At 70.8% G+C, this 57,263-nt stretch carries 51 protein-coding genes (2 of these 51 running past the window's edge); 15 read left to right on the plus strand and 36 right to left on the minus strand.

Annotated elements, in window-relative coordinates; translation table 11 throughout:
- The 4 genes from OG870_RS15270 to OG870_RS15285 all read left to right on the plus strand — a co-directional run.
- On the plus strand, positions 1–670 hold the 3' portion of the coding sequence (locus tag OG870_RS15270; RefSeq protein ID WP_266924097.1) for a M4 family metallopeptidase. Its footprint begins 404 nt before the window's first position; only the last 670 of its 1,074 coding nucleotides appear in the window; its start codon lies off the left edge, out of view; it ends in the stop codon at positions 668–670.
- Between the two features lie 21 nt (positions 671–691).
- Positions 692–958 carry a protealysin inhibitor emfourin gene (locus OG870_RS15275; protein ID WP_266514056.1) on the plus strand — a complete coding sequence of 89 codons (267 nt, stop codon included), beginning with the start codon at positions 692–694 and terminating at the stop codon, positions 956–958.
- Between the two features lie 90 nt (positions 959–1,048).
- On the plus strand, positions 1,049–2,371 hold the full coding sequence (locus tag OG870_RS15280; protein WP_266514058.1) for a GH1 family beta-glucosidase: 1,323 nt from the start codon (positions 1,049–1,051) through the stop codon (positions 2,369–2,371).
- On the plus strand, positions 2,368–3,657 hold the full coding sequence (locus OG870_RS15285; protein WP_266924099.1) for an MFS transporter: 1,290 nt from the start codon (positions 2,368–2,370) through the stop codon (positions 3,655–3,657). The genes OG870_RS15280 and OG870_RS15285 overlap by 4 nt, the downstream gene beginning before the upstream one ends.
- A 3-nt stretch (positions 3,658–3,660) precedes the next feature.
- Here OG870_RS15285 and OG870_RS15290 read toward each other — a convergent pair whose 3' ends face one another.
- Positions 3,661–4,515: an NAD-dependent epimerase/dehydratase family protein gene (locus tag OG870_RS15290; protein ID WP_266927661.1), complete on the minus strand. Its 855-nt coding sequence runs from the start codon at positions 4,513–4,515 to the stop codon at positions 3,661–3,663.
- Between the two features lie 134 nt (positions 4,516–4,649).
- On the opposite strand from OG870_RS15290, the gene OG870_RS15295 reads away from it, so the two are divergent.
- The gene (locus OG870_RS15295; RefSeq protein WP_327690984.1) at positions 4,650–5,510 is read left to right on the plus strand and encodes a helix-turn-helix transcriptional regulator; all 861 of its coding nucleotides are present in this window, start codon (positions 4,650–4,652) and stop codon (positions 5,508–5,510) included.
- 133 nt (positions 5,511–5,643) lie between these two features.
- On the opposite strand, the gene era is transcribed toward OG870_RS15295, so the two are convergent.
- Complete coding sequence (era, locus tag OG870_RS15300) at positions 5,644–6,612, minus strand: GTPase Era (RefSeq protein WP_266514067.1); 969 nt, start codon at positions 6,610–6,612, stop codon at positions 5,644–5,646.
- A gap of 153 nt (positions 6,613–6,765) precedes the next feature.
- Between era and OG870_RS15305 the strand changes: the two genes are divergently transcribed.
- Together OG870_RS15305 and OG870_RS15310 are read left to right on the plus strand one after the other, a co-directional pair.
- Positions 6,766–8,088: an ammonium transporter gene (locus OG870_RS15305; RefSeq protein ID WP_266584749.1), complete on the plus strand. Its 1,323-nt coding sequence runs from the start codon at positions 6,766–6,768 to the stop codon at positions 8,086–8,088.
- Entirely contained in the window at positions 8,085–8,423 is a 339-nt protein-coding gene (locus OG870_RS15310) for a P-II family nitrogen regulator (protein WP_266514072.1), read from the plus strand. The genes OG870_RS15305 and OG870_RS15310 overlap by 4 nt, the downstream gene beginning before the upstream one ends.
- On the opposite strand, the gene OG870_RS15315 is transcribed toward OG870_RS15310, so the two are convergent.
- The 5 genes from OG870_RS15315 to OG870_RS15335 form a co-directional block, all read right to left on the minus strand.
- Complete coding sequence (locus OG870_RS15315; RefSeq protein ID WP_266584745.1) at positions 8,317–9,339, minus strand: WxL protein peptidoglycan domain-containing protein; 1,023 nt, start codon at positions 9,337–9,339, stop codon at positions 8,317–8,319. The two genes, OG870_RS15310 and OG870_RS15315, sit on opposite strands and share 107 nt — an antisense overlap.
- A gap of 56 nt (positions 9,340–9,395) precedes the next feature.
- On the minus strand, positions 9,396–10,712 hold the full coding sequence (locus tag OG870_RS15320; protein ID WP_266514078.1) for a beta-xylosidase: 1,317 nt from the start codon (positions 10,710–10,712) through the stop codon (positions 9,396–9,398).
- 208 nt (positions 10,713–10,920) lie between these two features.
- Positions 10,921–11,397, minus strand: coding sequence for a hypothetical protein (locus OG870_RS15325; RefSeq protein WP_266514080.1), 477 nt, complete (start codon positions 11,395–11,397; stop codon positions 10,921–10,923).
- A 234-nt stretch (positions 11,398–11,631) separates the two neighbouring features.
- Positions 11,632–11,985, minus strand: a complete 354-nt coding sequence (locus tag OG870_RS15330; RefSeq protein ID WP_266514082.1) for a cytidine deaminase — start codon at positions 11,983–11,985, stop codon at positions 11,632–11,634.
- 28 nt (positions 11,986–12,013) lie between these two features.
- Entirely contained in the window at positions 12,014–12,910 is an 897-nt protein-coding gene (locus tag OG870_RS15335; protein ID WP_266514085.1) for a helix-turn-helix transcriptional regulator, read from the minus strand.
- Positions 12,911–13,005: 95 nt separating this feature from the next.
- Between OG870_RS15335 and OG870_RS15340 the strand changes: the two genes are divergently transcribed.
- On the plus strand, positions 13,006–14,469 hold the full coding sequence (locus OG870_RS15340) for an MFS transporter (RefSeq protein ID WP_327690985.1): 1,464 nt from the start codon (positions 13,006–13,008) through the stop codon (positions 14,467–14,469).
- Here OG870_RS15340 and OG870_RS15345 read toward each other — a convergent pair.
- The 7 genes from OG870_RS15345 to OG870_RS15375 form a co-directional block, all read right to left on the minus strand.
- On the minus strand, positions 14,431–14,790 hold the full coding sequence (locus OG870_RS15345; protein WP_266514090.1) for an MmcQ/YjbR family DNA-binding protein: 360 nt from the start codon (positions 14,788–14,790) through the stop codon (positions 14,431–14,433). The two genes, OG870_RS15340 and OG870_RS15345, sit on opposite strands and share 39 nt — an antisense overlap.
- Positions 14,787–16,094, minus strand: coding sequence for a hemolysin family protein (locus OG870_RS15350; RefSeq protein ID WP_266584738.1), 1,308 nt, complete (start codon positions 16,092–16,094; stop codon positions 14,787–14,789). Before OG870_RS15350 ends, OG870_RS15345 begins: the two co-directional genes overlap by 4 nt.
- Positions 16,091–16,588 (minus strand): rRNA maturation RNase YbeY, encoded by a 498-nt coding sequence (ybeY, locus tag OG870_RS15355; protein ID WP_266514096.1) that lies wholly within the window; start codon positions 16,586–16,588, stop codon positions 16,091–16,093. Before ybeY ends, OG870_RS15350 begins: the two co-directional genes overlap by 4 nt.
- Positions 16,589–16,601: 13 nt before the next feature.
- Positions 16,602–17,660 (minus strand): PhoH family protein, encoded by a 1,059-nt coding sequence (locus tag OG870_RS15360; protein ID WP_266514099.1) that lies wholly within the window; start codon positions 17,658–17,660, stop codon positions 16,602–16,604.
- A gap of 176 nt (positions 17,661–17,836) precedes the next feature.
- Positions 17,837–18,982 (minus strand): carbohydrate kinase family protein, encoded by a 1,146-nt coding sequence (locus OG870_RS15365; protein WP_266514102.1) that lies wholly within the window; start codon positions 18,980–18,982, stop codon positions 17,837–17,839.
- A gap of 305 nt (positions 18,983–19,287) precedes the next feature.
- Entirely contained in the window at positions 19,288–20,577 is a 1,290-nt protein-coding gene (locus OG870_RS15370) for a glucarate dehydratase family protein (protein ID WP_266840483.1), read from the minus strand.
- The gene (locus OG870_RS15375; protein WP_327692311.1) at positions 20,574–21,470 is read right to left on the minus strand and encodes a 5-dehydro-4-deoxyglucarate dehydratase; all 897 of its coding nucleotides are present in this window, start codon (positions 21,468–21,470) and stop codon (positions 20,574–20,576) included. Before OG870_RS15375 ends, OG870_RS15370 begins: the two co-directional genes overlap by 4 nt.
- 160 nt (positions 21,471–21,630) lie before the next feature.
- Here OG870_RS15375 and OG870_RS15380 point away from each other — a divergent pair, with 160 nt between their 5' ends.
- The gene (locus OG870_RS15380; RefSeq protein WP_266514107.1) at positions 21,631–22,422 is read left to right on the plus strand and encodes an IclR family transcriptional regulator; all 792 of its coding nucleotides are present in this window, start codon (positions 21,631–21,633) and stop codon (positions 22,420–22,422) included.
- 198 nt (positions 22,423–22,620) lie between these two features.
- Positions 22,621–23,811 (plus strand): MFS transporter, encoded by a 1,191-nt coding sequence (locus OG870_RS15385; protein WP_327690986.1) that lies wholly within the window; start codon positions 22,621–22,623, stop codon positions 23,809–23,811.
- 166 nt (positions 23,812–23,977) lie between these two features.
- Here the strand turns inward: OG870_RS15385 and OG870_RS15390 are convergent, their stop codons facing one another.
- The 10 genes from OG870_RS15390 to hrcA all read right to left on the minus strand — a co-directional run bounded on the left by OG870_RS15390 (position 23,978) and on the right by hrcA (position 34,822).
- Positions 23,978–24,967, minus strand: a complete 990-nt coding sequence (locus tag OG870_RS15390) for an adenosine deaminase (protein ID WP_266514112.1) — start codon at positions 24,965–24,967, stop codon at positions 23,978–23,980.
- A gap of 20 nt (positions 24,968–24,987) precedes the next feature.
- Positions 24,988–25,893 carry a ribonuclease Z gene (locus OG870_RS15395; RefSeq protein WP_266514116.1) on the minus strand — a complete coding sequence of 302 codons (906 nt, stop codon included), beginning with the start codon at positions 25,891–25,893 and terminating at the stop codon, positions 24,988–24,990.
- 9 nt (positions 25,894–25,902) lie between these two features.
- On the minus strand, positions 25,903–26,256 hold the full coding sequence (locus OG870_RS15400) for a histidine triad nucleotide-binding protein (RefSeq protein WP_266514118.1): 354 nt from the start codon (positions 26,254–26,256) through the stop codon (positions 25,903–25,905).
- Between the two features lie 78 nt (positions 26,257–26,334).
- Entirely contained in the window at positions 26,335–29,586 is a 3,252-nt protein-coding gene (locus OG870_RS15405; protein ID WP_327690988.1) for a S41 family peptidase, read from the minus strand.
- A 45-nt stretch (positions 29,587–29,631) separates the two neighbouring features.
- A complete protein-coding gene (locus OG870_RS15410; protein WP_327690989.1) occupies positions 29,632–30,189 on the minus strand; it encodes a hypothetical protein in 558 nt (185 codons plus the stop codon).
- Positions 30,190–30,266: 77 nt separating this feature from the next.
- The gene (locus OG870_RS15415) at positions 30,267–30,659 is read right to left on the minus strand and encodes a VOC family protein (protein WP_266584728.1); all 393 of its coding nucleotides are present in this window, start codon (positions 30,657–30,659) and stop codon (positions 30,267–30,269) included.
- Positions 30,660–30,678: 19 nt separating this feature from the next.
- Positions 30,679–31,431: a 16S rRNA (uracil(1498)-N(3))-methyltransferase gene (locus OG870_RS15420; protein WP_266584726.1), complete on the minus strand. Its 753-nt coding sequence runs from the start codon at positions 31,429–31,431 to the stop codon at positions 30,679–30,681.
- Entirely contained in the window at positions 31,428–32,504 is a 1,077-nt protein-coding gene (locus OG870_RS15425; protein WP_266514132.1) for a nitronate monooxygenase, read from the minus strand. The genes OG870_RS15420 and OG870_RS15425 overlap by 4 nt, the downstream gene beginning before the upstream one ends.
- A gap of 167 nt (positions 32,505–32,671) precedes the next feature.
- A complete protein-coding gene (dnaJ, locus tag OG870_RS15430; RefSeq protein ID WP_266514135.1) occupies positions 32,672–33,805 on the minus strand; it encodes a molecular chaperone DnaJ in 1,134 nt (377 codons plus the stop codon).
- Positions 33,806–34,822 (minus strand): heat-inducible transcriptional repressor HrcA, encoded by a 1,017-nt coding sequence (gene hrcA / locus OG870_RS15435; RefSeq protein ID WP_266514137.1) that lies wholly within the window; start codon positions 34,820–34,822, stop codon positions 33,806–33,808.
- Between the two features lie 151 nt (positions 34,823–34,973).
- Between hrcA and OG870_RS15440 the strand changes: the two genes are divergently transcribed.
- Both OG870_RS15440 and OG870_RS15445 read left to right on the plus strand, forming a co-directional pair.
- Positions 34,974–35,702, plus strand: coding sequence for an MBL fold metallo-hydrolase (locus OG870_RS15440; protein WP_327690990.1), 729 nt, complete (start codon positions 34,974–34,976; stop codon positions 35,700–35,702).
- Between the two features lie 34 nt (positions 35,703–35,736).
- Positions 35,737–36,549 carry a DUF3097 domain-containing protein gene (locus tag OG870_RS15445; protein WP_266514143.1) on the plus strand — a complete coding sequence of 271 codons (813 nt, stop codon included), beginning with the start codon at positions 35,737–35,739 and terminating at the stop codon, positions 36,547–36,549.
- Here OG870_RS15445 and OG870_RS15450 read toward each other — a convergent pair.
- From OG870_RS15450 to OG870_RS15460, 3 genes are all read right to left on the minus strand, one after another.
- Positions 36,527–37,105 (minus strand): Uma2 family endonuclease, encoded by a 579-nt coding sequence (locus OG870_RS15450; protein WP_266514146.1) that lies wholly within the window; start codon positions 37,103–37,105, stop codon positions 36,527–36,529. The two genes, OG870_RS15445 and OG870_RS15450, sit on opposite strands and share 23 nt — an antisense overlap.
- 104 nt (positions 37,106–37,209) lie before the next feature.
- Positions 37,210–38,442 (minus strand): radical SAM family heme chaperone HemW, encoded by a 1,233-nt coding sequence (gene hemW, locus OG870_RS15455; protein WP_266514148.1) that lies wholly within the window; start codon positions 38,440–38,442, stop codon positions 37,210–37,212.
- Positions 38,443–38,488: 46 nt separating this feature from the next.
- Positions 38,489–40,417, minus strand: coding sequence for an ATP-binding SpoIIE family protein phosphatase (locus OG870_RS15460; RefSeq protein ID WP_266584716.1), 1,929 nt, complete (start codon positions 40,415–40,417; stop codon positions 38,489–38,491).
- A 102-nt stretch (positions 40,418–40,519) separates the two neighbouring features.
- On the opposite strand from OG870_RS15460, the gene OG870_RS15465 reads away from it, so the two are divergent.
- Positions 40,520–44,668, plus strand: a complete 4,149-nt coding sequence (locus tag OG870_RS15465; RefSeq protein ID WP_266514154.1) for a HAMP domain-containing protein — start codon at positions 40,520–40,522, stop codon at positions 44,666–44,668.
- A gap of 12 nt (positions 44,669–44,680) precedes the next feature.
- Positions 44,681–45,253, plus strand: coding sequence for a response regulator (locus OG870_RS15470; RefSeq protein WP_266514157.1), 573 nt, complete (start codon positions 44,681–44,683; stop codon positions 45,251–45,253).
- Positions 45,254–45,262: 9 nt separating this feature from the next.
- Here the strand turns inward: OG870_RS15470 and OG870_RS15475 are convergent, their stop codons facing one another.
- Positions 45,263–47,137 (minus strand): AMP-dependent synthetase/ligase, encoded by a 1,875-nt coding sequence (locus OG870_RS15475; RefSeq protein ID WP_327690991.1) that lies wholly within the window; start codon positions 47,135–47,137, stop codon positions 45,263–45,265.
- Positions 47,138–47,401: 264 nt separating this feature from the next.
- Positions 47,402–49,270 (minus strand): translation elongation factor 4, encoded by a 1,869-nt coding sequence (lepA, locus tag OG870_RS15480; RefSeq protein WP_266514160.1) that lies wholly within the window; start codon positions 49,268–49,270, stop codon positions 47,402–47,404.
- Positions 49,271–49,489: 219 nt separating this feature from the next.
- On the opposite strand from lepA, the gene rpsT reads away from it, so the two are divergent.
- A complete protein-coding gene (rpsT, locus tag OG870_RS15485; protein ID WP_266514164.1) occupies positions 49,490–49,756 on the plus strand; it encodes a 30S ribosomal protein S20 in 267 nt (88 codons plus the stop codon).
- 447 nt (positions 49,757–50,203) lie between these two features.
- Here the strand turns inward: rpsT and holA are convergent, their stop codons facing one another.
- The 7 genes from holA to OG870_RS15520 form a co-directional block, all read right to left on the minus strand.
- Positions 50,204–51,190, minus strand: coding sequence for a DNA polymerase III subunit delta (holA, locus tag OG870_RS15490; RefSeq protein WP_266514167.1), 987 nt, complete (start codon positions 51,188–51,190; stop codon positions 50,204–50,206).
- Positions 51,191–51,246: 56 nt separating this feature from the next.
- On the minus strand, positions 51,247–51,474 hold the full coding sequence (locus OG870_RS15495; RefSeq protein ID WP_327692312.1) for a hypothetical protein: 228 nt from the start codon (positions 51,472–51,474) through the stop codon (positions 51,247–51,249).
- 57 nt (positions 51,475–51,531) lie between these two features.
- Positions 51,532–52,413: a YceI family protein gene (locus OG870_RS15500; protein ID WP_266584710.1), complete on the minus strand. Its 882-nt coding sequence runs from the start codon at positions 52,411–52,413 to the stop codon at positions 51,532–51,534.
- 126 nt (positions 52,414–52,539) lie between these two features.
- Positions 52,540–53,361: an arylamine N-acetyltransferase family protein gene (locus tag OG870_RS15505; RefSeq protein ID WP_327690992.1), complete on the minus strand. Its 822-nt coding sequence runs from the start codon at positions 53,359–53,361 to the stop codon at positions 52,540–52,542.
- Between the two features lie 4 nt (positions 53,362–53,365).
- Positions 53,366–55,969 (minus strand): ComEC/Rec2 family competence protein, encoded by a 2,604-nt coding sequence (locus tag OG870_RS15510; RefSeq protein WP_266584706.1) that lies wholly within the window; start codon positions 55,967–55,969, stop codon positions 53,366–53,368.
- Positions 55,966–57,009 (minus strand): ComEA family DNA-binding protein, encoded by a 1,044-nt coding sequence (locus OG870_RS15515; protein ID WP_266584704.1) that lies wholly within the window; start codon positions 57,007–57,009, stop codon positions 55,966–55,968. The genes OG870_RS15510 and OG870_RS15515 overlap by 4 nt, the downstream gene beginning before the upstream one ends.
- Positions 57,010–57,133: 124 nt before the next feature.
- On the minus strand, positions 57,134–57,263 hold the final stretch of the coding sequence (locus OG870_RS15520) for a DegV family protein (protein ID WP_266584702.1). 716 nt of this gene lie beyond the right edge of the window; 130 of the gene's 846 nt are visible here — the last part of the coding sequence; its start codon lies beyond the right edge, outside the window — the gene reads right to left on this strand; the stop codon is at positions 57,134–57,136.

Consider the following 57,263-nt stretch of genomic DNA (forward strand, 5'->3'; position numbering starts at 1 on the left):
GACGGTCCACTTCGACCACGACTACAACAACGCCTTCTGGAACGGCGAGCAGATGGTGTTCGGCGACGGTGACGGCGAGATCTTCCTCGACTTCACCATCCCGATCGACGTCATCGGCCACGAACTCACGCACGGCGTCACGCAGTACACGGCCAACCTCACCTACTTCGGCCAGCCCGGCGCCCTCAACGAGTCCCTGTCCGACGTCTTCGGCTCGCTGATCAAGCAGTACACGCTCGGCCAGACCGCCGCCGAGGCCGACTGGCTGATCGGCGCGGGCCTCCTCGCGCCGCGCGTCACGGGCAAGGCGCTGCGCTCCATGAAGGAACCGGGCACGGCGTACGACGACGACGTCCTCGGCAAGGACCCGCAGCCGGGCACCATGGACGACTTCGTCCGCACCGGCCGCGACAACGGCGGCGTCCACATCAACTCGGGCATCCCCAACCACGCCTTCTACCTGGCCGCCAGCGCCCTCGGCGGGCACGCCTGGGAGAAGGCCGGACAGATCTGGTACGACGTCCTGACCGGCGGCGAACTGAAGAAGGACGCCCTGTTCGCGGACTTCGCGAACCTCACGGTCGCGGCGGCCAAGGCCCGCTTCAACGAGGGCGAGGAACTGCAGGCGGTCCTGAAGGCCTGGGAACAGGTCGGGGTGCGCAGCTCGTAGTTCCGTACTAGACACAGTCCCATGCGTATTCGAGTGAGGCGCACGGGCGGTTTCGCGGGCATCGAACGGCACGCCGAGGTGGACACCTCGGGGCTGCCCGACGCACACGAGTGGCAGGCGCTGGCCGAACAGGCCGTGGCCGGGGGCCGGGGCACACCGCCCATCGGGGTTCCGGACGGGTTCAGCTACGAGATCACGGTGGACGGCAAGACGTTCTACGCGGCGGATCCCCGGCTGACGGACGAACAGCGGAGGCTGATCTCCAGGGTGCTGAAGGAAGGGGCGTGAGCCGTTGGGGCCTGTGTTCCACACGGGCCCCAACAGGTCGTTCATGCGCGGGCGTTGACTTCCCTTACCGGCGGTAAGGATGATCCGCGCATGGCGACTGATCCGCTGCGTGCGGCGAACCCGATTCCTCAGTTCCCGGCCGGATTCCTCTGGGGTGTGTCGACCTCGGCACACCAGATCGAGGGCGCGGCCGACGAACGCGAACCGTCCGTGTGGGACGCCTTCACGGCCGAGCCGGGCCGGGTGAAGGACGGCTCGACCGCGGCGGTGGCCTGCGACCACTACCACCGCTACCGCGAGGACGTGGCCCTCCTCGCCGGCCTGGGCGTGGACGCGTACCGCTTCTCGGTCTCCTGGCCCAGGGTGCGCTCCGCGGGCGGCCTGGACTTCTACGACCGCCTCGTCGACGAGCTGTGCGCCGCCGGCGTGCGTCCGGCGCCGACGCTCTTCCACTGGGACCTCCCTCAGGGAATGGACTGGCTGGAGCGCGACACGGCCGAGCGGTTCGCGGAGTACGTGTCGGTGGTGGCGGAGCGGCTGGGCGACCGCGTGCAGAAGTGGATCACCATCAACGAGCCCGCCGAGCACACGCTGCTGGGGCACGCGCTGGGGGCCCACGCGCCGGGCAGGCAGCTGATGTTCGACGCGCTCCCCGTCGCCCACCACCAGCTGCTGGCCCACGGTCTGGCCGTTCGCGCGCTGCGCGCGTCCGGCGCCACGGACATCGGGATCGCCAACTCGCACGGGCCGACCTGGCCGGCGTCCGAGGAGCCGGCGGACGTGGAGGCGGCGGGGTTCTACGACCTGCTGCTGAACCGCCTGTTCGCCGACCCGCTGCTGCTCGGCCGGTACCCGGAGGGGCTGGGCGAGTTGATGCCGGGTGATGTCGAGGCCGACCTGAAGATCATCGCGGAACCCCTCGACTGGTACGGCGTCAACTACTACGCGCCGACCCGGGTGGGCGCCCCGCAGGGCGAGGACATCGAGTTCGGCGGTCTGACGATTCCGGCCGAACTCCCCTTCTCGGTACGGCAGATCGAGGGAGTTCCGGTGACGGACTTCGGCTGGCCCGTCGTACCCGAGGGCCTGACGGAACTGCTCACCACCTTCCGCGACCGCTACGGCGACCGGCTGCCGCCCGTCGTCATCACCGAGAACGGCTGCAGTTACGACGGGACCGACGACCAGGACCGGATCGCCTACCTGGACGCCCATGTCCGGGCCCTGCACCGGGCGTTGGAGGCGGGCGTCGACGTGCGCGGCTACTTCGTGTGGTCGCTGCTCGACAACTTCGAGTGGGCGGAGGGGTACGAGCGCCGGTTCGGTCTGGTGCACGTGGACTTCGAGACGCAGCGGCGGACCCCGAAGGCCTCGTACGGCTGGTTCCGGGACATGCTGCGGGCGCAGAGATGACCAACACCCGGCCGTCGGACAGCTCAAGCACCTCTGACACCTCGGGCATCCCGAACCCCCTGGCCGAGCCCGTCGAACGCGTCGGGCGGGGCTGGACGGCGTTCCTCTCGCTCGCCAACGGGGCGATCTGGGTGGGCTGGTACGGCCCCCTGCAGATCCTGCTGGCCTCGCAGGCCAAGGACTTCGCCCCGGGCTCCGGCATGTCCAAGGAGACGATGCTGGCGTGGGTGACCGGCGCGGGCGCCCTGGTCTCGCTGGTCGCCAACCCGCTCTTCGGCGCGCTCTCCGACCGGACGACGGCGCGCCGGGGCCGCCGTACGCCGTGGATCGTGGCCGGGGCGGCGGGCGGCGCGCTGTCGTTGCTGCTGCTCGCGGGCGCGGGCGGTGTGTGGACGATGGCGGCGGGCTGGTGTCTGGTCCAGCTGACGCTGAACGCGGCGTTCGCGGCGGTGACGGCGGCGGTGCCGGATCGGGTGCCGCGGCTCCAACGGGGCTCGGTGGGCGGCTGGTTGGGGGCCGCGCAGATCCTCGGGGTGGTAGCCGGGACGGGGCTCGCGACGGTGGCCGGGGGCGTCGGGGCCGGATATGCGGCGTGCGCGGTGTTCACGGTGGTGGGCGTGCTGCCGTACGTCATCCGGTACGAGGATCTGCGGCTGTCGCCGGAAGACCGGCCGGCGTGGTCGTGGCGGGGCTTTCTGGCCGGGTTCTGGCTGAGCCCGCGCCGGTATCCGGACCTGGGCTGGGCGTGGCTGACCCGCCTCCTGATCAACCTCAGCAACGCGCTCGTCCTGCTCTACCTGCTGTACTACCTGCGCGACCGCCTCCACTACGACGACCCCGACGAGGGCGTGCTGATCCTGACGGCGGTCAACGGCCTGACGCTGCTCGCCACGGTCGTCGTGGGCGGGGTGTGGTCGGACCGGCTGGGACGCCGCAAACCGTTCGTGATCTGGTCGGGCGTGCTGATGGCGGTGGCGACGGCGGCGCTGGCGGGCTGGCAGACCTGGCCGGGCGCGATCGTCGCGGCGGCGGTGCTCGGGGTCGGCTTCGGAGTGTTCACGTCGGTCGACTTCGCGCTGATGACGGACGTACTGCCGAAGGCCCTGGACCGCGGCAAGGACCTGGGCGTGATCAACGTGGCCAATGCCCTGCCGCAGGTGGCGGCGCCCGCCCTCGCCGCGCCGATCGTGACGTACCTGGGCGGCTACCGGATGCTGTACCTGGTGGCGGCCGTGATCGGGCTGGCGGGGGCGGTGCTGGTGGGGCGGATCAGGGGCGTGGAGTGACCGTCACAGGGCTCCTGCGTCCCGGGCCGTCCAGACGCTCGGATAGAGGGGCCTGAAGCCGAGCTCCCGGCGGATCCGGCGGTTGGACATGATCCCGAACCACGGGTCGGGATCCGTCAGCTCGTGCAGGGCGGCGGGCACCTCGACGCCGTTGAGCTGGTACAGCTCGACCGTCGTGACGGGGGCGTCGTCGGCGACGTTGTAGATCCGGCCGCCGATGCCCGGCGCGTACAGCAGCCGCATCAGGCCCTGGGCGACGTCCGCGTGATGGGCCATCTGCAGCCGCTTGTGCGGGGCCCAGTGCGCGGCCCAGCGCAGGGAGTCGGCGAGGTGCGGGTCGCCCTCGCCGTAGACGAACGGAAGCCGTCCGACACGTACGTCCAGGCCCTCCATCGCGAGCAGTTCCCGCTCGGCCTCGGCCTTGGACTCGGCGTACGCACCCCACATCTCGCCGCCGGCCCGGCTCTCGTCCTCCTCGGTCAGCGGGCGGCCCCGTCCCACGCCGTACACGTTGCCCGTGCTGACCTGCACGAACCGCTTCACGCCTGAGGCCTGTGCGGCCCGGCCCAGTGCCACCGCGGCGTCCCGGTTGACGGCCCACGCCTCCTCGTCCGGCACGCCGCGGAAGGAGGCGGCGACGTTCACGACGGCGTCCACCCCGGCGAGCGCCTTGCCGAGCGTCTCCTCGTCCCGCATGTCCCCTACGGCCACCTGGGCGCCCAGTTCCGCGAACCGCTCACCGCGGGCGGCGTCCCGCACCAGGACCCGCACCTGCTCGCCCGGCTGCCGCTGAGCCAGCAGCCTCGGCGCGAACCGCCGTCCGACCTGTCCCGTCGTCCCGGTCACGAGTGTCAGCATCATGTGCTCCTCACCAGTTCTCGTCCGTCCTCGACGACCAGTCTCGGCGGACGCGGCGGGAACCGGGAGAGACCTGCTGATCAGGGGATCGGCAGTCCCTGGATAAGCGGCGCGGCCTCCCGCACCCTGGAGAGGTGAACCGAGCCGAACTAGCCGACTTCCTGCGCCACGGCCGTGCCCGTCTGGACCCCTCCGACGTGGGCCTCACGGCCGGCGCCCGCCGTCGTACGCCGGGTCTGCGCCGTGAGGAGGTGGCCCAGCTGGCCGGCATGTCCGTGGACTACTACACACGGCTGGAACAGTCCCGGGGCCCGCGTCCGTCCCGCCAGATGCTCGCCGCGCTGGCCCGCGCGCTGCGCCTGACGGAGGACGAGCGCGATCATCTCTTCCGCCTCGCGGGCGAGGAGCCGCCGCGCCGGGAGACGACGAGCACGCATGTGCGTCCGGGCCTGCTCCTGGTGCTGGACCGGCTGCATGACACCCCGGCGATGGTGGTGACCGACTGCGGCGAGGTCCTGACCCAGAACGCGATGTCGCGGGCACTGAGCGGAGACGTCCTCGCCCGGCCGCCCCGCGGGCGCAACATGCTCCGCCGCTTCTTCCTGGACCCGACGGCCCAGGGCCTGTTCCCGGCCGAGGACCGCCCGGAGCGCGCCCGCGAGCAGGTGGCCGCGCTGCGGGCGGTGACGTCGGCCCGCCCCACGGACCCGGAGCCCGCCGCGCTCGTCGCCGAACTACGCACCGGGAGCGAGGAGTTCGCCCATCTCTGGGAGGAACACGAGGTGGCGGTACGCCGCGCCTCGACGAAACGCTTCCTGCACCCTGTGGTGGGCCTGCTGGAGCTGGACTGCGAGGTCCTCGTCAACTCCGACCACAATCAGCAACTCGTCATCCACACGGCCCGCCCGGGCACGGAGTCGTACGAACGCCTGCAGTTGCTGCGGGTGGTGGGCCTCCAGGACATGTCCCCGGCCCCAGCGGGCCAGGACTCCTGACGAGGGACTCAAACGTCCAGCCCGTCCGGCGTTTGAGGACGAGGCCGTTCAGGCCGAAAGCGGGGTCTGGGGGCGCAGCCCCCAGGGACAGGAGTCAGGAACAGGAGTCAGGAACAGGAGTCAGGGACAGAGGTCAGAAGCCCAGCTTCCGCAGCTGCCGAGGATCCCGCTGCCAGTCCTTCGCGACCTTCACATGGAGGTCCAGGAACACCGGCGTACCGAGCAACGCCTCGATCTGCTTACGGGACTTGATCCCGACCTGCTTGAGCCGCTGCCCCTTCGGCCCGATGATGATGCCCTTCTGGCTGGGGCGCTCGATGTACACGAAGGCGTGGATGTCGAGCAGAGGCTTGTCGGCGGGGCGGTCCTCGCGCGGGAGCATCTCCTCGACGACGACAGCGATGGAGTGCGGGAGCTCGTCGCGGACGCCCTCCAGCGCGGCCTCGCGGATCAGTTCCGCGATCATGACCTGCTCGGGCTCGTCGGTGAGATCACCCTCGGGGTAGAGCGCCGGCCCCTCCGGCAGGAGCGGCACGATCAGGTCGGCGAGCAGATCCACCTGCTGGTCGGCGACGGCCGACACCGGCACGATCTCCGCCCACTCGAACCCCAGCTCCTTGCCGAGCAGGTCGATCGCGATCAGCTGCTCGGCCAGGGTCTTCGAGTCCACCAGGTCCGTCTTCGTGACGATCGCGATCTTCGGCGTCTTCTTGATGGACGCCAGTTCCTTCGCGATGAAACGGTCACCCGGGCCGAGCTTCTCGTTCGCCGGGAGACAGAAGCCGATCACGTCGACCTCGGCCCAGGTGGTCCGCACGATGTCGTTCAACCGCTCACCGAGCAGCGTGCGCGGCTTGTGCAGCCCCGGGGTGTCGACCAGGATCAGCTGGGCGTCCTCCCGGTGCACGATCCCCCGCACCGTGTGCCGCGTCGTCTGCGGCTGGTCCGCGGTGATCGCCACCTTCTGCCCGACCAGAGCGTTCGTGAGGGTGGACTTGCCCGCGTTGGGGCGACCGACGAAACAGGCGAAGCCCGACCTGTGGCCGGCTTCCGACGATTCCGACGGCCCGGATGACTGACTGCGAACGCTCATGGGGCCCATTCTCCCTGATCCACAGAGCACCGCCGTACAACCGAGCGACCGCCGCCCCCACCGTGAGCTTCAGGAAACCTCCACGCAACGAAACACCACGGAAACACACCCGTGCACAACCGGAAACGCACGCCGGTGACGCTCTGACGAGCCCCCACCTCGATGGAGACGACCGTGACCCTCGCCACCGCGCAGATCGACACGGGCGACACCGCCTGGCTGCTCGCCGCCACCGCCCTCGTCCTGCTGATGACCCCGGGCCTGGCCCTCTTCTACGGCGGCATGGTCCGCACGAAGAGCGTCCTCAACATGCTGATGATGAGCTTCGTGTCGATCGCCCTGGTCACGGTGGTGTGGCTGGCGGGCGGGTACTCCCTCGCCTTCGGCGACGACGTCGGCGGCGGGCTCATCGGAGGGCTGAAGCAGGCCGGGATGGCGGACCTCGGCCCCGACAGCGTGCACAGCACCGTCCCCACCCTCCTCTTCGCCACCTTCCAGCTCACCTTCGCGATCATCACGGCGGCCCTGATCAGCGGCGCGGTCGCGGACCGGGTGAAGTTCTCCGCCTGGCTGGTCTTCGTGCCCGTCTGGGCGCTGCTCGTATACGTTCCCGTCGCCCACTGGGTGTGGGGCCCCGACGGCTGGATCGCAAGCCGGCTCGGCGCCCTCGACTTCGCCGGCGGCCTGCCGGTGGAGATCACCTCGGGCGCCTCGGGCCTGGCCCTCTGCCTGGTCCTCGGTCCGCGCCTCGGCTTCAAGAAGGACGCGATGCGTCCGCACAACCTCCCGATGGTGATGCTGGGCGCCGGCCTCCTCTGGTTCGGCTGGTTCGGCTTCAACGCCGGCTCGGCCCTCGGGGCGAACGGACTGGCCGCCGCGGCCTTCCTCAACACCCTCGCCGCCGGCTGCACCGGCCTGCTCGGCTGGCTCTTCGTCGAGCAGCGGCGCGACGGGCATCCCACCACCCTGGGCGCCGCGTCCGGCGCGGTCGCGGGCCTGGTCGCCATCACCCCCTCCTGCGGCTCGGTCTCCCTGCTCGGTGCCCTGGTCGTCGGCCTCGCCGCGGGTGTCGTCTGCTCGTACGCGGTGGGCTGGAAGTTCAAGCTCAACTACGACGACTCACTCGACGTCGTCGGCGTCCACCTGGTCGGCGGGATCATCGGCACCCTGCTCATCGGCGTCTTCGCCGTGAAGGAGATGACGGACGGCCCCGAGGGTCTCCTCTACGGCGGCGGGCTCGCCCAGCTCGGCAAGCAGCTGGTGGCCGTGGTCGCCGTGGCGGCGTACGCCTTCCTCGTCACGTACGGCATCGGCAAGCTGCTCGACAAGGCGATGGGCTTTCGCGCGAGCGAGGAGGAGGAGCACACCGGCCTGGACCTTACGGTGCATGCCGAGACCGCATACGATCACGGCGTCCTGGGCCACGGCGCCCCGGTCTCGTCCTCCCTCGTCTCCCCCGCGCAGAAGGTCAAGAGCCACACATGAAGCTCATCACCGCGATCGTCAAGCCGTACCGCCTCGACGAGGTGAAGACCGCCCTCCAGGAACTCGGTGTGCACGGCCTGACCGTGACCGAGGCCAGCGGGTACGGCCGGCAGCGCGGTCACACGGAGGTGTACCGCGGCGCCGAGTACCAGGTCGACCTCGTCCCCAAGGTGCGCATCGAGGTCGTCGTCGAGGACGCGGACTCGGAGGCCGTGATCGACGCGATCGTCAAGGCCGCACAGACGGGGAAGATCGGGGACGGGAAGGTGTGGGCAGTGCCGGTCGAGACGGTCGTACGGGTTCGGACGGGCGAGCGCGGCCCCGACGCGCTCTGACCGCGAGCACGACTCCCACGAAGGTAACCACCAGCAGGATCACCGTCGCCACCCACGGCAGCGCGAAGAACGACGCGCTCGCCGACTCCCGCGTGTCCTGCGCGCTCGCCGTCAACCTGACGTCGCCCCAGTCGAGTTGGGGCGCGCCGCGCCACGGCTCGGTGAGCTGTACGCGCTGGCCGGGCAGCAGTTCGGCGGGGACGCGGGACAGGTCGCGGTCCAGCAGCGTACGGCCGAACAGTCCCTCCGCGCGCAGCTCCACCTTGGGGTTGAGGGTGACGTTCCCGGTGTTGTGGAGGGTGTAGGAGATCATCGCCGTGCTGTCGCCCAGGCCGGGGACGAGGGGCTGGTGGTGGATGAGGTGGACGTTCTCCACGTCGATCGCGGGGAGGGTCGGGCCGCCGACGCGGAGGTGGACGCGGGCGCCGACGGCACGCTGCACGCCGAGCGCGAGTGAGCCCCCGCCCTTGTCGATCCGTTCGTCGAGCGCCACCAACGCGCCGGGGTGGTCGCCGGGTTCGGCGCCCTCGGGGACGCGGAGCGTGAACGGCACGGTGACCTTGCCGTGCGCCGGGACGGTCACGCGTGACGTCGCGGGCTTCGCCCAGGCGCCCACCCCCCGCTGCTTCTCCTTGACCGTCCGCACCGCGAACCCGCCGTCCCGCGCGGTGTTGTAGGCGTCGGCGGCATACAACCGGAAGGTCAGCGGCTGCCCGGTCTTGTTGGCGACGACCACCTTGTCCTCGATGGTCGTCCCGGGGTCGGCGGAGAGATAGAAGTACGGGCGCGCGGCGACCTTCGAGGAGGCCGGGTAGACGGACCAGCTGCCGTTGTCGGCGGCGTGCGCGGGCGCGGTCAGGCCGGTGAGGAACAGGGCCGGGAGGAGGCTCAGGAGGAGGACGTACAGCTTGCGCATGGGTGCGGACCCCCGCGTGGGACGAGGTGGACGGGCGGGTGCGGGCGCCCGTGCGGTCAGGTGAGGGTGAGGGTGAGCACGCCGGCGTACGAACCCGGAGGCGTGAACGCCGGTACGTCCAGGGAGAGGTTGGCGCCGGCCGTGAACTCACCGCCGGTGAGCGTGCCGTTGGGGGTGGACGCCAGGGTCGCGCCCGAACCGCCCACCGCGCCCGCCGAACCGGCCTGACAGGTGCTCGGACTGCCCGCCTTGGTGGCACAGGCGGGTGTCCAGCTCAGCTTCCCGGCATCGATCTTGGCGCCGGGACCGGTGAAGTCGGTGACCTTGCCCGTGAGGGACCAGCCCGCGGGCCCGCCGCGGAAGTCCTTCACGGTGACGCTGTTCAGGGCGCCGGTCGAGGCCCCGCCCTTGCCGAAGTCGACCGCGGACAGGGCGACGGAGTCACCGGCCTGGGACATGGACAGCGTGCCGGCCTTCACCGTGGCCGTCAGCTTCTGGCTGCCGTCGGGGACAGGGGTGGTGTCGTTGACGACGTAGGCGGCGGGCCCGGCGCCCTTGCCGGCGCTCCACGCGCTGCCCTCGTACGCGACCACACCCGTCGTCGTCTTGTCGTTGACGACGAGGGAGCCGGTGAAGGAGCCGTTGGCGGCGGCGGTGGCGGTCGCCGTGTCCGCGGTCTGGGTGTCCCCGGAGCGCCCGGCGAGGGTGACGGTCGCGCCGGGCGTGAAGTTGCTGCCGGTGACGGTGACACCGGCACCGACGTTCCCGGAGGCCGAACCCAGCGAGATGGCACGGTTGTTGGTGGGATTGGCGTCCGTCGCGGTGACGGTCGCGGAGACCGGCGCGGGCGGGTTGGTCACCGTGCACGGGGTGTCCAGCTCAAGGATGTAGCTGGTGTGGATGTTGTAGTCGCCGGGCGAGAGCGTGATCGAGCCGGGCGCGGTGACCTTGAAGGTGCCGGTCATGGAGAACGACGGGAAGGCGCCGTTGCCCGGCACCGGGTCGTTCTTCTTCGGTCCGGCGACCGTCACGTTCCCCGTCTGCGCGCCACCGAGGGTGACCTTGCCGGTGGGCGTCATGATGTCGGCCGGCAGGGCGATCGCGGTGGGGTTGCTGGCGGCCGGCTTGACGACGGTGTAGGTGACGGTGACGGTGTCACCGACCTTCGGACTGGCGTTGTCCACCGCGACGTTGGCGGTGGTCGTGCCGTCGATCGGCGGGATGCCCGCGACGGCGGGCGGAATGCAGTGCGTGGCGAAGTCCACGTTCGTGGCGGCGCCGGCCGGACAGGCCAGCGCCGCGCCCGCGGAGACCGCGAGAGCGGTCGCGCCGAGCAGCGACGCCCAGCGGCGTCTTCGGTTCAGCGAACCCATGGGTGTTGCCCCCTCTTCTTCTGTGCTCACTGGGGGCATTGATGTGGGGATCGCGTGAGAAGTCAATGGAGATGTCGAAATGAACTGATGGCCCGTCAGTTCCTGTGCGAGTAGCAACAACTGACGAGCCATCAATTGATCGCCGACCATCAATGACCACGGATCAGTCGACTGTGGATCAGCCGACCGCGGATCAGTCGACCGCGGATCAGTCGAACACGAACGGTCCCGGTGACTGCGGCCCGGTGGCCGTGCAGGTGATGGTGATGCCGAAGACGGTCATCTGCAGCGAGCCGCCATAGGCTTCCAGGCTGTCGCCGGAGGCCACGGTGCCGTTGAGCGGACCGACGGTGACGGGGTCGCCGGCGGCCATCGCCGGGTTCTTGGTACCGCTGAAGGCGGTGGTGCCGCCACTGGCGTTGACCAGGGTCAGCGTGGAGGAGATCGAGTCCGCCGACAGGGCGATCGGAGCGGTGATCGCGGACGACGTGAGGGTCAGGGTGGCCGACGTGCCGTCCTGGGTGGCCGTGAGCGTGGCGTCTCCGCCACCGAAGCTTCCGCAGTCGGCGGTGATCGTCGCCGACTGCGGGGTGACGGCGAGCGCGCTGGGGGCGAACGCGAGCGAGGCGGCCGCGAGGGCCCCCACCGCCATGGCCGCACCTGTGGTCAATCGTTTGGCTCTCATGGGGATCCGGCTCCCTTCCCGAAGCTGGGAACTGCCATGTGGGGATGGATGGGAGAGGTCCGCGCAGACCGTCAAAAGGCGTGGTGCGGTACGCCGTGTGCGTGGGGGGTGGATCTGGCGGTTGGGATCTGACGGCTGAATCTGACGGTCCGTCGGAACTACCGGTTCCATTGATGCCCGCGGGATGGAGGAACGGCAAGGACGAATTCCGGACGACTCTGAAGCGGCCGGTTTTCAGCCTGCCGTGAGGGTGCTCCGGACGGTGCCGTCGGGGCCGGCCACGAGCACCGGGGTCCGGTCCCCGCCGAGGTCCCGTACGGCCGCCCGGTCCTCGTCCGAAGCCGACTCGGCCTCGGTCACCACGGCCGCCGCTTCCAGGGACTTCGCCCCCGAGGCCACCGCCATGGCGACCGCCGTCCGCAGCGCGCTCAGCTTCAGCGACGGAAGATCGACGCTCCCCGCGACGTACGTACGTCCGGTCTCGTCCCGTACGGCCGCACCCTCGGGCACGCCGTTGCGGGCCCGCGCGGAACGAGCCAAGATGACGATCTTGCGGTCCTCGGGATCAAGCGCACTGCTGTCGGTCATGAGCCGAGCATACGGACCACCACGGCGGCTATCCCGCCACGGGGTACATCGTGCCGCGCCGGGCCTCGGGAGAGGCCAGCCACTCCAGCTTCGCCGCCGTGTTCGCCTCGTCGAGCGGGGTGTGGAGCACGATCGTCAGATCGGGCCGGGCCGGCACCCGCATCGCCGTCGACTCCACGACCAGCAGCCCGACCAGCGGATGCTCCAGCTCCTTGCGGATCTGTCCGGCGTCCTCGATGTCCCGTTGTGCCCACAACGCGGCGAACTCGGCACTCGACTCGGTCAGCTGTGCCAGCAACGTCTGAAAACCTTCGTCGGCGGGCCGGGTGGCGCTCGCGGCCCGGAACTGCGCGACGACCGTACGAGCGTTGCCCTCCCAGCTCGTGGACCGCGACCGGTACAGCGGGTCCATGAAGAAGTCGACCAAGCAGTTCTGCGTGTTGTCCGGCCGCATGCCCAGCACGGTAGAGGCCGCGTCGTTGTACAGCACGCAGTTGAAGTACGCGTCCATGATGTGCGCCGGATACGGCATCCAGGTGTCGATCAGCCGCCGCAGCCCCGCATGCATGTCCTGCCCGTCCGACCCGCCCGGCTCGGCCTCCGGCGCCGGCGGGTTCAACCCGGCCAACCGGTACAGATGCCGCCGCTCGGCGCTGCTCAGCCGCAGCACCCGCGCCACCGAGTCCAGGACCTGCGGGGAGACGGAGATGTCCCGTCCCTGCTCAAGCCACTGGTACCAGGACGCGCCGACCCCGGCGAGCACCGCGACCTCCTCGCGCCGCAACCCGGGCGTGCGCCGTCGCGCCCCGCCGTCCGGCAGGCCTGCCTGGGCCGGGGAGACCCGTGCCCGCCGGCTCATCAGGAACTCGCGCAGCTCCCGCAGTCGATGCGCCTTGCCCGCCGCTGTCTCGACGACCTCCGCCACGTGCCCGACTCCCCCGTCTGCTCTGCCTGGTGGTGCCACCACCAGCACAACCTCCGGCTCCCCACGCCTATTCCGACGCCCGCAGTCTCTTGCCCATGGCGATCGACACCACCCCGACCGGAACCACCACCACCGAACCGCTCGACAACCCCCGGCTGTCGACGCGCGACAAACTCGTCCTCTTCGTCCTGTGCGCGGCCCAGTTCATGGTCGCCCTGGACTTCTCCGTCCTGAACGTGGCGCTGCCCGTCCTCGGAGACGACCTGGGCATGAGCCGGTCCGCCCTGCAGTGGGCGGTCACCGCGTTCGCACTGCCCTCCGGCGGCTTCCTGCTCCTGTTCGGCCGGATCGGCGACCTCTACGGCCGGCGCAGGCTGTTCCTCGCCGGACTCGCCCTCTTCGGCGCGGCCTCGCTGCTTGCGACCTTCGCCTGGGACCCGGCGTCCTTCCTCACCGGCCGCGCACTGCAGGGCCTCGGCGCGGCGGCGATCGTCCCGACCGGCATGTCGCTGCTGACCACGACCTTCCCCGAAGGCCCCGCCCGCGCCCGCGCCCTCGGCATCTCGGGCACCCTGCTCTCCCTCGGCTTCACCGTCGGCATGGTGGCCGGCGGCGTCCTCACCGACGCCTTCGGCTGGCGCTCCACGATGGGCCTGCTCACGGTGTTCGCCCTGATCGTGCTGCCGCTGGCCCCCGGCCTGCTGCCCGAGTCCCGCACCCCTGAGCGCCCGCGCCTGGACGTGCCCGGCGCGATCACGGTCACCGCCGGCCTGCTGTCCCTCATCTACTCCCTGTCGACGGCCGCCGACCACGGCTTCGCCCGCGCCGACGTCATCACGACCCTGCCCGCCGGACTGCTGCTGCTCGCCGCGTTCGTCTTCGTCGAGTCGCGCACGGCGGCCCCCCTGGTGTCCCTGCCGATGCTGCGCCGCCGCACGGTGGCCTGGGGCAACCTGGGCGGACTGGTCACCTTCTCGATGATGTCGACGGTCATCTTCGTCCTGACGCTGTACCTGCAGGAGGTGCTGCGCCTGTCGGCCTTCGAGACGGGTCTGGTCTTCGGCTTCCAGGGCGTCCTGTCGGCGGTCGCGGGCACGTACACCCCGAAGGTCATCGGCCGCCTCGGCGCCGGCCGCACGCTGGTCGCCTCGCTCGCCGGGCAGGGCGCCCTCATCGCGGCGCTGCTCGGGCTGAACGCCCACACCTGGTCGGTCTGGCTCGCCACGGCCGCCGTCTCGCTGGCCAGCATGTGCCACCTGGGCGCGATCATCTCGTACGGCCTGACCGTCACGTCCGGCGTCCCGGACGAGGAGCAGGGCCTGGCCACCGGACTGGTCACCTCGACCCAGCAGGTCGGCATCACCGTAGGCATCCCGCTCCTCGGCGTCCTGGCCACGACGTCGGACGACCTGCTGTCGGGGGTCCACACGGTGCTGGCGATCGACGCGGCGGTCGTGCTCGCGGCCGCCGCGCTGGTCGGGCTCGGCCTGCGGGAACGCAAGGCCTCGGGAACGAACGCCTCAGGGGCGGTCGAGGCGGAGCCGGTCGGCGCGCGGTAGACCGGCCACCACCAGGTCGTACGAGTCCTCGACGAGCTCCTGGACCAGCCGGTCCGGGAGTTCGCCGTCGACGGTGACGGTGTTCCAGTGGCGCTTGTTCATGTGGTACCCGGGGATGATCAGGCCGGGGTGGTCGGCGCGCAGCCGGCCCGCGTCCTCGGGGTCGCACTTGAGGTTGACGGTGAGCGGGCGGGCGTCCAGCCGGCTCAGGGCGAACATCTTGCCCAGCACCTTGAAGACCGAGGTCTCCGGGGTGAACGGGAAGTCCTCCACCGCGGCGTTGAAGGACAGGCACAAGCCGCGCAGTTCCTCCGGGCTCACTCCTCCTTCGCCTCCTCCCCCGACGCGCCGGCCGGGCCCATGGGCTCCACCAGCACGGTCACGATCTTGTTGCGTCGGCCGGCCGCGGACTCCGCCGTCAGCCGCAGCTCACGTCCGTCGGGCAGCTCCACGACCGACGAGGCCTGCGCGATGGGCACCCGGCCCAGGGCCTTCGCGAGCAGACCGCCGACGGTCTCCACATCCTCGTCGTCGTACTCGTCGAGGCCGTACAGCTCGCCCAGGTCGGTGATGTCGAGGCGGGCGGTGACGCGGTAGCGGTCGTCGCCGAGGTCCTCGACCGGCGGGAGTTCACGGTCGTACTCGTCGGTGATCTCGCCGACGATCTCCTCAAGGATGTCCTCGATGGTGACGATGCCGGCCGTGCCGCCGTACTCGTCGATGACGACGGCGACGTGGTTGCGGTCCTGCTGCATCTCGCGCAGCAGGTCGCCGGCGTTCTTGGTGTCGGGCACGAAGGCGGCGGGCCGCATGGCCGTCGAGACCAGCTCGCTCTCGGCGTCCCGGCTGATGTGCGTCTTGCGGGCCAGGTCCTTCAGATACACGATCCCGACGACATCGTCCTCGCTCTCCCCGGTGACGGGGATCCGGGAGAAGCCCGAACGCAGCGCGAGGGTGAGGGCCTGACGGATCGTCTTGTACCGCTCGATGGCGATCAGGTCGGTCCGCGGCACCATGACCTCCCGTACGAGGGTGTCGCCGAGTTCGAAGACCGAGTGCACCATGCGGCGCTCCTCGTCCTCGATCAGCGACTCCTTCTCCGCGAGGTCGACCAGTGCGCGCAGCTCCGCCTCGGAGGCGAAGGGGCCGCGGCGGAAGCCCTTGCCGGGGGTGAGCGCGTTACCGATCAGGATGAGGAGGTTCGGGATCGGGCCCATGACCCTGGCCAGGGGCACGAGTACGTACGCCGCGGCGGTCGCCGTGTTCAGCGGGTGCTGGCGGCCGATGGTGCGCGGGGAGACGCCGACGGCGACGTACGACACCAGGACCATGACGCCGATTGCGGCCAGCAGGGCACGCGTGGTGCCGTTGAACTCCTGCAGGCAGGCGTAGGTCACCAGGGCCGCGGCCGCCATCTCGCAGGCGACGCGGACCAGCAGCGCGACGTTCAGATAGCGGGTCGGGTCGGCGGCGATCCGGGCGAGCTTCGCGCTGCCGCGGCGGCCGGAGCGCACGGCCTCCTCGGCGCGGAAGCTGGAGACGCGTGCGAGGCCCGCCTCCGCGCAGGCGGCGAGCCAGGCGACGACGACCAGGGCGATCGCACCCGCGACGATCTGGGGACTCATGAGACGGTCGGGGCCGGGGACGGGCCGGTGTGGCCCTTCTCCGCGCGCCAGCCGTCCACGATGGCCGCCTGCAGGCCGAACATCTCGGCCTTCTCGTCGGGCTCCTCGTGGTCGTACCCGAGGAGGTGCAGCACGCCGTGGACGGTGAGGAGCTGGAGCTCCTCGTCCATGGAGTGCCGCGTGGGCGCTTCCTCACCCTGCTTCTTGGCGACCTCGGGGCACAGCACGATGTCGCCGAGGAGGCCCTGCGGGGGCTCGTCGTCGTCCTTCGTCGGCGGACGCAGTTCGTCCATCGGGAAGGACATGACGTCCGTGGGCCCCGGCAGGTCCATCCACTGGATGTGCAGCTGCTCCATGCCGTCGGCGTCCACGACGATCACCGAGAGCTCGGAGAGCGGGTGGATGCGCATCCGGGCGAGTGCGTAGCGGGCGATGTCGAGGATCGCCTGCTCGTCGACCTCGGTTCCGGACTCGTTGTTGACGTCGATCGACATGGTGCTGGCTTGTCTACTTCCGCTTGTTCCGGCCGCCCCGGTGGGCGCCGTTCTCCGTACCGTTCTGGCTGTCGTACTTCTCGTACGCGTCGACGATACGGCCGACCAGCTTGTGCCGTACGACGTCCTGCGACGACAGGCGGGAGAAGTGGACGTCGTCGACGCCCTCCAGGATCTCCTGGACCTGCCGCAGACCCGACTTGGTGCCGTTGGGCAGGTCGACCTGCGTCACGTCACCCGTGATCACGATCTTCGATTCGAAGCCGAGGCGGGTGAGGAACATCTTCATCTGCTCGGGGGAGGTGTTCTGGGCCTCGTCGAGGATGATGAAGGCGTCGTTGAGCGTACGGCCCCTCATGTACGCCAGCGGCGCCACCTCGATGATCCCCGAGGCCATCAGCTTCGGGATCGAGTCCGGGTCCAGCATGTCGTGCAGGGCGTCGTACAGCGGGCGGAGGTAGGGGTCGATCTTCTCGTAGAGGGTGCCGGGGAGGAAGCCGAGGCGCTCGCCGGCCTCCACCGCGGGGCGGGTCAGGATGATGCGGGTGACCTGCTTGGACTGCAGGGCCTGCACCGCCTTCGCCATGGCGAGGTACGTCTTGCCGGTGCCGGCGGGGCCGATGCCGAAGACGATCGTGTGCTTGTCGATCGCGTCGACGTACCGCTTCTGGTTGAGGGTCTTGGGCCGGATGGTGCGGCCCCGGGAGGAGAGGATGTTCTGGGTGAGGACCTCGGCCGGGGTTTCCTGGCCGTCGCTCTCCCCGTTCTCACTCGCCCTGAGCATGGCGATCGAGCGTTCCACTGCATCCTCCGTCATCGGCTGTCCGGTGCGGAGCACCAGCATCATCTCGTCGAACAGGCGCTGGATGAGGGCGACTTCCGCGGCGTCGCCGACCGCGCTGATCTCGTTTCCCCGGACGTGGATGTCGGCCGCCGGGAAGGCCTTCTCGATCACGCGCAGAAGGGAGTCGCCGGACCCCAGGACGGTCACCATGGGGTGCTGGGCGGGGACGGTGAACTGCGCTCTCGCGTGCCCCTGCGCGGGGGTGTGAGCTGTGGGTGTCTGAGTCATGGGCCGGCTCTGTAGGCCTTGCTCGTCCTCCTCGAAACGACACGCAAGCCGCTTGGGCTGCCTGGCGGTTTCCAGGGTACGCCGGGGAACTGACAACGCCGTAGGCCTTTTCTGCGGCCTCAGTTTCACCCACCGTGATGTGCCGACCTGCACCGATATGCGCCGGGCAGGCTCGCTCAGACCGACCTGAACCCGATCGTCGGCACCGCCCGCCGCAGCGGCCACGGTCTCGCCGAATCCTCCGGTACGAGTGCCTCCAGGAAGGAGTAGCGGCTGAGTGCCGTCGGGTCCTGGCCCTCGACCGACTGCACCTTCCGCCACCAGGCCCCGATCTCCGACCAGCCCGGCGCCGACAGCGATCCCCCGAACTCCTGCACGGACAGGGCGGCCGTCAGGCCCGCGAAGGCCAGTCGGTCGGCCAGCGGCCAGCCGGCCAGGGTGCCGGTGACGAAGCCCGCGACGAACACGTCTCCTGCGCCGGTGGGGTCGAGGGCCTCCACGGCGATGGCGGGGACCTCCGCGGTCTCGCCGGTGCGCCGGTCCACCGCGTACGCGCCCTCCGCGCCGAGGGTGACCACCGCGAGCGGTACGTGTTCGGTGAGGGCGTGGGCGGCGGCCTTGGGGCTGGCGGCGCCGGTGTACCGCATCGCCTCCTCCGCGTTCGGCAGGAACGCCTCGCAGTGTTCGAGGTCGGCCAGGCCCGCCAGGTCCCAGGCGCCGCTGTCGTCCCAGCCGACGTCGGCGAAGATCCGGGCGCCCGTGCCTGCGGCCTCGGCGATCCAGGGGGCGCGCTTGCCGGGCGTGAGGGAGGCGATGGCGGCACGCGCGCGGGGAGGGAAGTCGGGTGCCCCCGCCTGGAGGGAGAGGGCGTCCGGGGGCGGCTCGTGGCCGTGGGAGACCATCGTGCGCTCCCCCTCGTACGCCATGGAGACGGTGACCGAGGAGTGCCAGCCGGGCACGGTGCGGGAGGTGGAGAGGTCGATGTGCTCGCCCTGCTCCAGCGCGTCCCAGCAGTACTCGCCGTAGTGGTCGTCACCGAAGGCCGCGGCCAGGGACGTCTTCAGGCCGAGGCGGGCCAGTGCGGTGGCCATGTTGGCGACGCCGCCGGGGCTCGACCCCATCCCGCGCGCCCAGGACTCCGTCCCGCGCACCGGGGCGGAGTCGAGCCCGGTGAAGATGATGTCGAGGAACACGGTGCCCGTGAGGTACACGTCCCAGGGGGGATCCTCCGGTGCGCGCAGGACGGCGAGCGGGTCGAACTCGGCCTGGCACTTCGGTCCCGTGGTGACGGGTGACGGTCCCTTTCCGGTGGGCGCGATCACGGTGCACTCCCTGGCATGGTGCGGATCAGGCCAGTGTGCACCACCCCACCGACAACGCGCGGCAGCTCACACCTCGGGCACCTGTCCGGGGGGCGCGGAATCAGGCCGACCTCGACGCAACGAGCCCGTCCGGCGTTTGACGACGAGGCCGTCCAAGCCCAAACCAGCCCGTCCGGCGTTTGACGACGAGGCCGTCCAAGCCCAAACCAGCCCGTCCGGCGTTTGACGACGAGGCCGTTCAGGCCGATCGGGGGTCCAGGGGGCGGAGCCCCCTGGGCAGGGCGAGGGGCAACGGGACGACGCCGCTACCAGCGAGGCACCGTGGGCGTCTCCCACGCCGGCTCGGCGACCCGCATCGCCGCCGCGTCGTCGCGCTCCCGCAGCGACCCGTCGTCGTCGAGCCACCGCCGGTGCAGGAACCGCAGCCTGTCGCGGTCGAGTTCCACGCCGAGGCCGGGTGCGTCGGAGACGGTGACCTTGCCGGCCTCGAAGGTCAGGCGCTCGGTGAGCACGTCCTCCGACTGCCAGGGGTAGTGGGAGTCGCAGGCGTGGTGGAGGTTCGGGACGGTGGCCGCGACATGGGTCATCGCGGCCAGGCTGATCCCCAGGTGGGTGTTGGAGTGCATGGAGACGCCGACGCCGAACGTGCGGCAGATGGCGGCGAGTTGCTGGGTGTTGCGCAGTCCGCCCCAGTAGTGGTGGTCGGACAGCACCACCTGGACGGCGTCGCGCGTGAACGCCTCCCTGATCTCGGCGAAGGTCGTCACGCACATGTTGGTGGCGAGCGGCACGCCGGTCCGCGCGGCGACCTCGGCCATGGCGGGGGTGCCGAGCGCCGGGTCCTCCAGGTACTCCAGGACGTCCCCGAGTTCCTTCGCCACCTTCAGCGAGGTCTCCACGGACCAGGCGCCGTTGGGGTCGAGGCGGAGCGGGTGACCGGGGAAGGCCTCGGCGAGGGCCCGGATCGCGGCGATCTCCTCGTCCGGCGGGAAGACGCCGCCCTTGAGTTTGAACGAGGTGAACCCGTACCGCTCCGTGAACAGCCGGGCCTGCCGCACGACCCCGGCCGGGTCGACGGCGGCGCCCCAGTCGTCCGTCTCCGAGGCCACGCCCTCGGGGTGGCCGGCCCACTTGTAGAACAGGTAGGCGCTGTACTCGACGGCGTCCCGCAGCTTGCCGCCGAGCAGCGCGTGCACGGGCAGGCCGAGCGCCTTGCCGAGGGCGTCGAGGCAGGCGACCTCGAAGCCGGAGACGACGGACAGGCGCAGCTTGTCGGCGGTCTGGACGCCGCGCAGTCCGCCGACGTCGACCCGTCCGGAGACCCGGGTGTCGTCGACGGAGACCTCGTCGACGACGGTGAACAGGCCGTTCAGGTCGCTGACTTGACGTCCCTTCAGCTTCTCGGCGAAGGGTCGGGCGAGTTCCAGGTACTTGGTGTCGCCGTAGGTCTCGCCGACACCGGTGATCCCGTCGGCCGTCACCACCTCCACGATCAGCCGCGGGGTGTACGGCTGGTGCACGCCCTGGGTGTTGAGGAGGGGCGGGTCGGCGACCAGGATCGGCGTCAGCCGTACGTCGGTGATGGTGAGGTTCACAGGGTGGCTCCCACGAGGTCGAGTCCGGTGGCCAGGAGGGTCTTGAGGTCGGCCAGGTCGGCGGCCGAGGGGTCGGTGAGCGGGGCGCGCACGGGGCCGACGGGGCGGCCGCGCAGCCGGGCGGCCGCCTTCACCAGGGACACGGCGTATCCCGGTACGCGGTCGCGGAGTTCGACGAGGGGGACGTAGAAGTACCGCAGCAGGCGCTCCACGGTCTTGTCGTCGCCGCCCTGCAGCGCGCCGAAGAAGGCGTTCGCGATCTCGGGGGCGAAGGCGTGCACGGCTGAGCTGTAGGCGGGGACGCCGACGGTGGCGTAGGCGCGGGCCTGGATCTCGGCGGTGGAGGCGCCGTTGAAGAAGAGGAAGCCCTCGGGGGCGGCGAGGGTGAGGCGCTGGAGGCGGTCGAGGTCGCTGTGGCCGTCCTTGAGGCCGATGACGTTCGGGATGCGGGCGATGCGCCGGAGCGAGTCGGCGGTGAAGGCGACCTGGCCGCGCTGGTAGGCGATGAGTGGCAGCCGGGTGCGGGCGGCGATCTGCTCCAGTTGTGCGACGAGGCCCTGCTGCGGGGCGGCGACCAGGTAGTGCGGCAGGACGAGGAGCGCGTCGGCCCCGGCTTCCTCGGCGATGCGGGCGAACCGTACGGCCTGAGCCCAGCCGTATCCGATGCCGGCCACGACGGGCACGCGGCCGGCTGCCTCCGCCACCGTGGTGGTCACCACCTGCCGGTACTCGTCCTCGTCCAGCGAGAAGAACTCGCCGGTGCCGCAGGCGGGGAAGACGGCGCCGGGTTCGGTCGCGATCTGTGCCGCGACATGGGCGCGGAAGCCGTCGAGGTCGAGGGAGCCGTCGTCGTGGAAGCTGGTGAGCGGGAACGACAGCACACCACCCGCCATGCCGGACCGCAGCCGGCGCACCACCGTCTCCGTGTCCGTGCCGCTACCGCCACTCACTTCGACTGTCTCCCCATGTAGATGTCATCCACGTATGAAGATGGAGATTAGATACACGAACCGCGACCGTCAATGGGCCACGCGCCCCGATTACGATCGGCGCATGTCGGAGACAGGGGGCGCAGGGGGCGTCCGCGAGGTGAAGTCCGCGGCGCGGACGGTGGAGCTGTTGGAGCTGCTCGCCGCGCGCGGTGACCGTCCGGCGCGGCTGCAGGAACTGGCGGACGAGCTGGGCGTGCCGCGCAGCTCGATGTACGCGCTGCTGCAGACCCTGATCAGCCGGGGCTGGGTCCGCACGGACATCACCGGATCGCTGTACGGCATCGGCATCCACGCCCTGCTCACCGGCACCAGCTACCTCGACTCCGACCCACGCGTACGCGTCGTACGGCCGTATCTCGACGAGGCGTCGGAGGCACTCGGCGAGACGATCCACATGGGGCGGCTGGACGGCCGAGACGTCGCGTACCTCGCGACCCGGGAGTCGCACGAGTACCTGCGGACGATCAGCCGGGTGGGGCGCCGGCTGCCCGCCCACGTCGGCGCGCTGGGCAAGGCACTGCTGGCCGAACGGGGCGCCGGGGAACTGCCCGAGGAGCCGTACGAGGCTCTGACGCCGAACACGCACACCAGCCGGGAGTCACTGGCGGCGGACCTCGCCGAGGTGCGGGCGCGGGGGTACTCGGTCGACCGCGAGGAAGCCGTGACCGGAATCGTCGGCTTCGGCTTCGCGCTGCGCTACGACGCCCCCGCCCAGGACGCCCTCAGCTGCTCGGTGCCGGTGGCCCGGCTGACACCGGCGCACGAGGAACGGATCGTCGCTGTGATGCGGGAGATCAGGGCGAAGGTCGAGGCGACGGCGCCTGCGGCGGGCGGGGCGGCGCACTGGCGTTAGCGGGTAGCCCACGGCTGTGGGCCGCTCGTTTACCCGGCCTTCCCCACCCGAAACACGAAGTGCTCCACATCACACCTCCTGCACTTCTTTCCGGAACCACGTGCTTGATACAACTTGCTCGCGCGTTCCTGTCCGTCGACGGTCGTCGCCCAATCCCCCTTTTCTGAGCCGTCTCTTTCGCATGCCCTGGGAACGCCCGTGTTCAGCCCCCGCACCACCCCCTGGCCCCTCGTCGCCCTTTTCACGTCCGGGTACCTCGCTCCGTATCTGCTGCCGACCACCGTCGGACGGCTGGATTCGGGGCTTCCGCTCTCCGCCACCCAGGCGGGCGCCGTCGGCAGTGCGCTGCTGCTGAGTTCGGCCGCGGCCGGCTTTCTGCTCGCGTCACGCGTCGACCGCGTCGGCCCCCGCACCCTGGCCCGCATCGGCCTGGTGCTCGCGGTCCTCGGCTACGGCGGCGCCGCGCTCAGCAGCTCCGTCCCGGCCGTCGTGGTGGGCGCCCTGGCGGGCGGTTTCGGATCCGGTACGGCGACGACGGTGGCCGCCACCGGGATCGCCGCCCAGCGGGACCCGCACCGGACGACCACGCTCGGCCTGCTCGGGGTCTCCGCGCTCGCGGGCGCCGTGTATCTGACAGTCCCCCACCTGGGCGCGGGCCATGGACAGCCCCTCGCCGCGATCGCCCTCACCGCGCTCGCCGTATGGCCCCTGACGGGCCGTCTGCCCCTGCGCACGGCAGCCCCGCGGTCCCGGCGCGAGGCACCGCCGCTCCCCCACCGCCGGGCCGGCCTGACCCTGGCCGCCGCCCTCCTGTGCTGGTCCCTCGTCCAGAACTCCCTCTGGGGCGTGAGCGGCCGGATCGGCCTCGCGCAGGCGCATCTGTCCGAGGCCACGGTCGGTGCGGTCTTCGCCGTCGCACTCGGCACCGGGCTGCTCGGGGTCGTCGCAGCGGGGGCGCTCGGGCCGCGGCTCGGGCTGGCGCTGCCGGTCGGGGCGGGCACGGTCCTCATCGCCGGCTGCACCGTACTCAGTGCCTGCGCGCACGACCTGACGACGTTCGCGAGCGGCGAGATCGCCTGGAACACGCTCTACCCGATCGTGCTGTCGTACGTGATCGGTCTCGCCGCCTCGCTCGACCCGCGCGGGCGCTGGGCGGTGCTGGTCGGCTCGGCCTCCTCGCTGGGCACGGCGGCGGGGCCGCTGGCCGGCAGCGTGCTGTCCGCCGAGGCCGGATTCCCGGCCATGGGGGCGATTTTGGCCGCGGGCCTGCTCGTGATCGCGATCCCGATGACGGCGGTCGCCATGGGCGTCGGGAGGCGTCGTCTTCCGGTCGTCGAGATTCCGGTGGAGACACCTGTGCGGCACGCGTACGACACCACCGCGGCGTAGGCGCTCCGCTGGGGGTGCGGTGATGAACGTGCGGCTCGGTGGGGGCTGTTCGCGCAGTTCCCCGCGTCCCCTGACGGGGCACGACCCCGATGAACCTGCGGGCCGGTGGGGGCTGAGCGCGCAGTTCCCCGCGTCCCTGACGGGGCGCCGTCGGCCGGTCCGTGGTCTAGAACTCGTATGCCTCCACCTCGGAGAGGTAGCGGGCGCGGCGCTGTTCGTCGTCTTCCAGGAAGGAGGCGAGGAAGGAGTTGCGGGCCAGGTCGCGTAGGCGGTCCTGGGAGAGTTTCAGGGTCGTGTGGACGGCGTCGAAGTTGTCGCCCGCGTAGCCGCCGAAGTAGGCGGGGTCGTCTGAGTTGACCGTGCAGAGCAGGCCGGCGTCGAGCATCGCGGGGAGCGGGTGGTCGGCGAGTGTGTCGACCGTGCGCAGGCGGACGTTGGAGAGCGGGCACAGGGTCAGCGGGATGCGGTCGCGGACCAGGCGGGCGACCAGCGCCGGGTCCTCCATGCACCGCAGTCCGTGGTCGACGCGCTCGATGCCCAGGACGTCCAGGGCCTCGGTGATGTACTCCGGCGGGCCCTCCTCCCCGGCGTGGGCGACGCGGCGCAGACCGAGCGCGGCGGCCGCCTCGTACACCTCGCGGAACTTCACCGGCGGGTGCCCGACCTCGGCCGAGTCGAGGCCGATACCGGTGATCCGGTCCAGGTACGGCTTCGCGGCCTCCAGGGTGCTGAGGGCCGACTCGGCGGACTCGTCGCGCAGGAAGCAGAGGATGAGCCTGGTGGAGACGGAGTGGTTCGCCTCGCTGTGCCCCAGCGCCCGCCACAGCCCTTCCACCACCGTGCCCATGCCGACTCCGCGCGCGAGGTGCGCCTGCGGGTCGAAGAAGATCTCCGCGTGCCGTACGCCCTGCGCGGCGGCGCGGGCGAGGTAGGCGTTCGCGAGGTCCTCGAAGTCCTGCTCGGTGCGCAGGACGGCCATGAGCTCGTAGTACAGGTTCAGGAAGGACTGGAGGTCCTCGAAGTCGTACGCCTTGCGGAGTTCGCCCTCGTCGGCGTACGGCAGCTCGACGCCGTTGCGGGCGGCCAGCTCGAAAGCCAGCTCCGGCTCCAGGGTGCCTTCGATGTGCAGGTGCAGTTCAGCTTTGGGGAGGGGCATCGCAGCATCGTACGGGGGTTTTATCGACGTTTCGGAACCGGCACCCGCAGGAGGTCGTGTGCGACGGTCAGTTCTCCCTCGAAGCCGGCCGCCCGCGCCTGCCGCTCGAACTCGTCGGGGTCGGAGTAGCGCTGGCTGAAGTGCGTGAGCACCAGATGCCGTACGCCCGCCGCGCGTGCGACTTCGGCTGCCTGGCCCGCGGTGAGGTGGCCGTGGTCGGTCGCGAGGTCGCTGTCCTCGTCGAGGAAGGTCGACTCGATGACGAGCATGTCGCAGCCCTCGGCGAGCGCGTGCACGTTGTCGCACAGGCGGGTGTCCATGACGAACGCGAACCGCTGCCCGCGGCGCACCTCGCTGACGTCCTCCAGGGACACGCCGTCGATCGCGCCCTCCCGCTGGATGCGGCCGACGTCCGGGCCCCTGACGCCGTGCGCGGCGAGCCGGTCGGGCAGCATGCGGCGGCCGTCGGGTTCGATCAGCCGGTAGCCGTAGGACTCGACGGGGTGCGAGAGCCTGCGGGCTTCGAGGGTGTACGAGGGTGTGACGGCCGCGGGGCCGTCGGTGTCCACCGGGGCCTGGGTGAGCTCGACCGTCTCCCGGTATGCGGTGGCGTGGCGCAGACGGTCGAAGAAGTGCTGCCCGGAGCGCGGGTAGTGCGCGGTGATCTCGTGCGGCACCCGGTCCAGGTTGATGCGCTGGATGACGCCGGCGAGGCCCAGCGAGTGGTCTCCGTGGAAGTGCGTGACGCAGATCCGGTTCAGGTCGTGCGCGGCGACGCCGGCGCGCAGCATCTGGCGCTGGGTGCCCTCGCCGGGGTCGAAGAGGATGCCCTCGCCGTCCCAGCGCAGCAGGTAGCCGTTGTGGTTGCGGTGCCGGGTCGGGACCTGGCTGGCGGTGCCGAGGACCACCAATTCACGGACGGACACGGCGGGTTGCTAACCGGGGGGCCACTGGAGGCCGCGCCCGCCGAGGAGGTGGGCGTGGGTGTGGAAGACGGTCTGGCCGGCGCCGGCACCCGTGTTGAAGACGGTGCGGTAGCTTTCGAGCTTTTCCTCGTCGGCGATGTGCTGCGCTTCGCACAGTATGTCGGCGGCGATGGCCGGTTCGGCGCCGGCCAGGGACGCCGCGTTCTCGTAGTGGACCTTCGGGATGATCAGGATGTGGGTGGGGGCCTGCGGGTTGATGTCCCGGAAGGCGACGGTGGTGTCTGTCTCGCGGACGATCGTCGCGGGGACGTGGCCCGCGACGATTTTGCAGAACAGGCAGTCGTCCTGCGGCTCCCCAGCCATGTGGCCTCCTGAACAGCGGAATGGTCGAAAGATGCGGGCAACTCTATCGTCGCGGACCGATGCGGCCCCGCGCCCCTTTCAGTTCGGCGGGGTCAGCAGGGTGGGCAGAGTCGGCGGGGTCTTGGCGGGCCGTTGCTCCAGGGCCTCCAGCGCGAGCCTGATCGCCTCGTCCAGTTGGGTGTCGCGGCCCGCCGCGTAGTCCTGTGGGCGCTGGACGACCTCCACGTCCGGGTCCACGCCGTGGTTCTCCACGCCCCACTCGTAACCCTGCAGCCAGAACGCGTACTTGGGCTGGGTCACGACCGTGCCGTCGACCAGGCGGTAGCGGCTGTCGATACCGATGACGCCGCCCCAGGTGCGGGTGCCGACGACCGGGCCGATTCCGAGGGCCTTGATGGCCGCGTTCACGATGTCGCCGTCGGAGCCGGAGAACTCGTTGGCGACGGCGACGACGGGGCCGCGGGGCGCGTCCTCCGGGTAGCTGTAGGGCCGTTCGCCGCGCGGCACGTCCCAGCCGACGATCTTCCGGGCCAGCTTCTCGACGACCAGCTGGGAGGTGTGGCCGCCGCGGTTCTCCCTGACGTCGACCACCAGGCCCTCGCGGGCGACCTCGACGCGCAGGTCCCGGTGGATCTGCGCCCAGCCGGGGGCCTGCATGTCGGGGACGTGGAGGTAGCCGAGCCGGCCGCCGGACCGCTCGTGGACGTAGGCGCGGCGGTCGGCGACCCAGGCGTGGTAGCGAAGCGGCTCCTCGTCGGCGACGGGGACGACGACCGGGTGCCGCGGGTCGCCGCCGCCGGAGGGCAGGACGGTCAGTTCGACCGGCTTGCCCGCTGTACCGACCAGGAGGGGGCCGGGGCCGGTCACCGGGTCGACCGGGTGTCCGGCGACCGCGACGATCGCGTCCCCGGCGCGCACCGCGACACCGGGCGCGGCCAGCGGAGAGCGGGCGTCGGGGTCGGACGTCTCGGCGGGCAGCACCCGGTCGATGCGCCAACTGCCGTCCTCGTGACGGGAGATGTCGGCGCCGAGGAGGCCCTGCCGCTCGCCGCTGCCGTGGCCGCCGCGCGGGCGGACGTAGGCGTGCGAGGTGCCGAGTTCGCCCTGCACCTCCCACAGAAGGTCCACGAGGTCGTCGTGGGTGGCGACGCGGTCGAGGACGGGTCGGTAGCGGTCGAGGACGCCGTCCCAGTCGACGCCTCCGAGGTCCGGGCGCCAGAAGTTGTCCCGCATGAGGCGGCCGGTCTCGTCGTACATCTGCCGCCACTCGGCGGCCGGGTCGACGCTCTGGCGGACCCGGCCGAGGTCGACGGTGATGTTGGAGTCGCTCTCGTCGTCGTTCGAGGCGCGCCGGTCGCTCGGGACGACCTTGAGCTTGCCGTCGGTCCACAGCAGGACGCGCTTGCCGTCGCCGCTGACGGCGAGGTGGTCGGCGTCGGAGGCCAGGTGCTCGATGCGCTGCTGGGCCAGGTCGTACCGCTCCAGCGCGCTCTTGGGGTCGGGGTCGTCCGGGGTGGCCCGGGAGGCGCCGAGGACTCCGCGCACCGGGTGGCGCAGCCACAGCACACCGTCCTTGGCGGCGCGCAGCGTGGAGTAGCGGGCGGCCTCGACCGGGAAGGGCACGATCCGGTCGGCGAGCCCTTCGAGATCGATACGGGTGTTGGGGGTGCCCTCGCTGTCCGGGGTCTCGTCCTTGTCGGGCGCCTCGAAGGGGCGGCCGTGGCGCTGCGGGCCGAACGGGGACGGGGTGGTCGCGGACAGGGTGATCAGGTGCGGGCGGGAGCCGCCGACGAAGGCCAGGTCGAAGACGTGCTCGTCGTAGACCGGGTCGAAGGAGCGTGCGGAGAGGAAGGCCAGGTGCTTGCCGTCGAGGGTGAAGGTCGGCGAGTAGTCGCGGAAGCGCAGCGGGGTCGCCTCGGTGACCGACAGGTCGGTGGTGTTGGCGAGGCGGAGCTGGCGCAGTGGCCGCGGACCGGGGTGGGACCAGGCGAGCCAGCCGGAGTCGGGTGAGAAGACCAGGCCCGAGACGTTCCCGTCGGCGGCGCGGTCGACCTCGCGGACCTCGCCGCTGTCCCGCTCGACGAGCAGCACCCGCCCGTCGTGCGCGGCGACGGCGACACGGCTGCCGTCGGGCGCGACGGCGAGGTCGAGGACCCGGCCGAGCTGTCCGGCGGCCAGCCGACGCGGGGTGGCGCCGGGGGCCGTCCCGGTCGCGGGGGCGAACTCCAGGGCGTCGTCGCCCTCCGCGTCGGTCACCCAGACGACGAGCTCCTCGCCGTCGGCGCGGAAGGTGCGCGGCAGCCGGGCCCGGACGCCGGGTTCGACGGCGAGGGCGCGGGCGGGGCCGGCGCGGTGGGTGACCCAGTGGACGCAGCCGCGCACGGCGACCGCGCTGCCGCGGGCGGTGTGGTCGGGGTGGGCGGAGCCGAACCAGTGGGAGGCGTTCACGGGGAACGGCTGCAGGTCGACCCGCGGTCCGCCGAGTCGGACGTCGAGCCGGCGCGGCTCGGCGCCGTCCAGGTCGTCGAGGATCCACAGCTCGCCGACGCTGGTGTACACGAGCCGGCTGCCGTCGCCGGCGAGATGACGGGCGTAGAAACCGGAGACCGGAGTGTGACGGCGCAGGTCGGACCCGTCGGAGAGGGAGGAGTAGACGGCGCCGACACCCTCGTGGTCGGAGAGGAAGGCGATACGGTCCCCGACCCAGACGGGGCTCTCCAGGTTCCCGTCCAGGTCCTCGTGCAGCCGTACGAACTCTCCGGCTCCCTCTTCACCGTCAGGAGTCCGGTCGATCCACAACTTGCCCGCCGTGCCGCCCCGGTACCGCTTCCACCAGGCGGCCTCGCGCCCCATCGGCGCGGACAGCAGGACGGTGGACGGGCCGAACGCCACGTCGCCGACGGGGCCGTACGGCAGGGTGGTGGCGGGGCCGCCGTCCAGCGGGATCGCGCGGGCCCAGCTGCGGCGCAGGCTCGCCTGGCCGTACGTGCTGATCGCGAGGACCTGTCCGTCCGGGGTCCAGCCGCGGACCTGGGTGCGCACGCTCCCCCAGTACGTCAGGCGGGTGGCACGGCCGCCCTCGACCGGGGCCGCGTGCACCTCGGGGGCGCCGTCGCGGGTGGAGGTCCAGGCGACGGTGGTGCCGTCGGGCGAGATGCGCGGGTGGCTGACCGGTACGTTGTCGGCGCCGGCCCGCCAGGCGCGGCCGCCGTCCAGCGGCGCGAGCCATACGTCGTCCTCGGCGACGAAGGTCACCAACTCGCCGTGCACATGCGGAAATCGGAGATACGCAGCGGATACCGGGGATGCCTTCGATACGGGCTGAGTCACCTGATCACTTTAGGCAGGCGCGGCATCCGCCGACAGAGGTTCGGATCACTTGCCCTCCACGGGCCAGCACTGCGGATCGCCCTTGCACCAGATGGTCTTGGTGACCGTCACGGTGACGGTGGCCCCGGGCTGCTGTCCGCGCGAGGGGTTGTTGAAGATGGGCGACGGGGTCGCGTTGCAGTTGCCGAGGCCACTCACCTGGAACCACTGCTTGCCGCCCACCTTGGCCGTGAGGTCGCCGCGCACGCAGGCGCCGTTGACGGCGCGGGTGACCTTGCCGGTGACGGTGATCTCCCGTCCGTCCTTGGTCTGCCCCTGGCAGTCGACGTCGGCGACGGTGGTCTCGCTCGCCGAGGGCGCCGCCTTGCCCGTGGAGGCCTTGTTGTTCCCGTAGTTGGCCGTGCAGCTGAGCCACTGCACATCGACCTTCTGCCGCTCCAGTTCCTTGGTCGCGGTCTGATCGGTCGTGTATGCGACGGCCGCGGAGTTCAGCCCGCCCGGGTCGCACGCCACGGCTCCGCCGACGGCCGTCATCACCAGCACTGTCGCGGCCGCCACCCGCCGTCCTCGCGGCCGCCGCCAGATCCGCCTCAATGCCCCCATGGACGGCAGCCTGCCACCGCGCCCGCTTCCGCGGTAGAGCGCATACGGTCACGAAAGCGCCCGCACGCGCGCTGCGGTCAACCCCGCAGCAGCAGCCACTCCTGCAGCTCCACCACATTGCCCTCGGGGTCCTTGAGGTGGGCCACGCGCATGCGGTCCGTCATGGGGGCGGGGCCGTGCACGAGGTCGGCGCCCCGGGTCGCGATCTGCTCGCAGTAGGAGTCGAGGTCGTCGACGCGCAGAACCACCAGGGAGCGGTGGCCCGTTGCCGTGTCGCCCAGTTCGTCCAGCACCTCGGCCATCATCGACCGGTCCTGGAGGGCGATGCCTGCCGAGCCGGTGGCCGGGCTGAACTTCTCGTACGGCCCCTCGGCCGAGCCCGACTGCGGCTTGAGGCCGAGGACCTCGGCGTAGAAGCGGTAGCAGGCGGTGAAGTCACTGACGAGGAGCCGGACTTGGGCGAGTTCCACGATGTTCCCCCGATGTCGGTCAGGACCAGCGGCCGGTGCGGCCGAGGAGCAGGGCCGTCGCCGCGGTGCCCGCGGTCGATGTACGCAGCACGCTACGCCCCAGCCGGAACGCCCTCGCGCCGGCCTCCTCGAAGAGCGCCAACTCCTGCTCGGAGACACCTCCTTCGGGGCCCACGACCAGCACGATCTCGCCCGCGGAGGGGAGCTCGGCGGTCGCCAGCGGCTCGCTGCGGTAGTCGCGGTCCTCGTGCAGGACCGCGGCGAAGTCGGCTTTGGCGAGAAGTGCGGCAACCTGCTTGGTCGTTGCCGCGTCCGCGACCTCCGGGAAGCGCAGCCGGCGCGACTGCTTGCCTGCCTCGCGGGCCGTGGCACGCCACTTGGCGAGTGCCTTCAAGCCCCTCTCGCCCCTCCACTGGGTGATGCAGCGGGCGGCCGACCAGGGGACGATGACGTCGACGCCGGTCTCGGTCATCGTCTCGACGGCCAGCTCACCTCGGTCGCCCTTGGGGAGGGCCTGGACGACGGTGATGCGGGGCGCGGGGTCGGGCTCGTACGGGAACTCGGTGGGCTCGACGAACAGCCGGTCCTTGCCCTCGGTCCGCACGACCGTGCCGGCGGCGCCACGGCCCAGCCCGTCCGTGAGGACCACGTCCTCTCCGGGCTGCAGCCGCCGTACGGACACCGCGTGCCGCCCCTCGGGGCCGTCCAGTTCGACGATCGCCCCGGCGCCCACGCCCTCCAGGGAGTCGACGACGAACACCGGCGCGGTCATCGCAGGTCCCCCTTGGCCGACAACGCTGTCTTGGCTGCGTCGAGTTCGGCGGCGAGGACCTCGACCAGCTGCCCGGCCGGGAGTTCGCGTGCCATGCGGTGGCCCTGTCCCGCCCACAGCGCCATGCCCTGCGCGTCACCGGCCGCGGCGGCCTTCTTGCGCAGCGGCGCGGTGAGGTGGTGGACCTCCGGATAGGCGGCGGGGGCGTACGGGCCGTGCTCGCGCAGGAAGCGGTTGACCAGACCGCGGGCCGGGCGGCCGGAGAACGCGCGCGTCAACTCCGTACGCACGAACAGGGGGTTGGTCAGTGCCTGCTTGTGTACGGCGCTCGCGCCGGACTCCGGCGTGGCGAGGAACGCCGTGCCGAGCTGGGCCGCGCTCGCGCCCGCCGCGAGTACCGCGGCGATCTGGCCGCCGCGCATGATGCCGCCGGCGGCGACGATCGGGATGCCCACGGTCTCGCGGATCTGCGCGACGAGGGAGAGCAGGCCGATGCCGGAGCCGTCGTTCTCCGGGATGTCGCGGTGCGTGCCCTGGTGGCCGCCGGCCTCGATGCCCTGCGCGATCACCGCGTCGGCGCCGGACCGCTCCACCGCGAGGGCCTCCTCCACGGTGGTCGCGGCGGCCAGGGTGAACGTGCCGACACGGTGCAGGGAGTCGATCACCTCGCGGCTCGGGACGCCGAAGTGGAAGGACACGATCGGCACGGGGTTGTCGAGCAGCACGGCGAGCTTGGGTTCGAAGCCGTCGTCGCGGCCGCTTTCCGGGTCCCCGAGTTCGGTCTCGTACCAGGAGGCCTCGCCGGCCAGCTGGTGGGCGTAGATCTCGACGGCTCCGGGGTCGGCGTACTCCGGCTGCGGCAGGAAGAGGTTCACGCCGAAGGGGCGGCTCGTGAGGCTCCGCAGCTGCTTGATCTCCTGGTACATGCCGTCGGTCGTCTTGTACCCGGCTGCGAGGAACCCGAGCCCGCCGGCCTCGGCCACGGCCGCTGCGAGATGGGACACGGAGACGCCGCCCGCCATGGGGGCCTGCACGATCGGATGAGGGAAGAGATCGGTCAGCACGGAGGACATGACGGCATGTTGTCACGTCCTCCGAACAAGTCCGAATCCGGCTTCCGGCAGGCATGGGCCTACGGCACGGCCCGATACCGGGCGGCCCTTTCAGCCCGTCCGGCGTTTGAGGACGAGGCCCGTTCAGGGCCGAACGGGGTTCTGGGGGCGGAGCCCCCAGCACCACCTCAACGGCCGTTGAACGCGTCCTTCAGCCGCGAGAACAACCCCTGCTGCCCCGGCTGGAACTGCCCCACGGGACGCTCCTCGCCGCGCAGCTTGGCCAGCTCGCGCAGGAGTCGCTCCTGTTCCGGGTCCAGCTTGTTGGGGGTCTGGACCTCGACGTGGACGATGAGGTCGCCGCGGCCGCCGCCGCGCAGGTGCGTGATGCCGCGGCCGTGCAGCGGGATCGACTGGCCGGACTGGGTGCCGGGCCGGATGTCGACCTCCTCCATGCCGTCCAGCGTCTCCAGCGGGACCTTGGTGCCGAGGGACGCGGCCGTCATCGGGATGGTGACCGTGCAGTGCAGGTCGTCGCCGCGCCGCTGGAAGGTCGTGTGCGGCAGCTCGTGGATCTCGACGTAGAGGTCACCGGCGGGGCCGCCACCGGGGCCGACCTCGCCCTCGCCCGCGAGCTGGATGCGGGTGCCGTTGTCGACACCGGCCGGGATCTTGACCGTGAGCGTGCGACGCGAGCGGACCCGGCCGTCGCCGGCGCACTCCGGGCACGGCGTCGGGACGACGGTGCCGAAGCCCTGGCACTGCGGGCACGGGCGGGACGTCATGACCTGGCCCAGGAAGGACCGGGTCACCTGCGACACCTCACCGCGACCGCGGCACATGTCACACGTCTGAGCGGTCGTGCCGGGCGCCGCACCCTCACCGTTACAGGTGGAGCAGACGATCGCCGTGTCGACCTGGATGTCCTTCGTCGTGCCGAAGGCGGCCTCGTCGAGGTCGATCTCCAGCCGGATCATCGCGTCCTGGCCCCGGCGCGTACGCGACCGCGGGCCCCGCTGCGACGCCGTACCGAAGAACGCGTCCATGATGTCCGAGAAGTTCCCGAAGCCGCCCGCGCCGAACCCGCCGGCGCCACCGCCGGCCTGCGAGAGCGGGTCGCCGCCGAGGTCGTAGACCTGCTTCTTCTGCGGGTCCGACAGCACCTCGTAGGCGGCGTTGATCTCCTTGAACCGCTCCTGGGTCTTCGGGTCCGGATTGACGTCCGGGTGCAGCTCGCGCGCGAGCCGCCGGAAGGCCTTCTTGATCTCTTCCTGCGACGCGTCGCGGCGCACGCCGAGAACGGCGTAGTAGTCCGTGGCCACTTACGACTCCGCCAGGATCTGTCCGACGTACCGTGCCACTGCGCGTACCGCTCCCATCGTTCCCGGGTAATCCATGCGAGTCGGTCCGACCACGCCGAGCTTGGCGACCGCCTCGTTGCCCGAACCGTAGCCGACCGACACCACCGAAGTGGAGTTGAGTCCCTCATAGGCGTTCTCGTGCCCGATGCGCACCGTCATGCCCGAATCCCCCGCCTCGCCAAGCAACTTGAGGAGTACGACCTGCTCCTCCAGCGCCTCCAGGACGGGGCGGATGGTGAGGGGGAAGTCATGTCCGAAACGGGTCAGATTGGCGGTGCCGCCGATCATCAACCGTTCCTCGTTCTCCTCGACCAGTGTCTCCAGAAGTGTGGAGAGCACTGTCGAGACCGTACCCCGGTCTTCGGCGTCGAAGCCTTCCGGCAGGTCTTCCACGAGATGGGGGACGTCCGAGAACCGGCGGCCCGCGACCCTGCTGTTGAGCCGGGCCCGCAGGTCGGCGAGGGAGGCCTCGCCGAACGGCGCCGGGCAGTCGACCATGCGCTGTTCGACCCGACCGGTGTCCGTGATCAGCACGAGCATCACGCGCGCGGGGGCGAGCGAGAGCAGCTCCACGTGCCGGACGGTCGAGCGGGTCAGCGACGGGTACTGGACGACTGCCACCTGCCGCGTGAGCTGGGCGAGCAGCCGAACCGTCCGCGCCACCACGTCGTCAAGATCCACGGCGCCGTCGAGGAAGTTCTGGATGGCCCGCCGCTCGGGCGCCGACATCGGCTTGACGCCTGCGAGCTTGTCGACGAACAGCCGGTACCCCTTGTCGGTGGGGATCCGCCCGGCGCTCGTGTGCGGCTGGGCGATGAACCCCTCGTCCTCCAGGGCCGCCATGTCGTTTCGCACCGTCGCCGGGGACACTCCGAGGTTGTGCCGCTCGGTGAGGGCCTTGGACCCGACCGGCTCCTCGGTGCCGACGTAGTCCTGGACGATGGCGCGCAGCACCTGAAGCCGTCGTTCGCTCAGCATCGCGCACACCTCCAGAAGTCGTCCCCTAGGCACTTCGCCTGGCACTCTGTCCGTCCGAGTGCCAGCGTTCCCCGGCCCAGTGTACGGCTGTGGGGTACACCCAAGGCAAGGTCGGCCCCCGTCGGCGGGGTCGTACGGCTAGCGTCGCCGTATGACGGTGACTTGGGAAGAGCTGGGGTGGGAGCGGGTGGCGGCCGGGGTCGGCCGGTGCCGTCTTCCGGGCTGGGACTGCACGGCGGGGCTGGTAGTCGGGGCGGGCACGGCGCTGCTGATCGACGCCGGTTCGAGCCTCGCGGAGGGCGTGCGGTTGCGTACCGAGGCGCAGGAACTCACTGGTCACCGTGTGACTCATCTCGCGCTCACGCATCCGCACTTCGACCATGTCTTCGGGGCGGCGGCGTTCGCGGGTGCGGAGGTGTACGGCCCGGTGGGCATGGACACGGTGTTCGGCGCACGGCACGCACGCGAGGAGCTGCGGGCGGACGCGGTGGACAACGGCCTGGACGCGCGGGTGGCCGAGGAGGCGGTGGACGCCCTTGTCGCGCCCCGGCACCACGTCTCCGGCGAGTGGACCCTGGACCTGGGCGGCGGGCGGCAGGTCCTGCTGGCGAACGTGGGCCCGGGCCACACGGCGCACGACCTCGTCGTCCTGGTCCCCGGCAGCCCGGAGATCGTCTTCTGCGGCGACCTGGTCGAGGAGTCCGGTGAGCCGCAGGCGGGCCCCGACGCCGTACCGTCGCACTGGCCGGCCGCCCTCGACCGGCTGCTGGACCTGGGCGGCGAGGACGCGCTGTACGTGCCCGGTCACGGAGCGGTGGTGGACGCGGCGTTCGTGCGGAGACAGCGGGACGAGCTGGCGGCGCGTTTCGGCGTGTCGTAGCCGCTGACCGGCCGCTTCTCCTATCGTCACTCGAATGCGCCAGTACTCCGCCGATCTGACCCCGCCGTGGAAGAAGCCCCAGCCCGTCCCGGAGGTCGCGGCCGAGCCCGGTCTGGTGGTCGAGGAGCCCGGCACCGGTTTCTGCGGCGCGGTGATCCGCTGCGAGGCGGGCACGGTGACCCTGGAGGACCGCTTCGGCAAGCACCGGGTCTTCCCGATGGAGCCGCGCGGGTTTCTGCTGGAGGGACGGGTGGTGACGCTCGTGAGACCTTCGGCCGGTCCGGTACGTCCCACTCGTACGGCATCCGGGTCCGTGGCCGTCCCCGGGGCACGCGCGCGCGTGGCCCGCGCCGGGCGCATCTACGTCGAGGGGCGGCACGACGCCGAGCTGGTGGAGAAGGTCTGGGGTGACGACCTGCGCATCGAGGGCGTCGTCGTCGAGTACCTGGAGGGCGTGGACGACCTACCGTCGATCGTGGCCGAGTTCGCGCCGGGTCCGGACGCGCGGCTGGGAGTGCTGGTGGACCACCTGGTGCCCGGTACCAAGGAGTGGCGCATCGCGGAGTCGGTGACGAGCGAGCACGCTCTGGTGGTCGGCCACCCGTACATCGACATCTGGGAGGCGGTGAAGCCGTCGTCCCTGGGGATCGCGGCGTGGCCGCGGGTGCCGCACGGGCAGGACTGGAAGACGGGGGTGTGCAGGGCGCTGGGCTGGCCGTCGGAGAACACCGGGGCGGTGTGGCAGGCGATCCTGAAGCGGGTGGGGTCCTACAGGGACCTGGAGCCGGAGCTGCTGGGGCGGGTGGAGGAGTTGATCGACTTCGTCACGGGTAGCGGTGGGGCCTGACGTTGGGATAGGTGCCGAACTCGCTGGTGTCCAATTCGAGCTCCAGATCCTCCAGTGGCAACGGCGCCCCGAACTTGGTGATCTGCTGCCTCTGGTAGTCGGCGTTCTCACCGTCCCCAACGGGCCTGGTCAGCAGGACGCACTGCGCCATGATCGGATCCACGATGAGGTAGGCAGGCACCTCGCCGGCGGCGTAGATCGACCGCTTGATTTCGTAGTCCCGCTGGACGCTGGTCCTGGAGACCACCTCGACCACCATGGTGACCAACTGGGACGGCAGCAGTCGGCCTGAGTCCGGGGCAACGCCGCGTTCCAACACCACCAAGTCCGGAATGGGCTCGCTGGTCTCACCGATGATGTCCACGTCCGTCACCTGAAGCCGTTCCCAGCGCTTACGGGGGATCTGGTCCACCACATCCGCCACGATCCGGTTGTGCACCAGATCGGGAGTGGCCATCATCACGATTTCCCCCCGGAGAAGCTCGGCCTTGATGCCCTCGGGAGGCTCGAACTCCTCGAAGAACCTGGCAATCCCACGCTCGTCCACAGCGGTCATCTCCGCAGCCCTCCGGTTTCTGCCACCGTGCACTTACGGCGGCAGCCTACGAACCAGGTTAGGGACCGAACCGGCGTTCCGGGGGGATTCACTCGCGGGAGTGATCAGTCCACCAGGTCCCGCACCACCGCATCCGCCAGCAACCGCCCCCGCAACGTCAGCACGGCCCGCCCCTCCTCGTACGGACCGCCCTCCAGCAGCCCCTCCCCCAGCGCCCGGCGGGAAGCCGCCAGCCCCTCCTCCCGCAGCAGGGAGAGCGGCACCCCCTCCCGCAGCCGCAACTCCAGCAGGATCCGCTCCACGCGCCGGTCCTCGTCCGACAACAGCTCCCGGCCCGCCCCCGGCGACCGCCCCTCCGCCAGTGCCGCCGCGTACGCCCCCGGGTGCTTCACGTTCCACCAGCGCACCCCGCCCACGTGGGAGTGCGCGCCCGGGCCGGCGCCCCACCAGTCGGCGCCCCGCCAGTACAGCTCGTTGTGCAGGCAGCGGGCCGCCTCGGAGGTGGCCCAGTTCGAGACCTCGTACCAGTCGAAGCCCGCCGCCGACATCGCCTCGTCCGCGATCAGGTAGCGGTCCGCGTGGACGTCGTCGTCCGTCATCGGGACCTCGCCGCGGCGGATCCGGCGGGCGAGCTGGGTGCCCTCCTCGACGATCAGCGCGTACGCCGACACATGGTCCGGCCCGGCTCCGATCGCCGCCTCCAGCGACGCCCGCCAGTCGTCGTCCGACTCCCCCGGTGTGCCGTAGATCAGGTCCAGGTTGACGTGGTCGAAGCCGGCCGCGCGGGCCTCCGCCACACATGCCTCCGGCCGCCCCGGTGTGTGCGTGCGGTCCAGGATCTTCAGCACGTGCTGCTTCGCGCTCTGCATGCCGAAGGAGATGCGGTTGAAGCCGCCATGGCGGAGGGTCGCCAGATATGCCGGGTCCACCGACTCCGGGTTCGCCTCAGTCGTGATCTCCGCGTCCGGCGCGAGACCGAACTCGTCGCGGATCGACGCCAGCATTCGTACGAGATCGCCGGCGGCCAGCAGGGTCGGCGTACCGCCGCCCACGAAGACCGTGCGGACCGGGCGCGGGTCGTCGCCCAGGACCTTGCGGGCCAGGCGGATCTCGTCGATGAGGGTGTCCGCGTAGTTGTCGCGGGAGGCGAGGACGCCGCCCGTGCCGCGCAGCTCGGTGGCCGTGTAGGTGTTGAAGTCGCAGTAGCCGCAGCGGGTCGCGCAGTACGGGACGTGCAGGTAGAAGCCGAGGGGGCGGTCGGCGGACCCGGCGAGGGCGGACACGGGGAGGGCGCCGTCGGCGGGGACCGGCTCGCCGTCGGGGAGTGCGGAAGGCATGCCTTCCATTGTCCAGTACGCCGGCGGGGGCTGGTCCCCGCGCCGCTCACTCCGCCTGCAGCACCAGCAGCGCCAGGTCGTCCTCCGGCGGCCGTCCGCCGAACTCGTGCACCAGCCGCCGGATGCGCTCCGCGATCATTTCGGCACTGAGCCCGGCGCACCCGGCGAGGGCGGCCGCCAGGCCGTCGGCGTCGTCGAACATGTCGGAGCCGGAGCGGCGCTCGGTCACACCGTCCGTGACGCACAGGAGGCTGTCGCCGTGGCGCAGCTCGAAGGTCTCGCTGGTGTACGTCTCGTCGTCGACGACGCCGAGGAGGGTCTGTGGGCGGGCCGCCGTGCGGACGTCCCCGTCGAGGCCGAGGAGCAGGGGGAGCGGGTGGCCGGCGGAGGCGACGGTGCAGCGGATACCGCCGTCGAAGGGGGCCAGTTCGCCGTAGAGGAGGGAGAGGAAGCGGGTCTGCGGGCCGTCGCCGGGGGCGGCGGGCCGTGCCAGGGCCCGGGCGGCGGCGTCCGCGGCCTCCGTCGCGTCGTCCAGGAGGAGGCGGTTGAGGCGGTCGAGGACGTCGGCGACGCCGTAGCCCTCGCGCGCCAGGAGGCGCAGCCAGGGGCGGGCCAGACCGATGACCACGGCGGCCTCGGGGCCCTTGCCCTGTACGTCGCCGACGGCGAAGCACCAGCGGCCGTCGCCGGCCGGGAACAGGTCGTAGAAGTCGCCGCTGGGGCCGCCCTTGTCGCACGGCTCGTAGACGAGGGCGCTGCGCACGCCGGGGATCTCGGCGACGGCGGCGGGCAGCAGTCCGCGCTGCAGGACCTGGCTGATGGTGGCCTGGCGGGCGTACTGGCGGGCGGCGCCGACGGCGAGCGCCACCCGGCGGCTGAGGTCCTCGACCAGGCCGGTGATCTCGTCGGGGAAGCGCAGCAGTCCGGCTCGGCCGATGACGAGTGTGCCGAGCGGGCGGCCGCCCGCGATCAGGCGGTACGCCAGCGCCGTACCGTGCTCGTCCCGCACCCCGAGTGCCTCGCCGGGCCAGGGGTGGGAGACCGGCCCCGACCTCAGGGTCTCGCCGGGGTGCGGCGGGTCCTTCTCCAGGGCCCGGCGCAGTTCCTCGATGCGGTTCTCGCTGCCGTGCCAGACGCGCGCGAGCCGGGGCCCGGCCCCCGTGGTGCCGTCGGCCCCCCAGCCGCCACCGCGGCCCATGGCCTCGTCCTCCAGCCACACCGCGCACCAGTCGGCGAGCCGCGGCACGATCAGCTGACCGGCGAGCGCGGCGACGAGGTTCTCGTCGAGCTGCCCGGCGAGCAGGTCGGAGGCCTCGGCGAGGAACGACAGGGAGCCCCGGTTGAGCCAGTCCCGGTCGCGCTCGGCGCGCTGCGGGTCGGGGGCCAGCACCTGGGCGGCGCGCAGGCCGCGTTCCAGGGCGTATCGGCCGGCGTACGCCTCCGTCTCGCCCGCGGCCGGGCGTCCCTCGGCGGACAGCCGCGCCCACACCGTCTTGGCGCCCCTGCGGAAGGTGACGCCCCAGGACTCGGCGAGCGTGGCGACGAGGCGCAGTCCGCGGCCGTACTCCGGTGTCTCGTACGGCACTTCGGCCGCCGAGTCGCGGGGCGCGCGGGAGGGGTGGTGGTCGGAGACCTCCACGACGAGTGCTCCGGCCGTCCCCTCCAGGCGGCACTCCACCTCGACCTCGGTGCCCGCGTGCACGACCGCGTTGGTGACGAGTTCGCTGACGACGAGCACGGCGTCGTCGGCGAGAAGGTCGGTGAGGTGCTCGGTGCCGGGCAGCCGGGACTCGGTCCAGTCGGCGACGGCGGCCCGCACGAGCGCGCGGGCGGAGCCCGGCGCGAGGGGGCTGCCGGGCAGCGTCGTGTACGTCTGCGCACGTGGATCGGCACTCCCGTGTGCGCTCGGATGCCGATGTTCAGGCGCACCGCAGGCACAGGAAGCGGTCTCCCGTTGCGTCGGAATGGCCCCCATGGACAGCTCCCCGAGCGGTTCGGACGAATACGCCTCAGTCGATGCCGACAGAGTGACAGACTGACCTCGCCCATAAGCGCCGAGTTACCGAAGTGGGCCGCCATGAGTGAGAACAGTGCTACACGTGTGCTCGAAGACGGTCAAAAACCGGAACAAGTCCGAGCATCGGAGCTGCGTCCGCTGCTTGCCGCGATGGCCGCGGCCCGGGACGGCAACTTCACGAAGGTTCCGGAGACTGGCCACGGGATGGTCGCGGAGCTGACGGCTGCCTTCAACCAGATCATGGACCGCAGCACCCACTTCAATGGTGAAGTGCAGCGCGTGAAGCGGGAGTTGGTGCGCCACGGCCGGCTCGACGAGCGGGTCTCGGCAAGCCCCGGACAGGGTGCCTGGACGTCCCGGGTCAACGACGTGAACCAGATCCTGGACGCGCTGGTGGCTCCGGCGGCCAACGCGACGCGGGTGCTGGACGCGGTGGCCGGCGGCGATCTGACCCAGCGCGTCGACCTGCACGACGGCAGCCGACAGTTGCGAGGGGATCTGCGGCGGCTGGGCCGCGCGGTGAACAAGATGGTCGACCAGCTGTCGCTGTTCACGGGCGAGGTGACCCGGGTCGCGCGCGAGGTGGGCACGGAGGGCCGGCTCGGCGGACGGGCCAAGGTGACCGGCCTGTCGGGCAGTTGGCGGGATGTGACCGAGGCGGTCAACACGATGGCGTCCCGGCTGACCGCCCAGGTGCGGGACATCGCCCTGGTGACGACGGCGGTGGCCCGCGGTGACCTGACCCGCACGGTCACCGTCGAGGCGACCGGTGAGCTGCTCGAACTGAAACTGACCGTGAACACGATGGTCGACCAGCTGTCCGCCTTCGCCGACGAGGTCACCAGGGTCGCCCGCGAGGTCGGCACCGAGGGCCAGTTGGGCGGGCGGGCCCAGGTGCGAGGTGTCAGCGGGGTCTGGAAGGACCTCACCGACAACGTCAACTTCATGGCCTCGAACCTGACTTCGCAGGTCCGCAACATCGCCCAGGTCACCACGGCCGTCGCCAACGGCGACCTGAGCCAGAAGATCACCGTCGACGCGCAGGGCGAGATCCTGGAACTGAAGTCCACCATCAACACGATGGTCGACCAGCTCTCCGCCTTCGCCGACGAGGTCACCCGCGTCGCCCGCGAGGTCGGCACCGAGGGAAACCTCGGCGGCCGCGCCCAGGTGCGGGGCGTCTCCGGCGTCTGGAAGGACCTCACCGACAACGTCAACTTCATGGCGGACAACCTGACCTCGCAGGTCCGCAACATCGCCCTCGTCTCGACCGCCGTGGCGCAGGGCGACCTCGGCAAGAAGATCACCGTCGAGGCGAAGGGCGAGATCCTGGAGCTGAAGTCCACCATCAACACGATGGTCGACCAGCTCTCCGCCTTCGCCGACGAGGTCACCCGCGTGGCCCGCGAGGTCGGCACGGAGGGAAACCTCGGCGGCCAGGCGCAGGTGCGGGGCGTGTCGGGTGTCTGGAAGGACCTCACCGACAACGTCAACTTCATGGCGCTGAACCTGACTTCGCAGGTCCGCAACATCGCCCAGGTCACCACGGCCGTCGCCAACGGCGACCTCTCCAAGAAGATCACCGTCGACGCGCGCGGCGAGATCCTGGAGCTGAAGGACACCGTCAACACGATGGTGGAGCAGCTGCGCGCCTTCGCCGACGAGGTCACCCGGGTCGCCCGCGAGGTCGGCACCGACGGGCGGCTGGGCGGCCGTGCCCAGGTGCTCGGGGTCTCCGGCGTGTGGCGGGACCTGACGGACAACGTCAACTACATGGCGGACAACCTGACTTCGCAGGTCCGCAACATCGCCCAGGTCACCACGGCCGTCGCCAACGGCGACCTCTCCAAGAAGATCGACGTGGACGCGCGCGGCGAGATCCTGGAGCTGAAGACCGCCATCAACACGATGGTCGACACGCTGTCGTCCTTCTCCTCGGAGGTCACCCGGGTGGCCCGCGAGGTCGGCTCCGAGGGTCAACTCGGCGGCCAGGCACGGGTCGAGGGCGTCTACGGCACCTGGAAGCGCCTGACGACGAACGTGAACGAACTCGCCCTGAACCTCACCACCCAGGTCCGCGCGATCGCCGAGGTCGCCTCCGCCGTGGCCCAGGGCGACATGTCCCGGTCGATCACCGTGGAGACCCAGGGCGAGGTCACCGAGCTGAAGGACAACATCAACCTGATGGTGGCCAACCTCCGCGAGACCACCCGCGCGAAGGACTGGCTGGAGTCCAACCTGGCCCGCCTTGCCGCACTGATGCAGGGCCACCGCGACCTGATGGAGGTCGCCGACCTGCTGCTGCGCGAGCTGACACCGCTGGTGAACGCCCAGTACGGCGCGTTCTTCCTGGCCGACCCGGGCGAGGACAGCGCCTCGCTGCGCACCACCGTTCCCACCAAGGGGCTCGCGTTCATCGCCGGGTACGGCTCGGCCCAGGGCGCGACGGTCGAGACCGGCGGTCTGCCGGTGCACGGCCTGGTCCGGCAGGCGGCCCGGGAGAAGAAGCGGATCCTCGTCGAGGAGGCCCCGCCGGACTACATCAAGATCAACAGCGGGCTCGGCGAGGCGGCCCCCACGAGCGTCGTCATCATCCCGATCCTCTTCGAGGACAAGCTCCTCGGTGTGATCGAGCTGGCGTCCTTCTCCCGCTTCTCCGACGTGCATCTCGCGTTCTTCGACCAGTTCGTCAACACCATCGCCGTCGCCATCAACACGATCATCGCCAACTCCCGTACGGAGTCCCTGCTCGGCGAGTCCCAGCGGCTGGCCATGCAGCTGCAGGAGCGCTCCGACGAACTCCAGAAGCAGCAGGCGGAGTTGCAGCGCTCGAACGCCGAACTGGAGGAGAAGGCCGCCCTGTTGGCCACCAGCTCCCAGTACAAGTCGGAGTTCCTGGCGAACATGTCGCACGAGCTGCGCACCCCGCTCAACTCCCTGCTGATCCTGGCCCGCCTCCTGTCCGACAACCCCGACGGTCATCTCACGGACCAGGAGGTGCAGTTCGCGACGACCATCCACCGCTCCGGCTCCGACCTGCTGCAGCTGATCAACGACATCCTGGACCTGTCGAAGATCGAGGCCGGCCGGATGGACGTACGCCCGAAGAAGCTGCCGCTCATCAAGCTGCTGGACTACGTGCACGCCACCTTCCGCCCGCTCACCCTCGACCGCGGGCTCGCCTTCGAGGTCGCGGTCGGCGAGGACGTACCGCGCGAGATGTACTCGGACGAGCAGCGGCTGCAGCAGATCCTGCGCAATCTGCTGTCCAACGCGATCAAGTTCACCGCGACGGGCCGGGTGGAGCTGCGGGTGAACAGGATCAAGGACCCCGAGCACCTCCACGTCCGCGAGGGGGACGACGTGATCGCCTTCGCCGTCTCCGACACCGGCATCGGCATCGCGGCCGAGAAACTCCCGGTGATCTTCGAGGCGTTCCAGCAGGCCGACGGCACCACCAACCGCAAGTACGGGGGCACGGGCCTCGGTCTGTCCATCAGCCGGGAGATCTCGGGCCTGCTCGGCGGCCGTATCGTCGCCGAGAGCGAGCCCGGTACGGGGTCCACGTTCACGCTGTACGTCCCCGTCGTCAGCCCCGGCCACCCGGCGAACGGACCGGTTCCCGAGGACCGTTCGGTGCCGGCGCCCGAACAGCTGTCGGCGGAGCCGTACACCGCGACACACGACGTGGACGACTCCTGGCCGGCGCCCACCAAACTGGAGGCGTGGAAGGCCGGCCGCGCGGGTCAGGTCCTGCCCGGACGGCGGGTGTTGATCGTGGACGACGACATCCGCAATGTCTTCGCCCTCACCCATGTCCTCGGCCGCGTCGGCATGCCGGTCCTGTACGCGGAGAACGGCCGCGAGGGCATCGAGACACTGGAGCGCAACCCGGACGTCGAACTCGTCCTGATGGACATCATGATGCCGGAGATGGACGGCTACGAGACCATTGCCGCCATCCGACGCGCCCCCCGCTGGACGGGCCTGCCGATCGTCGCCCTCACCGCGAAGGCGATGCCCGGAGACCGCGAGAAGTCCATCGCGCGGGGCGCCAACGACTACGTACCGAAGCCGGTGGACGTCGACCAGCTGCTGACGGTCGTCTGCGCCCTGCTCGATCCCGAGGCGACGCGCGCCACTGAAACCGGTGCATCGGAACCGACCACGACTGGGGAAGCCACGGTTCCGCCGACGACCGAATCATGAGGCACTGTCACCATGAGCGCTGAGGCAACGACCCGTGAGCGCGCCAGCATCCTCCTCGTGGACGACATGGAGGACAACCTGATCGCGTTGGAGGCCGTCCTGGGGTCCCTCAACGAGCCGCTGGTACGCGCACGTTCGGGCGAAGAGGCGATGAAGGCACTTCTGCGTCAGCACTTCGCCCTCGTCCTGCTCGACGTCCGCATGCCCGGCATGGACGGATTCGAGACGGCCGCGAACATCAAGCGGCTCGACCAGACCAAGGACGTCCCGATCATCTTCCTGACGGGCGCGGACGACGACTCCGGCTATGCCTTCCGCGGCTACGCCACGGGCGCCGCCGACTACCTGACCAAGCCCTTCGACCCGTGGGTCCTGCGGGCAAAGGTCACGGTCTTCCTTGACCTGTACCGCAAGAACCAGCAACTGGAGCAGGTGCGGGCGCAGGAACTGGCGGACTACCGGGAGGTGAGCAGCAGACTGACGGAGCTGGAGGGCGGGCTGGACGGCGACGAGCCCCCGGACCTGGACGCGCTGCGCATCCAGGTCCGGGAGCTGCGGACACTCGTCAACAGGGGCCGCCCGTAACGCCTCTGGCTACGCCTCCCGGGCTCCGGCGTACATCTCGTCGATCAGGTGCTTGTACTCCCGCTCGACCACCGGCCGCTTCAGCTTCAGGCTCGGGGTGATCTCGCCGTGCTCCACGTCGAGGTCCCGCGGCAGCAGCCGGAACTTCTTGACGGTCTGCCAGCGTTGCAGGCCCTGGTTGAGTTCCTTGACGTACGCCTCGATGAGGGCGACCGTCGCGGGCTCGGCGACGACCTGCGCGTACGACTTGCCCGCCAGCCCGTTCTCCTTGGCCCAGTCGAGGATGGACGGCTCGTCCAGCGCGATCAGCGCCGTGCAGAAGTTCCGGTCGGCGCCGTGCACCAGGATGTTGGAGACGTACGGGCAGACCGCCTTGAACTGCCCCTCGACCTCGGCCGGCGCGATGTACTTGCCGCCGGACGTTTTGATGAGGTCCTTCTTGCGGTCGGTGATGCGCAGGTAACCGTCCGGGGACAGCTCGCCGATGTCACCGGTGTGGAACCAGCCGTCCGACTCCAGTACCTCGACGGTCTTCTCGGGCAGCCCGTGGTAGCCCTCCATGATTCCGGGGCCGCGGAGCAGGATCTCGCCGTCGTCCGCGATGCGCACCTCCGTGCCGGGCAGCGGCTTGCCGACCGTGCCGGTGCGGTAGGCCTCGCCGGGGTTCACGAAGGAGGCCGCCGAGGACTCCGTGAGGCCGTAACCCTCAAGGATGTGGATGCCGGCGCCGGCGAAGAAGTAGCCGATCTCCGGCGCGAGCGCGGCCGAACCGGACACGCAGGCCCGCAGGTTGCCGCCGAACGCCTCGCGGATCTTGGCGAAGACCAGCGCGTCGGCGACCTTGTGCTTGGCGCCGAGGCCGAACGGGACCGACGCCGAACCGGTGCGCCGGAAGTTGTCCTGCGAGACCTTGGCGTACTCGCGGGCGACCTCCGCGGCCCACTGGAAGATCTTGAACTTGGCGCCGCCGCCGGCCTTCGCCTTGGCCGCGACCCCGTTGTAGACCTTCTCGAAGATGCGCGGGACGGCCGCCATGTACGTCGGCTGCACGATCGGCAGATTCTCGATGATCTTGTCGACGCGGCCGTCGACGGCGGTGACGTGACCGACCTCGATCTGGCCCGAGGTGAGCACCTTGCCGAAGACGTGCGCGAGCGGCAGCCACAGGTACTGCACGTCCTCGGCGCTGATCAGACCGGTCGCGGAGATCGCCTTCGCCATGTACGACCAGTTGTCGTGCGGCAGGCGCACGCCCTTGGGGCGGCCGGTGGTGCCGGAGGTGTAGATGAGGGTGGCGAGCTGGTCCTTGGTGATCGCCCCGACCCGCCCCTTGATCAGATCGGGGTCCTTCTCCAGGCGGGCGGCGCCCCGGGCCTCCAGCTCGGCGAGCGTGAGAACCCCGTCGCTCGTCTCGACGCCGGCCGAGTCGATCACGACCACGTGCGTGAGGGCGGGCAGCTCAGCGCGCTTCTCCACCACCTTGGCGAGCTGGGCCGCGTCCTCCGCGACCAGCACCAGGCTCTCGGAGTCGGAGAGGATGAACGCCGACTCGTCGGCGTTGGTCTGCGGGTAGATCGTGGTGGTGGCGGCTCCGGCACACATGATGCCGAGGTCGGCGAGGAGCCACTCGACCCGGGTGGAGGAGGCGAGCGCGACGCGCTGCTCGGGCTGCACACCCAGTTCGACCAGGCCGGCGGCGATCGAGTAGACCCGCTCCGCGGCCTGCGCCCAGCTCAGGGCCTTCCACTCGTCAGGGCCCGCGCCGGAGACGGGGGCCACCGGATAGCGGTATGCCTCCGCGTCCGGTGTGGCCGCAACACGCTCCAGGAAGAGGGCCGCCACGCTCGGCGGACGGTTCTCGATCAGTGTCTGTGTGTCGCTCACGACATCCTCCGGGGCCCGCGGCAGCGCGGCTGGCTCAAGTGCGGCGGTATTGACTGCGTGTATTCACTCGCGAGCCGTTGTTTAACTCGCGAGTAACTATCGAGCAGAGATCAGGGTAGAGCCCGACCGGCCGGTTCGTAAGGGGCGGCGGCCTGTCACTTCGTACAGAGAGCGACGCTACGCACGCGTAGGGGCCCGTCGCGCTTTCGTACGACGAGCCCCTGTTGTGTCCGGTTTGGTGCCGCAACCCGTTGTTACCCGGGGTTACTTCTTGCTCTTGCCCGACCCCGCACTGTCATCGCTGGAGAGCACCGCGATGAACGCCTCCTGGGGAACCTCCACGGAACCCACCATCTTCATTCGCTTCTTGCCCTCCTTCTGCTTCTCCAGGAGCTTGCGCTTACGGGAGATGTCGCCGCCGTAGCACTTGGCGAGGACGTCCTTGCGGATGGCGCGGATGGTCTCGCGGGCGATCACCCGGGAGCCGATGGCGGCCTGGATGGGCACCTCGAAGGCCTGCCGCGGGATGAGCTCGCGCAGCTTGGCGACCAGCCGCACGCCGTACGCGTAGGCCGCGTCCTTGTGCGTGATCGCGGAGAACGCGTCGACCTTGTCGCCGTGCAGCAGGATGTCGACCTTGACCAGGCTGGAGGTCTGCTCGCCGGTGGGCTCGTAGTCCAGCGACGCGTAGCCGCGCGTCTTCGACTTCAGCTGGTCGAAGAAGTCGAAGACGATCTCCGCGAGCGGGAGCGTGTAGCGGATCTCGACCCGGTCCTCGGACAGGTAGTCCATGCCGAGAAGAGTCCCGCGCCGGGTCTGGCACAGCTCCATGATCGACCCGATGAACTCGCTCGGGGCGAGGATCGTGGCGCGTACGACGGGCTCGTACACGTCGTTGATCTTGCCCTCGGGGAACTCGCTGGGGTTGGTGACCGTGTGCTCGGTCCCGTCCTCCATGATCACGCGGTAGACCACGTTCGGCGCGGTCGCGATCAGGTCGAGCCCGAACTCGCGCTCCAGCCGCTCACGGATGACGTCCAGGTGCAGCAGCCCCAGGAAGCCGACGCGGAAACCGAAGCCGAGTGCGGCCGAGGTCTCCGGCTCGTACACGAGCGCTGCATCGTTGAGCTGCAGCTTGTCGAGGGCGTCCCGCAGCTCGGGGTAGTCGGACCCGTCCAGCGGATACAGCCCGGAGAAGACCATCGGCTTCGGGTCCTTGTATCCCCCGAGGGCCTCGGTCGCGCCCTTGTGCAGGCTGGTGATCGTGTCACCGACCTTGGACTGCCGGACGTCCTTCACACCGGTGATGAGGTAGCCCACCTCACCGACGCCGAGTCCGTCGGCACCGAGCATCTCGGGCGAGTTCGTCCCGATCTCCAGCAGCTCGTGCGTGGCGTTGGTGGACATCATCCGGATGCGCTCGCGCTTGTTGAGCTGCCCGTCGATGACTCGTACGTACGTCACGACGCCGCGGTAGGAGTCGTAGACCGAGTCGAAGATCATCGCGCGGGCGGGGGCGTCGGCGTCGCCGACCGGGGCCGGGATCTCCTTGACCACCTTGTCGAGCAGCGCGTCGACGCCGAGACCGGTCTTGGCGGACACCCGCAGCACGTCGTCGGGGTCGCAGCCGACGAGGTTCGCGAGCTCCTCGGCGAACTTCTCGGGCTGCGCGGCCGGCAGGTCGATCTTGTTCAGTACGGGGATGATCGTGAGGTCGTTCTCCATCGCCAGGTAGAGGTTGGCGAGGGTCTGGGCCTCGATGCCCTGGGCGGCGTCGACGAGGAGCACGGTCCCCTCGCAGGCGGCGAGCGACCGCGAGACCTCGTACGTGAAGTCGACGTGCCCCGGGGTGTCGATCATGTTGAGGATGTGCGTGTCGGTCTTGTCATGGGTCGGGGCCCACGGCAAACGCACCGCCTGGGACTTGATCGTGATGCCGCGCTCGCGCTCGATGTCCATCCGGTCGAGGTACTGAGCACGCATCTGCCGCTGGTCGACCACGCCGGTCAGCTGGAGCATGCGGTCGGCGAGCGTGGACTTGCCGTGGTCGATGTGCGCGATGATGCAGAAATTGCGGATCTGAGCCGGGTCGGTACGGCTCGGCTCGGGCACATTGTTAGGGGTCGCGGGCACGCAGGGTCCTGTCTCTTGAGGCGCCTTATGCCTCGGGTCGGATCTATACGTAGGCTCCATGGTCCCACGGGCGGGGACCGGGAACCGTTTTGGGCCATGGGCCGGGCCACTGGTAGCCTGGGTGGCTGTGTCTCCTGCCCTCTCAGCACGAGGCACACTCCAGAAAATCACCGGGACGGGTCCTTGCGGCCCCGGACCAGAACCTGAAAAGGCTCATCAGTGGCGAACATCAAGTCCCAGATCAAGCGGATCAAGACCAACGAGAAGGCCCGGCTGCGCAACAAGGCCGTCAAGTCCTCCCTGAAGACCGCGATCCGCAAGGCCCGCGAGGCCGCTGCCGCGGGTGACGTCGAGAAGGCCACCGAGCACGAGCGCGCTGCCGCGCGTCTGCTCGACAAGGCCGTCTCCAAGGGCGTCATCCACAAGAACCAGGCCGCCAACAAGAAGTCGGCGCTTGCTTCCAAGGTCGCTTCCCTCCAGGGCTGAACCTCTTACTGATCTGACCGGTCCTACGGGACCGAACAGCCGGAAGGACCAGAGCGGGCCCTCTCTCATCCGCTCCCGACCGGCTCCCAGAGCCTGTACGCGGCCTGCGTTCGCCACGCGGGTACGGGCTCGACATCGTGAACCGAAGGCCCCGCTTCCTGCCCTTCCCCAGGGTGGGAGGCGGGGCCTTCGCCACTTCTTGCGTTCTTGGTGGGCCCGAACCGGGGGTCTGGGGACGCGGGCCTTCGCACTTCTCGCGTTCCTGGTGAGGGGGAGAGCGCGCACTTCTCGCGTTCCTGGTGACGGGGAGAGCGGCGCCCCAATCAGCCCGTCCGGCGCTTGGGCAGCCCGTCCGGCGTTTGAGGACGAGGCCGTCCAGGCCGAAGCGGGGGTCTGGGGGCGGCAGCCCCCGGGCGGAACGGCAGGGGCGGCATGCCCCACCCACACTTACCGCCCGCGCGACCGCGCCGCCCGCGCAATGGTCACGACGGCCTTCTCCAACGCGTACTCGGGGTCGTCCCCGCCCCCCTTCACCCCCGCGTCGGCCTCAGCAACGGCCCGCAACGCCTCAGCAACCCCATCCGGCGTCCACCCTCGCATCTGCTGCCGCACCCGGTCGATCTTCCACGGCGGCATCCCCAGCTCCCGCGCCAGATCGGCCGGCCGTCCCCCTCGCGCGGACGACAGCTTCCCGATCGCCCGCACCCCCTGCGCCAGCGCACTGGTGATCAACACCGGCGCCACCCCGGTGGCCAGCGACCACCTCAGCGCCTCCAGCGCCTCGGCCGCCCGCCCTTCCACGGCCCGGTCGGCAACCGTGAAACTCGACGCCTCGGCCCGCCCGGTGTAGTACCGCCCGACGACGGCCTCGTCGATGGTCCCTTCCACATCAGCGACCAACTGGGAAACGGCGGACGCCAACTCCCGCAGATCACTCCCGATCGCGTCGACGAGCGCCTGGCAGGCCTCGGGCGTGGCAGACCTCCCGACCGCCCTGAACTCCCCCCGCACGAAGGCCAGCCGATCCGCCGGCTTGGTCATCTTCGGGCAGGCCACCTCCCGCGCACCCGCCTTGCGCGCGGCGTCGAGAAGCGCCTTGCCCTTCGCCGCGCCCGCATGCACCAGCACGAGGGTGATCTCCTCGGCGGGCGCCCCGAGATACGCCTTCACGTCCTTGACGGTGTCGGCCGAAAGATCCTGCGCATTGCGTACGACCACGACCTTCCGCTCCGCGAAGAGCGACGGACTGGTCAACTCGGCGAGCGTTCCCGGCTGCAACTGCTCCGGGTTCAGGTCACGTACGTCCGTGTCGGCGTCGGCGGCCCTGGCAGCGGCCACCACCTCCCGCACGGCACGGTCGAGCAGGAGGTCCTCCTGGCCCACGGCAAGCGTCACCGGGGCGAGGAGGTCGTCATCAGCAGTCTTCCTGGCCATCGCGACAAGCATCGCACGCACCACTGACAACGGGCTCCCGCCGCAGGCTCACCGGCTCACGGCTCCTCGCGCCACCCGTCCCACGACCCCACGAACTCGTCCAGCTCCCCCGGGTCCAGCCGCCCGTCCTCGTCCCGCAGCACGACCAGCCACTGCGCGTCCTCCGCGTCGTCCTCACCGGCCAGCGCGTCCCTTACGAGCCGCGGTTGCTCGGACAGCCCGAACCGCTCCCCGAGCGCCTCGACCACCTCCTCCGCGGCATCACGGTCCGGCAGCACCAGCACATGTCTCACATCGCTCACGGCAGCCATTGTCCGGCACCTGCGTCAGGCTCCCGCAGGTCACCCCTTGCGCACGATCTGCACATCGAGGTCGATCCGGATGCTCGGCCCCACGACCGCGATCCCCCGCGCCAGCATCGTCTGCCAGCTCACGGTGAAGTCGTCCCGGTGCAACTCCGTCGTGGCCCGGCAGGCCGCCCGCACTTCGCCCTCCATGCCGTTGCCGAGCCCGAGGTACTCCGTGTCGAGCGTGACCGTACGGGTCACTCCGTGCAGCGACAGCGCCCCCGTGACCGCCCACCGGTTGCCGCCCTTGTGCACGAACCGCTCGCTGTAGAACTCCAGCGTCGGAAAGCGCGCCACGTCCAGGAAGTCGCCGGAGCGCAGATGGTCGTCCCGCATCCTGACGTTCGTATCGATGCTCGCCGCGTCGATCACCACATGCATCGCCGACTGCTCCATCGGATCCGTGATCCGTACAGCCCCCGCGAAGGAGTTGAACCGGCCGTGGATCCGCGCCAGCCCGATGTGCCGCGCGGTGAACCCGATCGAGGAGTGCGCGGGCTCGATCTCCCAGTCGCCCGCCGCGGGCAGCTCCGGCGGCCGCGCCACCTGAAGCGTCACGTCGCCCAGCGAGGCGAGCGCGTTCTCCCCGACGGTCGCGCTGGCCCGGTACGGCGTGTATCCCTCCGCCGACACCGCGAGCCGGTACTCCCCCGCGGGCACCGTCGTCACGAACGACCCGAAGGGATCCGTCTCCCCGCCCACCACCTTGCGCCCCATGGAGTCGCTGACCGCGAACTCCGCATGCGTCACCGGTGCATGGACCGGATCCAGCACCCGACAGCTCAGCACCCCGGCCGTCGGCGGGGTCTGCACCGCCGCCAGGGGACTCTTCCATTGCTCTCTGTTCGCTCGGTTTGCCAACCAGCGGCCGAACATCCACGCCACCCCTGTGCGCCTCGACGTCTTACGTTACCGAAGACGCATTCGATCACCGTTGCGGCTTTCGAGGCAACACGCAATGCCTACGCACGAGTAGCAACGACTGGTCCCTTGTGAACCAAATCAGTCGCCCCTGCGGGGATTTCGTACAGTCGGCACACGGCTGAGCTCGATCCCGAACCGGTCCCGGTACACGCCGAGCACCTCCTCGTCCGTGCCCAACTCCCGCTCCTCCCGCGCCCCGTCCGGGCCCGTCACCTTGAAGGTGCGCCCGCTGAGCGTGATCCTCCCTCCGTCCTCCGTCACCCTTGAACACACCAGCGACTGCACGAAGTGCGACACGGGCGAGGTGCTGTGCCACCACGCCCCGGCCACGAAGTCGCCGAGCTGACGCGGCCGCGCCTCCAGCCGGTACTGCGGCCTGCCGTTCACGACGACGTCCAGGTCCGGCCCCGCCTCGACGATCCGGAAGCTGCCACCCGGATCCTTCTGCTCACCCCTCTCCCCGAACGCCAGCGGCCAGTGACTGTGCGCCCCGAAGCCGACGTCCGCCAGCCACTCACTCCCGTCCACCGTCCGCACCCGCAGCGCGAGATGGTCGTACGGGATCCCGAGCCGTCCCTCGTCCCCGTGCACCCGGGCGGCGAGCAGGGTGACCTCGAAACCCAGCGCGGCGAGCAAGGCCCCGAACGACCCGTTGAGTTCGTAGCAGAACCCACCCCGCCGCGCCCCCACCACCTTGTCCAGCAGCCGCTTCTCCTCCAGCACGATCTCCTCACCGAGGTGGATCGACAGGTTCTCGAAGGGCACGGCCTGCAGGTGACGCAGATGCAGATCGCGCAGAACCTCGACGGTGGGGGTGACGGGGACGGTGGGCGCGGTATGCCACTGAGCGGGCTCGATTCCCAGACGGCGGAGGTAGGCGTCGACCTGTGAGTTATGCATGCCCTCAGTCTCGCGCCACCTGCAGCTCCCTGCCCGTCCCCGCTCCCGTCTCCGTCTCCGTGACCGCCAGCGCCCCGTCCCGGTCCGTCCGCAGCACCACCGCGCCCTCGGCCCGCAACGCCGCGACCGTGCTGGGGGCCGGGTGCCCGTAAGGGTTGTCCTTCCCGCAGCTGATCAGCGCGATCCGCGGGGCCACCCTGCGTATCAGCTCCGGGTCCTGGTAGGCCGAACCGTGATGGGCGACCTTGAGGACATCCACGCCACCGATCAGCGCCCCTTGCGGCGACCTCAACAGGGCTTGCTGGGCCGGGGGTTCGAGATCCCCTAGCAGCAGGAGCCGCAGCCCGGCCGATCTGACGAGCAGGGCGACGCTGGCGTCGTTCGGCCCGTCCGGATCAGGTGCCGGGCTCGGCGGAGGCCACAGCACCTGCCAGGACAGCGAACCGGTGCGCCGCTGTTCGCCGGCCGAGGCCCGGGTCACCGGGATGCGCCGTGCCGCTGCCTGCTTCCGTACGAACTCCATCTGGTCCGCCGGCTCGTCGAAGCCCGTCGTCTCGATCGCCCCCACCGAACGCCCGCGCAGCACACCGGGCAGCCCGGCCACATGGTCCGCGTGGAAGTGGGTCAGCACGATCAGCGGGATCCTGGTGATGCCGAGCGTGCTCAGACAGTGGTCGACGAGCCTCGGATCGGGCCCGGCGTCGACCACCACACCGCTGCCGTCCCCCGCCGCGAGCACGGTCGCGTCGCCCTGCCCCACGTCGCACATCGCGAACCGCCATCCCGGTGGCGGCCACCCCGTGATCACCCTGGTCAACGGCGGCGGCTGCACCACGAGGAGCACGAGCAGCACCCCGCACGCGGCACACACCCAGGGATGTCTCAACAACCGCCGGCCGGTCAGCAGGACGGCCACCGTGACCAGCGCGAGCAGGCCCGCTCCGCTCCAGTCGCCCGGCCAGTCCACTCCCGCGCCAGGCAGGGCGGCCCCGGTCCGGGCGATGTCCGCGATCCAGCCCGCAGGCCAACTCGCGCACCAGGCCAGCGCCTTGGCCACCGGCATCAGCACCGGGGCGGTCGCCAGCGCCGCGAAACCGAGCACCGTGGCCGGCGCCACCGCGATCTCCGCGAGCAGATTGCACGGCACCGCCACCAGGCTCACCCGCGCCGACAGCACGGCGACGACCGGTGCGCACAGCGCCTGCGCCGCGGCCGCGGCAGCCAGCCCCTCGGCCAGCCTCGGCGGGACCCGGCGCCGCCGCAGCGCCTCGCTCCAGCGCGGAGCCAGCGTGAGCAGGGCTCCGGTGGCCAGTACGGAGAGCAGGAAGCCGTAACTCCGGGCCAGCCAGGGGTCGTACAGCACGAGCAGCAGTACCGCCGTCGCCAGCGCCGGGACGAGCGATCTGCGGCGTCCGGTCGCCAGGGCCAGCAGCACGACGGCACCGCAGGCCGCGGCACGCAGCACACTCGGATCCGGTCGGCACACGACCACGAAGCCGAGTGTGAGGGCTCCCCCGAGCAGCGCTGTCATCCGCAGCGGGATGCCGAGCCGGGGCGCGAGCCCCCGGCGCTCCACCAGTTGCGCCATGCCCGGCGGTCCGATGAGCAGGGCGAGAATGATCGTGAGGTTGCTCCCGGACACGGCGAGCGTGTGCGCGAGGTCGGTGTCCTTGAATGCCTCGTCCAGCTCCGGAGTGATCCGCGAGGTGTCCCCGACGACCAGCCCGGGCAGCAGCGCCCGCGCGTCCGCCGGCAGTCCGTCGGTCGCCTCGCGCAGCCCGGCCCGCAACCGCCCGGCGAACCGCTGGATGCCCGACGGCCCTTCCGTCACCTCCGGCACGGTCTGCCCCCGCACCCGCAGCACCCCGGCGATGCGGTCCCCGCCGACCGCCGCGGGCGCCGACCTCGCAACGACCCGCAGCCGCGTTGAGGGCAACAACTCGAGCCAGGGGGATCGTGAAGGCCCCTCAGTGGAGACCTTCGTTCGGGCGCTGCCCGCCCCCACGTCGACGATCACCAACACCGGTGCTCGCGTCGCCACCACCGTCCCGTCCGCTTCCTCGACCCGCCGCACCTCCCCCTCCATCACCACGGAGGCGGGAGCGGCATGATCCCCTCTGATCCGGGGCCTGGTGAGCCGAGGGTCGGAGGTGATCTCGACCTCGGCGGTCACCGTGGCGTACTGCCGGGCCAGCCCGGGCACGGGCCCGCGCCGCAGGTCGGCTCCGTGCAGCCCGGCGGAGACTGCGGCAGCGGCGACGCAGAGCAGCAGGGCAGCGACCGAGGCCCGCGGCCACGGACCCGGCATAGGCGTCGGAGTCGGTGTCGGTGTCTGAGTTGGCGTCGGAGTCGGCGAACCGGCTCGTCCTCCCCTTCGCCGTACCGCCAGCAGGATCACCGCGGCAGTCAGGCAGAGGACCGCGACACCCGCGACCCACCCGGACGTCGCGTCCAGCATCAACGCCGCCGTCGCCCAAGCCGCGAGTGCGGGCGGTACGAGACGTAGGTCCGTCGGTCCTTCCTGTCTGGGGTGAGCGGTTCCGAGCCGCCCTCCTGAGGCGGCGTGGACGGTGGCGCGCCCGGGCGGGGGCGCTGGCGTGCGGCTCATGGCCGTACGAGATTCCGGAGGTCGGCGAAGCGGCGGTCGCCGATGCCATTGACCTCGCGCAGCTCGTTCACGGAGCGGAAGCCGCCGTGCTGTGTGCGGTAGTCGATGATGTGCTGGGCGAGCACCGGGCCGACGCCCGGCAGGGTGTCGAGCTGGTCCACTGTGGCGGTGTTGAGCGCGACAGGAGCGGCGGGCGCAGCGCCCGCCGCCGGGGCGCCGGCGGCCGCACCGCCCGAACCGGGTACCGGGGCGGCGGGACCGCCGACGATCACCTGCTCGCCGTCCACAAGGAAGCGGGCGCGGTTCAGGCCGTCCGTGCTGGTGCCTGGGCGCACCCCGCCGGCCGCATGCAGCGCGTCGACGACACGCGACCCTGCGGGCAGGCGGTGGATCCCGGGGTCGCGGACCTTGCCGCTGACGTCCACGACGATCTCGGCGCCCGCCGTCCCCGCCGTCCCTGCGGCGCCCGCGGCGTTCGGCGCCCCGGCCGAAGCGTCCCGCTCCGGCTGTCCGCTCCCCTTCCGTTCACCGAACGGAGCCGCTGCCCGCACCACTTCGGGCGCCCGCACGGACTGTGTCCGCCCGATCCAGAAGTGCTGAACGGCGAAGACGGCGGCCACGACAAGCAGCGCCCCGAGTGCGAACACGCTGCGCCGCTCCAGACCACACCTCGCCTGCAGCCACAACGGCATCCGCTCCCGCAGAGCAAGCCCGGTCCGCGCTCGCCAGGCCTCCCCCGCCGGGGAAACGTCCGGGCCCTCAACCGCTTCTCTCACCGGAGTCGCTGAAAGTGAACCGCGCTCGTCGTCCTCCTCCACAGGCAGCAACGGCGGCGGGCCCATCCCCAACTCCCGCCGATCCCCCGCACGTTCGGGGAAGAGTGCCTCCGCGCGCCGGCGAGCTTCCTCCGCCGACGCATGCCGGTGGCGGGCACGGCTCCTCAGCGGCAGTGGGCGAGGGCGCATCCGGCCGTCGGAGGCGGGCCCGCGTCCCGGGCCGCTGGAGACGGTCGCTGTACGTGAACGTGATCGAAGTGCCATGCGACGAGGATCGGACAGCCCACCGATCTCGCGATGATCTTGCTCAATTCCCGGGGATTACCAGCCAGTTGTGGATAACTCCGTCACCCACCCAGCACCCGGCACCCGGCGACTACGCCCGCCGTCACCGCGGCGAGACCACAGCCCCCAGCAACCCCGGCCCGGTGTGCGCCCCGATCACGGCGCCCACCTCACTCACATGCAGGTCCACCACCCCGGTCACCCGCGCCCGCAACCGGTCCGCGAGCGCCGAT

The organism is Streptomyces sp. NBC_00461 (assembly GCF_036013935.1).
Classification (GTDB): Bacteria; Actinomycetota; Actinomycetes; order Streptomycetales; family Streptomycetaceae; genus Streptomyces.

Bases quoted from the DNA above. Each gene is read 5' to 3' on its own strand.
- OG870_RS15275 (WP_266514056.1), top strand. From the start codon at position 692: ATGCGTATTCGAGTGAGGCGCACGGGCGGTTTCGCGGGCATCGAACGG.
- OG870_RS15280 (WP_266514058.1), top strand. From the start codon at position 1,049: ATGGCGACTGATCCGCTGCGTGCGGCGAACCCGATTCCTCAGTTCCCG.
- OG870_RS15285 (WP_266924099.1), top strand. From the start codon at position 2,368: ATGACCAACACCCGGCCGTCGGACAGCTCAAGCACCTCTGACACCTCG.
- OG870_RS15290 (WP_266927661.1), bottom strand. From the start codon at position 4,515: ATGCTGACACTCGTGACCGGGACGACGGGACAGGTCGGACGGCGGTTC.
- era (WP_266514067.1), bottom strand. From the start codon at position 6,612: ATGGGCCCCATGAGCGTTCGCAGTCAGTCATCCGGGCCGTCGGAATCG.
- OG870_RS15305 (WP_266584749.1), top strand. From the start codon at position 6,766: ATGGAGACGACCGTGACCCTCGCCACCGCGCAGATCGACACGGGCGAC.
- OG870_RS15310 (WP_266514072.1), top strand. From the start codon at position 8,085: ATGAAGCTCATCACCGCGATCGTCAAGCCGTACCGCCTCGACGAGGTG.
- OG870_RS15315 (WP_266584745.1), bottom strand. From the start codon at position 9,339: ATGCGCAAGCTGTACGTCCTCCTCCTGAGCCTCCTCCCGGCCCTGTTC.
- OG870_RS15320 (WP_266514078.1), bottom strand. From the start codon at position 10,712: ATGGGTTCGCTGAACCGAAGACGCCGCTGGGCGTCGCTGCTCGGCGCG.
- OG870_RS15325 (WP_266514080.1), bottom strand. From the start codon at position 11,397: ATGAGAGCCAAACGATTGACCACAGGTGCGGCCATGGCGGTGGGGGCC.
- OG870_RS15330 (WP_266514082.1), bottom strand. From the start codon at position 11,985: ATGACCGACAGCAGTGCGCTTGATCCCGAGGACCGCAAGATCGTCATC.
- OG870_RS15340 (WP_327690985.1), top strand. From the start codon at position 13,006: ATGGCGATCGACACCACCCCGACCGGAACCACCACCACCGAACCGCTC.
- OG870_RS15350 (WP_266584738.1), bottom strand. From the start codon at position 16,094: ATGAGTCCCCAGATCGTCGCGGGTGCGATCGCCCTGGTCGTCGTCGCC.
- ybeY (WP_266514096.1), bottom strand. From the start codon at position 16,588: ATGTCGATCGACGTCAACAACGAGTCCGGAACCGAGGTCGACGAGCAG.
- OG870_RS15360 (WP_266514099.1), bottom strand. From the start codon at position 17,660: ATGACTCAGACACCCACAGCTCACACCCCCGCGCAGGGGCACGCGAGA.
- OG870_RS15375 (WP_327692311.1), bottom strand. From the start codon at position 21,470: ATGGCGGGTGGTGTGCTGTCGTTCCCGCTCACCAGCTTCCACGACGAC.
- OG870_RS15380 (WP_266514107.1), top strand. From the start codon at position 21,631: ATGTCGGAGACAGGGGGCGCAGGGGGCGTCCGCGAGGTGAAGTCCGCG.
- OG870_RS15390 (WP_266514112.1), bottom strand. From the start codon at position 24,967: ATGCCCCTCCCCAAAGCTGAACTGCACCTGCACATCGAAGGCACCCTG.
- OG870_RS15400 (WP_266514118.1), bottom strand. From the start codon at position 26,256: ATGGCTGGGGAGCCGCAGGACGACTGCCTGTTCTGCAAAATCGTCGCG.
- OG870_RS15410 (WP_327690989.1), bottom strand. From the start codon at position 30,189: ATGGGGGCATTGAGGCGGATCTGGCGGCGGCCGCGAGGACGGCGGGTG.
- OG870_RS15420 (WP_266584726.1), bottom strand. From the start codon at position 31,431: ATGACCGCGCCGGTGTTCGTCGTCGACTCCCTGGAGGGCGTGGGCGCC.
- OG870_RS15425 (WP_266514132.1), bottom strand. From the start codon at position 32,504: ATGTCCTCCGTGCTGACCGATCTCTTCCCTCATCCGATCGTGCAGGCC.
- hrcA (WP_266514137.1), bottom strand. From the start codon at position 34,822: ATGCTGAGCGAACGACGGCTTCAGGTGCTGCGCGCCATCGTCCAGGAC.
- OG870_RS15440 (WP_327690990.1), top strand. From the start codon at position 34,974: ATGACGGTGACTTGGGAAGAGCTGGGGTGGGAGCGGGTGGCGGCCGGG.
- OG870_RS15445 (WP_266514143.1), top strand. From the start codon at position 35,737: ATGCGCCAGTACTCCGCCGATCTGACCCCGCCGTGGAAGAAGCCCCAG.
- OG870_RS15450 (WP_266514146.1), bottom strand. From the start codon at position 37,105: ATGACCGCTGTGGACGAGCGTGGGATTGCCAGGTTCTTCGAGGAGTTC.
- hemW (WP_266514148.1), bottom strand. From the start codon at position 38,442: ATGCCTTCCGCACTCCCCGACGGCGAGCCGGTCCCCGCCGACGGCGCC.
- OG870_RS15460 (WP_266584716.1), bottom strand. From the start codon at position 40,417: ATGGGGGCCATTCCGACGCAACGGGAGACCGCTTCCTGTGCCTGCGGT.
- OG870_RS15465 (WP_266514154.1), top strand. From the start codon at position 40,520: ATGAGTGAGAACAGTGCTACACGTGTGCTCGAAGACGGTCAAAAACCG.
- OG870_RS15470 (WP_266514157.1), top strand. From the start codon at position 44,681: ATGAGCGCTGAGGCAACGACCCGTGAGCGCGCCAGCATCCTCCTCGTG.
- holA (WP_266514167.1), bottom strand. From the start codon at position 51,190: ATGGCCAGGAAGACTGCTGATGACGACCTCCTCGCCCCGGTGACGCTT.
- OG870_RS15500 (WP_266584710.1), bottom strand. From the start codon at position 52,413: ATGTTCGGCCGCTGGTTGGCAAACCGAGCGAACAGAGAGCAATGGAAG.
- OG870_RS15505 (WP_327690992.1), bottom strand. From the start codon at position 53,361: ATGCATAACTCACAGGTCGACGCCTACCTCCGCCGTCTGGGAATCGAG.
- OG870_RS15510 (WP_266584706.1), bottom strand. From the start codon at position 55,969: ATGAGCCGCACGCCAGCGCCCCCGCCCGGGCGCGCCACCGTCCACGCC.
- OG870_RS15515 (WP_266584704.1), bottom strand. From the start codon at position 57,009: ATGGCACTTCGATCACGTTCACGTACAGCGACCGTCTCCAGCGGCCCG.